The 43819-nt window shown below is 56.9% G+C and carries 30 protein-coding genes; 15 read left to right on the top strand and 15 right to left on the bottom strand.

What is annotated here, in order from left to right:
* Nucleotides 1-448: 448 nt before the first annotated feature.
* The 9 genes from B7G66_RS04205 (at nucleotide 449) to B7G66_RS04165 (ending at nucleotide 10082) form a co-directional block, all read left to right on the top strand.
* Entirely contained in the window at nucleotides 449-1486 is a 1038-nt protein-coding gene (locus B7G66_RS04205; protein WP_003619926.1) for an NAD-dependent epimerase/dehydratase family protein, read from the top strand.
* Between the two features lie 49 nt (nucleotides 1487-1535).
* Nucleotides 1536-2429: a hypothetical protein gene (locus B7G66_RS04200; RefSeq protein WP_003619928.1), complete on the top strand. Its 894-nt coding sequence runs from the start codon at nucleotides 1536-1538 to the stop codon at nucleotides 2427-2429.
* Between the two features lie 76 nt (nucleotides 2430-2505).
* Nucleotides 2506-3270 (top strand): glucose-1-phosphate cytidylyltransferase, encoded by a 765-nt coding sequence (rfbF, locus tag B7G66_RS04195; protein ID WP_003619931.1) that lies wholly within the window; start codon nucleotides 2506-2508, stop codon nucleotides 3268-3270.
* A 135-nt stretch (nucleotides 3271-3405) separates the two neighbouring features.
* On the top strand, nucleotides 3406-3846 hold the full coding sequence (locus B7G66_RS04190) for a hypothetical protein (protein ID WP_141313106.1): 441 nt from the start codon (nucleotides 3406-3408) through the stop codon (nucleotides 3844-3846).
* 81 nt (nucleotides 3847-3927) lie between these two features.
* Nucleotides 3928-5670: a copper resistance system multicopper oxidase gene (locus B7G66_RS04185; RefSeq protein ID WP_003619933.1), complete on the top strand. Its 1743-nt coding sequence runs from the start codon at nucleotides 3928-3930 to the stop codon at nucleotides 5668-5670.
* 5 nt (nucleotides 5671-5675) lie between these two features.
* Entirely contained in the window at nucleotides 5676-6476 is an 801-nt protein-coding gene (locus B7G66_RS04180; protein WP_003619934.1) for a copper resistance protein B, read from the top strand.
* The gene (locus B7G66_RS04175) at nucleotides 6467-6832 is read left to right on the top strand and encodes a hypothetical protein (RefSeq protein ID WP_048858859.1); all 366 of its coding nucleotides are present in this window, start codon (nucleotides 6467-6469) and stop codon (nucleotides 6830-6832) included. The genes B7G66_RS04180 and B7G66_RS04175 overlap by 10 nt, the downstream gene beginning before the upstream one ends.
* A 524-nt stretch (nucleotides 6833-7356) precedes the next feature.
* Entirely contained in the window at nucleotides 7357-8733 is a 1377-nt protein-coding gene (locus tag B7G66_RS04170; protein WP_003619941.1) for an 8-oxoguanine deaminase, read from the top strand.
* A 56-nt stretch (nucleotides 8734-8789) separates the two neighbouring features.
* Nucleotides 8790-10082: an Hsp70 family protein gene (locus tag B7G66_RS04165; RefSeq protein WP_003619943.1), complete on the top strand. Its 1293-nt coding sequence runs from the start codon at nucleotides 8790-8792 to the stop codon at nucleotides 10080-10082.
* A 460-nt stretch (nucleotides 10083-10542) separates the two neighbouring features.
* Here B7G66_RS04165 and B7G66_RS04160 read toward each other — a convergent pair whose 3' ends face one another.
* Nucleotides 10543-11604 carry a PQQ-dependent sugar dehydrogenase gene (locus tag B7G66_RS04160; protein ID WP_141312987.1) on the bottom strand — a complete coding sequence of 354 codons (1062 nt, stop codon included), beginning with the start codon at nucleotides 11602-11604 and terminating at the stop codon, nucleotides 10543-10545.
* A 186-nt stretch (nucleotides 11605-11790) separates the two neighbouring features.
* Here B7G66_RS04160 and B7G66_RS04155 point away from each other — a divergent pair, with 186 nt between their 5' ends.
* Nucleotides 11791-13086, top strand: a complete 1296-nt coding sequence (locus B7G66_RS04155) for a replication-associated recombination protein A (RefSeq protein ID WP_003619948.1) — start codon at nucleotides 11791-11793, stop codon at nucleotides 13084-13086.
* 267 nt (nucleotides 13087-13353) lie between these two features.
* Here B7G66_RS04155 and B7G66_RS04145 read toward each other — a convergent pair whose 3' ends face one another.
* Nucleotides 13354-13965: a nitroreductase family protein gene (locus B7G66_RS04145; RefSeq protein ID WP_003619952.1), complete on the bottom strand. Its 612-nt coding sequence runs from the start codon at nucleotides 13963-13965 to the stop codon at nucleotides 13354-13356.
* A gap of 267 nt (nucleotides 13966-14232) precedes the next feature.
* Between B7G66_RS04145 and B7G66_RS04140 the strand changes: the two genes are divergently transcribed.
* Nucleotides 14233-15051 (top strand): creatininase family protein, encoded by an 819-nt coding sequence (locus tag B7G66_RS04140; protein ID WP_003619953.1) that lies wholly within the window; start codon nucleotides 14233-14235, stop codon nucleotides 15049-15051.
* A 91-nt stretch (nucleotides 15052-15142) separates the two neighbouring features.
* Here B7G66_RS04140 and B7G66_RS17780 read toward each other — a convergent pair whose 3' ends face one another.
* From B7G66_RS17780 to glgA, 12 genes are all read right to left on the bottom strand, one after another.
* Nucleotides 15143-15295 carry a hypothetical protein gene (locus B7G66_RS17780; RefSeq protein ID WP_003619955.1) on the bottom strand — a complete coding sequence of 51 codons (153 nt, stop codon included), beginning with the start codon at nucleotides 15293-15295 and terminating at the stop codon, nucleotides 15143-15145.
* A gap of 208 nt (nucleotides 15296-15503) precedes the next feature.
* The gene (locus B7G66_RS04135) at nucleotides 15504-17327 is read right to left on the bottom strand and encodes a glycoside hydrolase family 15 protein (protein WP_003619957.1); all 1824 of its coding nucleotides are present in this window, start codon (nucleotides 17325-17327) and stop codon (nucleotides 15504-15506) included.
* A 10-nt stretch (nucleotides 17328-17337) separates the two neighbouring features.
* Nucleotides 17338-19032, bottom strand: a complete 1695-nt coding sequence (gene ybaL, locus B7G66_RS04130) for a YbaL family putative K(+) efflux transporter (protein ID WP_003619959.1) — start codon at nucleotides 19030-19032, stop codon at nucleotides 17338-17340.
* Between the two features lie 42 nt (nucleotides 19033-19074).
* Nucleotides 19075-19431 carry a hypothetical protein gene (locus B7G66_RS04125; protein ID WP_048858861.1) on the bottom strand — a complete coding sequence of 119 codons (357 nt, stop codon included), beginning with the start codon at nucleotides 19429-19431 and terminating at the stop codon, nucleotides 19075-19077.
* 32 nt (nucleotides 19432-19463) lie between these two features.
* Nucleotides 19464-19991: a DUF4142 domain-containing protein gene (locus B7G66_RS04120; protein WP_003619961.1), complete on the bottom strand. Its 528-nt coding sequence runs from the start codon at nucleotides 19989-19991 to the stop codon at nucleotides 19464-19466.
* A gap of 196 nt (nucleotides 19992-20187) precedes the next feature.
* Nucleotides 20188-21363: an acyltransferase family protein gene (locus B7G66_RS04115; RefSeq protein WP_003619962.1), complete on the bottom strand. Its 1176-nt coding sequence runs from the start codon at nucleotides 21361-21363 to the stop codon at nucleotides 20188-20190.
* Nucleotides 21364-21712: 349 nt separating this feature from the next.
* Entirely contained in the window at nucleotides 21713-24490 is a 2778-nt protein-coding gene (gene treY, locus B7G66_RS04110) for a malto-oligosyltrehalose synthase (protein ID WP_003619963.1), read from the bottom strand.
* A complete protein-coding gene (gene malQ / locus B7G66_RS04105; protein ID WP_003619964.1) occupies nucleotides 24487-26550 on the bottom strand; it encodes a 4-alpha-glucanotransferase in 2064 nt (687 codons plus the stop codon). Before malQ ends, treY begins: the two co-directional genes overlap by 4 nt.
* Nucleotides 26543-28327, bottom strand: coding sequence for a malto-oligosyltrehalose trehalohydrolase (gene treZ / locus B7G66_RS04100; RefSeq protein ID WP_003619965.1), 1785 nt, complete (start codon nucleotides 28325-28327; stop codon nucleotides 26543-26545). The genes malQ and treZ overlap by 8 nt, the downstream gene beginning before the upstream one ends.
* Nucleotides 28324-30450 (bottom strand): glycogen debranching protein GlgX, encoded by a 2127-nt coding sequence (glgX, locus tag B7G66_RS04095; protein ID WP_003619966.1) that lies wholly within the window; start codon nucleotides 30448-30450, stop codon nucleotides 28324-28326. Before glgX ends, treZ begins: the two co-directional genes overlap by 4 nt.
* Nucleotides 30447-32618, bottom strand: a complete 2172-nt coding sequence (glgB, locus tag B7G66_RS04090) for a 1,4-alpha-glucan branching enzyme (RefSeq protein WP_003619967.1) — start codon at nucleotides 32616-32618, stop codon at nucleotides 30447-30449. The genes glgX and glgB overlap by 4 nt, the downstream gene beginning before the upstream one ends.
* A 62-nt stretch (nucleotides 32619-32680) precedes the next feature.
* On the bottom strand, nucleotides 32681-34279 hold the full coding sequence (gene glgA / locus B7G66_RS04085) for a glycogen synthase GlgA (RefSeq protein ID WP_040510790.1): 1599 nt from the start codon (nucleotides 34277-34279) through the stop codon (nucleotides 32681-32683).
* 781 nt (nucleotides 34280-35060) lie between these two features.
* Between glgA and pgm the strand changes: the two genes are divergently transcribed.
* Nucleotides 35061-36722, top strand: coding sequence for a phosphoglucomutase (alpha-D-glucose-1,6-bisphosphate-dependent) (pgm, locus tag B7G66_RS04080; RefSeq protein ID WP_003619969.1), 1662 nt, complete (start codon nucleotides 35061-35063; stop codon nucleotides 36720-36722).
* 120 nt (nucleotides 36723-36842) lie between these two features.
* Here the strand turns inward: pgm and B7G66_RS04075 are convergent, their stop codons facing one another.
* Entirely contained in the window at nucleotides 36843-37481 is a 639-nt protein-coding gene (locus B7G66_RS04075) for a TetR/AcrR family transcriptional regulator (RefSeq protein WP_048858860.1), read from the bottom strand.
* A gap of 202 nt (nucleotides 37482-37683) precedes the next feature.
* On the opposite strand from B7G66_RS04075, the gene B7G66_RS04070 reads away from it, so the two are divergent.
* The 3 genes from B7G66_RS04070 to B7G66_RS04060 are packed head-to-tail and all read left to right on the top strand — an operon-like array spanning nucleotide 37684 to nucleotide 43524.
* Entirely contained in the window at nucleotides 37684-38871 is a 1188-nt protein-coding gene (locus tag B7G66_RS04070) for an efflux RND transporter periplasmic adaptor subunit (protein WP_003619971.1), read from the top strand.
* A 4-nt stretch (nucleotides 38872-38875) separates the two neighbouring features.
* Complete coding sequence (locus B7G66_RS04065) at nucleotides 38876-42031, top strand: efflux RND transporter permease subunit (RefSeq protein ID WP_048858858.1); 3156 nt, start codon at nucleotides 38876-38878, stop codon at nucleotides 42029-42031.
* Nucleotides 42031-43524 carry an efflux transporter outer membrane subunit gene (locus B7G66_RS04060; protein WP_003619973.1) on the top strand — a complete coding sequence of 498 codons (1494 nt, stop codon included), beginning with the start codon at nucleotides 42031-42033 and terminating at the stop codon, nucleotides 43522-43524. Before B7G66_RS04065 ends, B7G66_RS04060 begins: the two co-directional genes overlap by 1 nt.
* Nucleotides 43525-43819 lie beyond the last annotated feature (295 nt).

Here is a 43819-nt window from a genome sequence, read left to right as displayed (position 1 = left end):
GCAAGGCATTGTCAAGCTTGAAAAACTTTCGGATCGGGCTCTAATATATTCCTGATAATTTTGAAATTTATAGATTTATTTTCTTCGTATTTATAACGTTCTTACGCTCCCAAGCCTCCTATAGAACGTTGTCGAACTGACACGGTTTCTTTAATTCTGCATATATGCGCAAAAAACCAGATATCTGACAGGTTTGAAACATTGTATAGGTTCATTTGAAATTTGTTTTATAGAACATAAAACCCGGTCGAAGAAATGACGTTCGTCGTCGTAGATCAAGACAGAATAGACGATAAAGGAAATATGCGCACAAAAACCGTCATCCGAGGATGATGTGGCACATATGTGCCGATGTATGGAATGTCCTAAAATTTCGGGAACATTTTTCGCATGACTGCAATATCCGTAACCTGAGACAGTTTACCTCCCTCTGGAGCATAAGAAAAATATGCGCATACTCATTGTGGGAAATATGGGCTATGTTGGTCCAGTCGTCATACGACATCTGCGGGATCGATTCCCGACGGCGACACTTGTGGGATATGACAGTTGCCTGTTTGGCCAATGCCTGACCACATCCGGTCCGTTCCCGGAAATTATGCTTGATGCGCAATATTTTGGGGATGTACGCGATATTCCTGCTCCTTTCCTGAATGGAACGGATGCAGTCGTGCATCTGGCCGCCATTTCAAACGATCCGATGGGATCGCGATTTGAGGAAGTAACTGACCAGATCAACCGTGGCGGCAGCCTGCATCTGGCCCAAATGGCCGCCCGTGCTGGCGTGCAGCACTTCGCGTTTGCCTCCAGTTGCAGTGTATATGGCGTAGCGGGTGGCCTGCCACGCAAGGAAAGTGATCCGGTCGAACCCCTGACCGCCTATGCCCGCTCGAAAATAGAGACTGAACGTGCCTTGATGCACATGGATGCAGGTGAAATGGCCATTACCTGCCTGCGTTTTGCAACGGCCTGTGGTTTCTCAGATCGCCTGCGACTGGATCTCGTAGTAAATGATTTTGTCGCCAGCGCCCTGACCTGTGGGGATATCACTGTCCTGAGCGATGGAACGCCCTGGCGTCCGCTGATCCATGTGCGGGATATGGCGCGCGCGCTCGAATGGGCGATAACACGCAAAGGGGAACGGCATCTTGTGGTCAATGCAGGCAGTAATGCCTGGAACCATACTGTCCGTAACCTTGCCGAGGCCGTGGCACAGCATCTGCCAGGCACCTCGGTGCGTATTAACACCGAGGCCCCGCCAGACCGACGTTCTTACAAGGTTGATTTTTCCTTTTTCCAGAAGATTGCACCTGATTTCGTTCCGAGGGTCAGCCTGTCGGAGACCATCGCCGAACTCATTTCAGGTCTGCGGGGCATTGGCTTTTCCGACCGTAATTTTCGCAATTCCTCCCTGATACGCCTGCATGCGCTGAAGAACATGATGGATGCAGGATATCTGGGACAGGACCTGAGATGGGTCAGATGACCCCAAGGCAGGTCATCATCAGCCAGCATGCGGCAGCAGGATAGAATCCATGACCATTTTTCAACCGACATTCGCCACGTTCTGGGGCAGTGAAACCATTTCGGCATATGAGGCTGCCTGCATCAATTCCTATGTGGCACATGGGTATACCTTCACCGTCTATAGTTACGAAGCGGTCAAGAACCTCCCCGCGGGTGTGATAAATGGTGATGCGCGCGACATTACCGATCCGGCCAACATGATGCGTTTCCTGATTAGGGGAAAGCCGAACCTCAGCCATTTTTCCGACCTGTTCCGCTATGAACTGTCGCGCCGGACCGATCACATATGGGTCGACGCGGACATGCTCATGCTGCGCCGCATCGACCTGCCGCGATGGGACATGCTCCTTGCCAAAGAAGACCCGACTTCGGTGTGTGGCGCGATCATGCGCCTGGAACGCAATCATCCCAAACTTGATCATCTGGTCCATGAAACGCTGGCGTTGCGGGATCGCGATCTGGTCTGGGGGGCGACAGGCCCGCGTCTGCTGACATCGTTGTTCGGAAAACAGGTGATCATGCAGGAATCCTATGCCCCGCAATATTTCTTTCCCATCCATTTCCGGGAAGCATGGAAGATCCTCCTGCCGCAATACCGGCAGGAATGCGAAAAACTGTGCGCATCCGCCTATACGCTTCATCTGTGGAATGACCAGATGGTGCGCATTGGCATATGGAAACGCTTTGCCCCGCCACGCGGCTCATTTCTGGCGGAGTGTTTCGCAGCCACGAACGGGCTTGATTTCTTTGAGGATTTTTACCCTCTCCAGGTCATGGAACACATGGTCTCCAACTGGAGGTTCCGTTGTGAGGGAGGGGAGATCGGCATGGGACAATGGCTTCGCCGGGGCCTGCCGAGTGTTGGCGTGACCGTGCGCCGCCGATTGAACCTGCCGACATGAACACACATGCAACAAAAGGTGTGCAACGTCACGGGCTGTCAAATTTTACCTGAGACCTGAATGGAGAGCAGTGGTCATGAAAGCCGTTATCCTGTCCGGTGGTTATGGAACACGCCTGATGGAGGAAACCGACAGCAGGCCAAAACCTATGGTTGAAATCGGGGGACGTCCCATCCTGTGGCACATCATGAAAATCTATTCCCATGCGGGGATCAATGATTTTGTGATTCCCCTTGGCTACAAGGCAGAGATGATCAAGCAGTATTTTGCCAATTACCATCTCCTGTCATCGGATATCACGGTTGATATGCAAAACGATACTATTGTCACCCTGAAACGCAGTGCCGAACCATGGCGTGTAACGTTGGTGGATACCGGGCTTGATACCATGACGGGTGGTCGTCTGCGACGCCTGCAACCCTATCTGCAGGATGAAGCGTTTTGCATGACATATGGCGATGGGGTCGCCGAAATAGATGTGCGCACGACGGTTGCATTCCATCACAGCCACGGCCGTGTTGCAACCGTCACGGCGGTCAAGCCCCCGGCGCGTTTTGGCACACTGGAAATCGTCAACGGATGCGTCGAAGCCTTCCGTGAAAAGCCCATTGAACCCGGTTATGTAAATGGTGGCTTTTTCGTGCTGTCACCTTCGGTCTTTGGGTATCTGGAAGATGATGAAACCGTTTTCGAACGCACTCCGCTGGAGCGCCTGGCCAGCGATGGGCAGTTGATGGCGCTCAAACATGATGCATTCTGGCATTCCATGGATACCCTGCGTGACAAGCGTCATCTGGAACATCTATGGGAAACACGCAACGCACCCTGGCGCATGTGGTAAACATAATGCGGATGCACATATCTGACGTGCATATACGAAAGGAGGGGTGGACATGGGCACCCGGCGACATGCTATGATGCCGATTGTCCCACCGGGGCATGTCAAAGAAGTCCTGTGGATGGCAGGGAAACGGGTGTGAACGCGATCGGCGCAAAAAAGTGGCGGTATATGATGGCCTGCCTGTTCTTTCAGGTCGGGATGCTGCTGTCTGTCGTGCCGGTATATGCTGCACCCAGCCCCACTGGTATCGAGGGGATGCCTGATACACACGCCCGGGATACACACGCCCCGGTCACATATGCGACCCCGGCGATGGCGGCAATGCCAGGCGTCCATCCATCCTCCCCCCAATGCCATCATCACCAGCCGTGCGACACACACCAATCCTGCAAACATGGCGATGCAGGATGCTGCCTGTCGGGTCCAGCCTGCATGACCGGTTGGGCGGTGACACCGGGTTTTGTACCACTGATGCAGGCACGTGCAGACACAGTGACCTTTGGCAGCCGTTATGCCATTGGTGCAGGCGGGGTGGCATCCGCCCCCGCACTTCCACCCCCCAGAAAAACGGTCTGATCCCTTCCTGACCGTTTTGGAACCGGACTTCCCGCATGGGAAGACACGGTACCGTCCATATTTTCTGGCGGATATCTATCCATGACACTTGTATCGCATGCGAAAGGCGGGGCGTTGACGCGTCGTCGTTTCGTAACCGGCGCAGGCATATGGGGCGCGCTTGTGACCGCAGGCACAAGCCCCCATGCCCGTGCGCAATCCCCCATGACGGGGCAACCTGCCGCCACGCCGTCCACCCGCTTTGACCTGGGCATTGAACGCCTGCACGCCAACATGACAGGACACCGCGTCCGTGCCGTGGGGGTCAATGGTTCCATCCCGGCCCCGATCCTGCGCTGGCGACAGGGGGACACTGTTGAACTCAATGTCACGAACCACCTGCATGAAGACAGTTCCATCCACTGGCACGGCATCCGCCTGCCTGCCGCCATGGATGGCGTGCCGGGGCTGAGCTTTGCCGGCATTCCCCCGGGCGAGACATTCACCTACCGCTTTCGCCTGCACCAGAGTGGCACCTACTGGTATCATAGCCATTCCGGCTTTCAGGAGCAGCAGGGCATGTATGGGGCGATCATCATCGACCCCAGACATGGGGAAACCCATCATTATGACCGTGAATATGTGATGGTCCTGTCCGACTGGACAGACGTGGCCCCAGCAGACATCGTCTCCAACCTCAAATTCGACAGCGACTATTACAATTTCCGCCAGCGCACGGTGGGAACCCTGTTCCATGACATGCGCCACAAGGGCATATCGGCAACGTTGCGTGACCGTCTGCAATGGGGCGGGATGAACATGGCGCCGACCGACATCCTTGACGTGTCAGGTATCATCTATACCTACCTTCTGAACGGGCACTCGCCACAGGCCAACTGGACGGGCCTGTTCGGGCCGGGAGAACGCATACGACTGCGTTTCATCAACGCTTCGTCCATGACGTTGTTTGATATCCGCATCCCAGGGCTGGAGATGACGGTCATACAGGCCGATGGCAACGAAGTCGAACCTGTAACAATAGATGAATTCCGCATCGGTACGGCGGAAACCTATGACGTTCTGGTCACCCCACGCGGGTCCGGTCCATACACCATCTTCGCACAGGCCGAAGACCGGACCGGATATGCACGTGGTACGCTTGCGACCCGTGCAGGAGTTTCTGGGCCGATCCCCCCGATGGACCCACGCCCACTGCGCACCATGACGGACATGGGGATGGGGAATATGGACATGCATACCCCATCTTCGCCTAAGTCCAAGGAAATGGAAGGCATGGACATGTCACACATGACGCATGATATGCCCGCCCATGCCACCCCACGCCTGCGCCCTGGTGTGGAAGTACAGAGCATCGCCATGATGCCCATCAACCGCCTGGCAGAAGCAGGGGATGGGCTGGATCATAATGGCCGCCGCGTCCTGACCTATGCCGATCTGCGCGCGACCATCGCAGGCGCGGACCCCAGACCACCATCGCGTGAGATCACATTGCATCTGACAGGCAATATGCAGCGCTTCATATGGGGGTTCGACGGTAAAAAATTCTCCGAAGCGGACGCAATCCGCCTCACGCTGGGCGAACGGGTCAGGTTCATCGTGATCAATGATACGATGATGGAACATCCGATCCACCTGCATGGATTCTGGAGTGAACTGGAAAACGGGCAGGGGGAGTACCGCCCCTATAAACATACGATCATCGTCAAGCCAGGCGAGAGACTGAGCTACCTTGTCACCGTCGATGAACCAGGGATGTGGGCCTATCACTGTCATCTGCTCTATCATATGGAACTGGGCATGTTCCGCACGGTCATCGTGTCATGAAACACATGTTCATCATTGCCACGATATTACCATGTATCCCCGTCTTCTCCCTTCATGCACAGGCCGTCACCCCGATGGCACAGGCCCACACCATGAAAAATAGTGGCGTGCAGAAAAAAGGGCTGTCTTCTGCCCCTGTTGCCTATGTCAACGCAATGCCACCGGTCATGGATCATAATCTCTATGCCCATGCCCTGCTTGATGAGTTCGAGGCACGCTATAACGCCAATGGGGGACAGTTCCGATATGACGGACAGGCGTGGGTCGGCACGGATTACAACAAGCTGTGGCTGAAATCCGAAGGGACGGTGGGTACGAACGGAAAGTTTGGCGACGGCGATCATGAAATTCTGTATGATCGTGCCATCTCGCGCTATTTCGATGTCCAGACCGGGGTTCGGATGGATATCGACAATGGTCCCACCCGCGCATGGGGTGCGGTCGGGATAGAAGGGCTGGCGCTTTATTTCTTTGACGTGGAAGCGACCGCTTATTTCAGCGATCGTGGCGCAGCCGGCCGCCTGCAGGGATCATATGACCTGTTGCTGACCAACCGCCTGATCCTTCAACCTCAGGTCGAACTTAATTTCTACTCACAATCCGATCCGGGTCGGGCGAACGGACGGGGCCTGTCTGATATCGATACAGGATTGAGGCTGCGTTATGAATGGCATCGCAAACTCGCCCCCTATATTGGCGTCACCTATAGCGGCACATTCAACCAGGCCACAACGTTGGCACGGGCGCGTGGCGAACATGACCTGCATGACCTGAATTTCACATTCGGGCTACGGACATGGTTCTGAAGGCAGGGCAGGGTTGGTTCCCCCAAGATATGAAAAAATATTCCTGTATAAATAAGGATTACAAAGCAATGATGAAACATGGTTCCCGGTTTTTTGCCCTTTCCACCATTATGGGCACGATCTTCCTGATGGCCCCTTACGCCCATGCAGCCACCACTCCGGCGATGCAGATGCACGATATGCAGGGAATGGAACATATGGAGGGGATGGAAGGAATGGAGGGGATGACCCATCATCCTGCACCGGCACCACATCCCACCCATCGCATCCAGGACCACATGGCGCAACAGAACGGACATCCATCCGCAACCAGAACAGGTCCATTAGGTATGCCGGAAGCCGTGCGTGAACGATAAGAAATGGTTTTAACAATACCCTGATAAAAGAAGAGGATTCATAAAGCCCATGTGAGAATTCTTCAAAAAACGTCACAAGGGCCACGCCTTTCGGTAGGCTGCTGAAGACAGGGAAACCCATATTTCTTAGCTATATTCACGAATTTTTTGGTAAGAGATTATTTCAAACCAAATCATTGACAAAAAATAAGAAAAGTTTTTGGGTGCCGCCTTTTTTTAAAAAAGGCGGCGTCTTTTGAAGATTTTTAGGAAAATCTTCACCAAAAACCTTATGTAATTCCAGATGTTATCGAGCCTGACTTTTCAAACGGTCTATAAAGTTTTTTTTAATAGGGGTTCACACGTCTTCCCCTTTTGGGGAAACTGACTGTTAAAGAATTTTATCGTTTTTTGTCAGTAACTTGTTCCAAAATCATGTCCGTCCCCCTGACTAATTCCCATGCTGTTCCCATGACATGGGTGCACATTTCATGCCGATCCCGCTATAGGACAACGTACAACGCCCAACATTGGTTAAGAAGTCCATGCCCCATTCCATACTGCTTAAAAACGCGCTGATGCTTGTGACGATGGATACGCAGCGACGTGAAATCGCCGGGGGCTGGGTCCTGATACAGGACCAGCAGATCGTACGTGTTGGCATGGCCGACGAAGTACCGCCCACCGCGGACGAGGTCATGGACATGTCAGGTCATGTGGTCATGCCAGGCATGGTCAACACCCATCACCACATGTACCAGACCCTGACCCGTGCCGTGCCCGAAGCACAGGATGTCTCCCTGTTCGGCTGGCTGCGTACGCTCTATCCCATCTGGGCACGCCTGACGCCGGACATGATCCGGGTTTCTACATGCACGGCAATGGCGGAACTGATTCTTTCGGGCTGCACCACCAGTAGTGACCATCTGTACCTGTTCCCGAATGGCAGCCGCCTTGATGACCAGATTGAGGCGGCAACCACGATGGGCATGCGCTTTCATGCCGCCCGTGGCGCAATGAGTGTCGGTGAAAGCAAGGGGGGACTGCCCCCTGACAGTCTGGTGGAGGATGAAAAAACCATCCTGCATGACATGCAACGTGTGGTCGAAACATATCATGATCCCTCCCGCCTTGCGATGCGACGCATTGTCCTTGCCCCCTGTTCGCCATTTTCCGTCAGTCGGGATCTGATGCGCGAATCAGCAGCACTGGCGCGTGCAACGGGCACAAGGCTCCACACCCATCTTGCTGAAAACGCCAGCGATATCGAATATAGCCGCGCAACTTTTGGCATGACTCCGGCAGAATATGCCGAGGATACGGGCTGGCTTGGGCCGGATGTATGGCATGCACATTGCGTCCGTCTGGATCATGCCGGCATTGAACGTTTTGGGCGCAGCGGGACAGGCGTTGCCCACTGCCCATGTTCCAATATGCGTCTGGGGTCAGGCATTGCGCCCGTGCGCCACATGATGGCCCATGGTGTGCCCATAGGGCTGGGGGTGGACGGTTCGGCCTCCAATGACAGCAGCCACATGCTGACAGAGGCACGCCAGGCGATGCTTGTTTCGCGATTGCGTGATAATGGGGACGATACCCCCATGATGGGGGCACGCACCGTTCTCGAACTTGCGACACGAGGGGGGGCCACCGTTCTGGGACGTGATGATATCGGGCATCTGTCGCCGGGCATGGCGGCGGACCTTGTCGCCTTTGACATGCGTGGCATCGAATATGCCGGGGCGCTGGTGGACCCTGTCGCAGCCCTTGTGTTCTGCACCCCGCGCAATGTGGCACTGTCGATCATCAACGGACAGGTCGTCGTACGTGACGGACATCTGCTGACATATGATACGGGAATGCTTGCCGAACGACACAACCGTCTGGCCCATGCCTTGCTGAACAATGAGACCCTGGCCTGAGGCAACTGATGTTACGATGGATGGACATACGGCAGATGGATGATTATTGAGGCGCCATGTCTTCCATCGGATCCCCCCAGAGCGTCAGGCTCGGCATTGATTTCGGCACGACCAACACTGTTGTTGTCCTGCTGGATGAAAATGGGCACCCCCATCCGGCACGCTTTTCCTTTCCCCATCACGAGGCCACGGAAACCTGCCGTTCGCTGCTGTGCCTGTGGCATGAGGAAACGCAGGCAGGGCGCATCAGCCTGTGCGAAGCCATAGGTGCCGCAGCTATCGATGCCTATCTGGAGGATCCGGCCGAAAGCCGCCTGATCATGTCCATGAAATCCTATCTGGCGCAGGCCTCCTTTCGCCAGACGCGCCTGCTTGGGCATGTCATGACGCTGGAGATGATGATCGCGCGCTTTCTGGGTTGCCTGATGCGCACGATCGGAATTGATCCCGCCACAGTCACCGCCACGGTGGGACGCCCAGTGCATTTCGCGGGGGACGGCGTCGATGATGCCTTTGGGGAGCAGCGATTGCGCGACAGTTTCCGTGCCGCAGGGTTTCACCATGTCGATGTAGCCCTCGAACCCGAAGCCGCAGGGTGGCGCTTCGCCCGCCGCCTTGGCACACCAGCCACCGTGCTGGTGGGGGATTTCGGTGGGGGCACCAGTGATTTTTCCATCCTGCGTTTCGACCCCGATACCCCGCATCGGGCAACACCATTAGGATATTCCGGTGTTGGCATCGCAGGCGATCAGTTCGATTACCGTATCATTGATAATGTCATTGCCCCTGAACTGGGACGGCATACCACTTATCGCGTGATGGGTGGCGCACCACTGCCGGTCCCGGCGGAATGGTATGCAAGCCTTGGCCGCTGGCATCGCCTTGCCCTGATGCGCACGCCACAAACCCTGCGCGATATCTCGGAAGTGGCGCGCACGGCCTCAGAACCGGATCGACTACTTGCATTGCGTAACCTGATTGATGATCAGCAGGGGCAGGCACTTTATCGTGCCGTGGGCGCGGCAAAGCGGGAATTGTCACAGGCCGACCGCGCGATCTTGACATATGATCACCGGGATATTCACATCAATCGTACAATCACACGCACCGAATTCGAAAACTGGATCGCCCCGGACCTGCATCGCTTTGATGCGGCCGTTGAAAACGCCCTTGAACGTGCGGCGCTGCCTGCAAGCGCGATAGACCGCGTTTTCCTGACCGGTGGCACATCGTTCGTACCTGCGGTGCGGGACCTGTTCACCCGTCGCTTTGGCGCGGAACGTGTTGATACGGGCGGAGAGTTCGTCTCGGTCGCAGAGGGGTTGGCCCTGATGAATGCGCAGCCCTGAGAGAAACGGGACTAAATTTCACAGGTGTTTTGTGAGGATTGCTTTTTGCAAACATTACAGAACACCCACCGGACTCTTATGGCGACAAGATAATTTCCAGACAGATGCTTCAAATCGGATTGGGTGCAGAATCGATCAAGCACACAGATTAAGAGATTGTTTGAAAAAAAACAGGAAAAGTTTTTGGGTGCCGCCTTTTTGAAAAAAGGCGGCGTCTTCTGAATCTTTTTGAAAAAATTCACCAAAAACCTTTATGATTTCAGTATGTTATTACGCCTGCCTTTTCAAACAGTCTCTAAATATGACCATCACGGTTTTTGAATTTACACTTTTTTCGTGGAAAATATTATAAAATACATTCGCGAATTACTCATTCCCCGTCAGTGGTTTATTTATTTTTTACATACCGTTACTGAAATATCCGAATTTTATGGTGTTCGGATATTCTGCCATCCGCATTTCAACCCGCATGTCCATCATAGCTCAGACGATAGATCGCACCGGCCAGGTCATCACTGACAAGGACGCTGCCATCGGGCAGTGGCTGTACATCCGCAGGCCGTCCCCACGGGGTCTCGTCATGTTGAAAACCATCTACAAGGACAGAGGCTGGCCCTACGCTGCCACCCGCACTGACAGGAACTGCCACCACCCTGTATCCCGACAGACGGGAACGGTTCCATGACCCATGCTCCGCAATCAGCAGGCCACCACGATACATTGCGGGAAACATCGTTCCTTCGTAAAACCGTAACCCGAGGGCCGCGACATGTGCGCCCAGCCTGAGGACAGGCGGTGTAAACCCAGCACATGGATGACCCTTGCCATAGACAGGATCAGGAATGTTACCCTGATGGCAATAGGGAAATCCAAAGGATTGCCCAACCCTGTCAATACGGTTCAGCTCATCAGATGGGATGTCATCGCCCATCATATCGCGGCCATTATCGGTAAACCACAGGGCGCCCGTTCCGGGCTGCCACGTAAATCCCACGGTGTTACGGATGCCATACGCCACATCCTCACGCCCGGTGCCGTCGGGATTCATGCGGATCAGACGACCGAACTCATGCCCGATATCACAAACATTGCACGGTGCGCCAATCGGAACATACAGCTTGCCATCTGGTCCAAACGCAATGAATTTCCATGAATGGTCCCCCGCACGATAGGGCAGGTTATCCGCGACCGTTTGCGGTGTGGGCGGGTGGTCCAACCGGTCCTCTATCCCCCGGAGGACGACAATCCGGCGGGTATCGGAAATATACAGATCCCCCTGATGAAAGGCCACACCAACCGGGAGGTTCAGGCCATGGGCCACCACCCGCACTTGTGGCGCATGGCCGTCTGCGCCGTCTGTCAGGGCATAGACCTTGCCCGCCCCCATGGAGCCGACAAAAATCGTCCCCCGATCACCAAGCACCATTTCACGCGCACCGGGGACATGACTGGTATAAGTAGCAATATGGAACCCCGCTGGCAGTTGCAGCGCCTCTGGCCGTGGGGCGGCCTGTGCGGCCATATGCCAAAATGATGCCCCCAGAAACAGTGAGAGCACGATACCATGACGACCCAGGCGACAAGATGACATGATCCGATCCTTTATCAGGGACGACAGAACAGGGAACATAAATGTAGGGCTTCCGTCTTCTGAAACGCATCTGGAAAATGCATAATCCGGCATAGACATGAACACCATGGAGAAAACGTGACATCCCTGTTCGAGACCGTAGCGCCCCGTCCCCTTGCCGAAGCCCTGCGTCCGGAACGGATCGAGGATGTCATCGGCCAGGCCCACCTGATGGCCCCAGATCGGCCCATTGGCCGCATGGTGGCATCGGGGCGCCTGTCATCCATGATTTTCTGGGGTCCTCCGGGAACGGGAAAAACCACGCTGGCACGCATACTCGCCGCGCGTTCGGGCATGGCGTTTGAACAGATCTCCGCCGTCATGTCAGGTATGGCAGACCTGAAAAAAGCACTCGCCCGGGCGCAGGGCCTTCGCCAGCAGGGGCAGACAAAGGGCATGGTCCTGTTCGTCGATGAAATCCATCGCTGGAACAAGGCACAGCAGGATGCACTGTTACCGTATGTGGAAGACGGGACCATCGTCCTGATCGGTGCAACCACCGAAAATCCCTCTTTTGAACTGAATCGCGCGCTTGCCAGCAGGGCGCAGGTCATGGTGCTTGAACGGCTTGCCACACACGACCTGTCGATCCTGCTGGAACGGGCGGAGGCGCATTTGGGCCATACGCTTCCCCTTGAGGCGGAGGCGCGCACCGAACTGCTGAACATGGCGGATGGCGACGGGCGTTACCTGCTGGTGATGGCCGAAGCACTGTCGGATCTCGGCCCTGACGCCGCCGTTACGCCCGAACAGCTTCATACCCTTGTACAACGCAAAGCACATGCCGGCGACAAGGGATCGGACATTCATCACGCGCTACTGTCCGCGTTTCAGAAATCAATCCGGGGTTCGGATGTGCAGGCAGCACTTTACTGGCTGGCCCGGCTGCTCAGAAGTGGGGAACCACCACGCGCGATCCTGCGCCGCCTGATGGTCATGGCGACGGAGGAAGTCGGTCTTGCCGATCCGCGCGCCATCGAACAGGCCGCCGCCTGCGCGGCTGTGTTTGAACGGATCGGGGAACCAGAAGGACTGCCCGCACTTGCACAATGCGTGGGATACCTGGCCACCGCGATCAAATCCAATGCAATCTACAAGGCATTCTACACCGCCATGGACCTTGCCGAGGCACATGGTTCAATCATGCCGCCAAAGCATCTGGTCAATGCGCCAACGGCACTGATGAAGGCGCAGGGCTTCAAGGATGGATACAGATACGACCATGATTTCCCGCATGCCTTCAGCGGTCAGCCGTTTTTTCCAGACATATTAAGCGGGCCAGACAGACCGGAAATCTATCGTCCCAATGCACGGGGATATGAACGCGATATCCTGAAGCGATTGGCATGGTGGGACCAGCGCCGCGAAAACTAGGCAATGTTTACTACGATTATTAAAATTACCATCCTGTATTTTAGAAATATTATTACGAAAAACTTTCCAATCCGATGGATTGTTAAACACTTCTCAAGAGGAAGAACCAATATACGATTGAAATTACAAATTTTATGAATATTTTCCAAGATACTGCGAAAAAACAGTATCTTGGAAATTTTTACATTTATATAAATAGTTTGTTTTCCAAATACCCCCTCCATTTACAGATCATATACGCATACAGACGTGTGTGCGCGTTCCCCTTCAGTCCACATCCTGCTGTTGGCCTGGGAACCGCCCGGAAAACGCGACATCAGCAAGAGGACGTCGGGAGGAGGGGACATTACGCGCACGCAGCCCTTCTGGCAGGCTCCCGGCATCGCCTGGGCGTCCGATGATGATGGCGGCATCAAGAGCATAATCTTCGGGCAATTCCAGCCCTGCACGCGCCAGATCATGATCAAAGCCGCTGATGGGATGGGCTGCCCACCCAGCCTTGTTCAGTTGCAGTTGCACCAGAACTGACGCTGCACCGGTATCAAATGAATGGGTAGGGGCGGGCACAGGTTCCACCTGTCCGATATTCATGACCGTATGCGAAGCGACATAAACAACGGCGGAGGCATTCTGTGCCCATGAATGGTTGAACGGGATCAACCACGACAGGAAACGTTCCCAATCCGCAGTGTCACGCCGGGCATAGATAAAACGCCATGGCTGTGAATTATAGGCCGAAGGCGCCCACCGCCCGGCATCAAGGAAGGACAGAAGTTCCGTTTCCTCAATCAGGGCCGGGGTAAAGGCATAGGGAGACCAGCGGTCAAGGATCAGGCGATCCACCGAGGTCTCGGAAGTGCGGGCGGGAGGTTGGGTCATGTGGGTTTACCTGCCATCGGTTATTATGAAAAATCGGGATATGTTACGCCACATGTTCCCGGCAAAGACAGACATGTGGACGGAAAAAGCGGGTATCAGGGACTGTCGCCCCGGCTTTTGCATATCCCCCAACATATGAAAAAGAATTCTTCCATTCAGGAATTCTCACGACATGCAGCATGATTGCACATCAGGGCGGATTGAAAAATATTTTCAAATTACTAAAATTTTTCGCGATATACATGCTCCCGAATTGGAATTTTCCGTATGAAACAGACCACAGAAAAACTATGTCTCTCCGAACTCACCGCGCAGGAAGCACGCACCGCACTTGCGGATAACCCCGTTATCATCCTGCCCCTTGGCAGCCATGAAGATCAGGGCCCGCACGCCCCCATGGGGGATTACCTGTGCGCGGATGCAATCGCACGCCGTGTGGCACTTGCCACGCGGGCACGTGGCATCGGAACCTACGTCGCGCCCGTCCTGCCTTATGGCGGGGCGGATTATTTCGGCAGCGTCATCGGCGGAATTGCACTGGGCCAGGCAACGTTACGTGCCGTCCTGACCGATATCATGTCATGCCTGCGGCGTAACGGGCTGACACGCATCATCATCTTCAACGGACATGGCGGCAATGCACAGGCCGTGCATGATGTCACGCTGTCGATGCGACACACGCATGGCGTGGTGATCCCAAGTGTCTATCTATGGAGCATCGCGGCAGGTATGCTCCCCGAAGTAATGGGCAACCGCGATGTGGCGGAACGTTCCGCCGGGCACGGTGGCAACCCGTTATCCAGCGTGGCCATGGCGCTGTTTCCTGACCTGGTGCGTCCCGACCTTCTGCCGGCCCCTGCCACCCATCCACAGCAGTTCATGGGCTTGCCCGTAAATGGTTTCGCCACGGCACGGTTCGAGGGTTCCAGTATCCACTTTCCCCTTGAAATTGACGAAATCGCAACGCAGGGGGTCATGCAGGCCGACCCGCGCCTGTGTTCCCCAACCGCGGGGCGGGAACTGGTGGAGCGCCTGACCACCCTTGGCGTCAACCTTGTGTCACATCTCATGAAGGAGGAATGGTGATCCCCAAACCATTTCCAAGGCTGGGGGAAATCCCCTCAGCCACACGACACTCCGCCCCATAAGAACTGGGCACCCTGGATACGTGCTGCCTTCAGGAACGTATGGAGTCCGCACCCTCCAGCAGGGCAAGTATCTCGTCCGGGGGCGGTTCATGCATGATAAAGTCAAAACATTCATGCAGTTCACGTCGCACCCAGTGAAACAGGGGCTGGTTTTCCGTCTGTGTATAGAGGGAAAATTTCATGACACTCATCATTCCCTCCCTTGAACCATTGCCCATACAGCGTATGGCCTGCCGAAAGGTTTCATACAGAACGCGCACAACCTGATCGATTAAGAGGCAGCACAACCACCTGCAAATTCGCTTCCAATGTTTTTTTCACAAAACTGCGACCATATATGCAGATTGAAAAACCCGCTCCCTAATCATCCGGCAGATAGGCGCCCATGGCCTACTTTCTCCTGCGTCGCTGTCCACTGGCATCGATCACCCCACCTGCCAGCATATGGGCGGTATGGACAAGGGCAAAATGGCTGAAGGCCTGCGGAAAATTCCCAAGCTGCCGCCGCGCAACAGGGTCATATTCCTCAGCAAAAAGGCCAAGGTCATTGCCATAGGAGAGCAACCGTTCAAACAGGATGCGCGCCTCCTCCATGCGACGGGACATGATATAGGCATCACACAGCCAGAAACTACATGCAAGGAACGCGCCCTCCCGTCCCTCCAGCCCATCGGCCGTCACCCCTTCGGGCAGATAGCGATAGACCACATTGTTATGCAGCAGTTCCTTTTCGATCCGGGCAACCGTACCCTGCACGCGCGGGTCATCTGCCGGCAGGAAACCCAGCAGCGGGATCTGCAACAAGGAGGCATCTACACGGTCCGCGCCATAATACTGCATGAAACTGTTACTGGCCACGTCGAACCCTTTTTCACAGATTTCGGCATGGATTTCCTCACGCGCCGCACGCCAGGCGTCAACCGGGCCTTCAAGCCCGAAATCCACAGCGCTGGCAATCGTGCGGTCAAACGCAAACCAGCACATCATCTTGGAATAAACAAAGTGCTGCTTCGGGCCACGTACCTCCCACAGGCTGGAATCCGGCTGACGCCACAGGACAAGCAGGCGGTCGGCGATCGAACGTTGCAACGGCCATACCGCGTCCATGTCCGCCAGCCCGTCACGTCGCGCCGCATCGAATGCACCCAGCAAAGAGCCATAGACATCAAGCTGGAGCTGTTCATGCGCCGCATTTCCGATGCGCACAGGACGGCTGTTTTCGTATCCCGCCAGATGGTCCAGCGTGGTTTCCGTCAACCTGCGCTCTCCATGCAGGCCATACATGACCTGCAACCCGTCTGGCGCGCCAGCGGTCGCGCGCATCAGCCACCATCGCCATGCGCTTGCTTCCTCCATATACCCCGATACCGTCAGCGCATGCAGCGTCCAGACCGCATCACGCAGCCAGCAATAACGATAATCCCAGTTACGCCCCCCACCGGGATCTTCGGGCAGGGAGGTCGTAGGGGCCGCAACAATCCCACCGGTCGGCTGATAGGTCAGCGCCTTGAGCGTCATGAGAGAGCGTCGCACAACCTCGGCATAAGGACCGTCATAGGTACACTGCGCCGCCCACAGCCGTCCCTGGGCCTCTGTATGGCGTAACAGGGCGTAAGGATCACGTGGCAGGGGCGGTATTTTGTGTGAGGGGAACCATTCCAGTGTCGTGGCCACACTTTGCCCCGCAACAATGGTGAATTCCGATGTGGTGGAAAAGTTGGTGTTGCTGAGGTCAACGCTACTGCTCAGGCGGATGGCATCCGGTCCGGCAAAGGCAAAGATCGCCCCCTCGCGCCGTTCCACCCAGGGAATCCATGCGCCATAATTGAAACGAAGGCGCAGTTCGGCGGAAAAATCGACCTGTCCTTCGACACCACGGATGATGCGGACAAGTTCATGAAGATCGCCATCAACGGGTGTCGGCATGAAATCAAGCACGACGGCACGCCCTGACACCGTCTGTATCGTGGTTTCAAGGATCATCGTATCAGGAACATAACGACGCGTGATATGTGCCGCCGGATCGGTGGCACGTACCGCCCACTCCCCATTTTCAGACGTACCGAGGAGAGAGGCGAAAATCGCCTCGGAATCAAAACGTGGCATGCACAGCCACTCGATAGTGCCGTTACGGTGGATCAGCGCGGCACTGTGGGTGGAACCGATCATGGCATAATCTTCGATCGGATGCGTGATGGTGGGAGTAGGGGACATGAAAAGGTCCTTATATGCTCGAAGGATCAACACGGCTGCCGGACGTGGCGCCATGGGTGACATAATCCAGCATCGCGCGTGCGATCTCGCGCTCCCCCATGATGACCAGACTGGCGCCATATTCCAAAAGATAGTTCGCAGCACTGTCAAAGTGCGCACGTGCAACGATATCGATTTCGGGGTTGAGGCCACGCGCCTGCTGGATGATCTCCCCCGCCTCGAACGCATCGGGAATGGCCACGATCAGGATACGGGCACGATCCAGCCCCACAAGCGGCAACAGCCCGGGGTCCGCCGCATTGCCCAGCATCACGTCGATCCCCCGCCCACGTAATGCCTTTACCTGCGTGTCCGCTTCCTCCACCACCAGCAACGGGACATCATGCGCACGCAGCCCTTCCGCAACAAGGGCACCGACCCGGCCACCCCCGATCAGGATGGCATGCCCCCGTAATCCTGCAACAGGGCTTTCACGTTCCGCGCCATCGGTGCGCAGGCGCGCCCGTCGGTCCAGCAGGTCGTTCATCCGGTTGATGACCGCAACAAGGACAGGGTTAAGCAGTATGGATACGATGGACGCACCAAGCACAAGGTCGCGCGCACGTTCGGCAAGCACCCCCGATTGCACCCCAAGGGCGGCAAGGATGAAAGAGAACTCTCCGATCTGTGCAAGTCCTGCACCGACCGACAGGGCTGTCCGCCATGGCTGGCGCAGGATACGCAGGATCACAACCGTCAGGGATGGCGTTGCCACCATGATGACCGCCAACGTACCCAGCAAGGGCAGGGGATGGCGAAACAGGATGACGGGATTGAACAGCATTCCCACCGAAATGAAGAACAGCACGGCAAAGGCATCGCGCAACGGCAGGGTTTCCGCCCCCGCATGCTGCGACAGTGGCGACTCACTCAACACCATGCCTGCAACGAACGCCCCCAGAGCAAAGGAAACGCCAAAGATTTCCGTCGCCGTCAGGGCAACACCCAGTGCAATTGCCAGCACGCACAGGCGAAACAGTTCCCGTGAACCGGTATGCGCGACATAATGCAGCATTGTCGGGATCAGCCGTCGCCCGACCACCAGAATCAGGGCAATAAAAGCCACGACCTTGCCAATCGTCAGCCCGACCGCGATGACCAGTTGCCACGGACCGACCATGGCTGCATGCGGATCATGTTTCAGCAACGGCGCCATAACCGGCAAAAGCACCAGAACCATCACCGTCAGCAGGTCCTGGATCACCAGCCAGCCGATGGCGATATGCCCACGTTGCGTGTCCATCAGGCGATGTTCCTGCAACGTCCGCAGCAGCACGACCGTACTGGCGATGGCAAGGGTCATGCCGAAAACCACGCCACTTCCCCATGACCAGCCCAGCAGTCGTGCCAGAAACATGCCACATATTGTGGACATGACGACCTGCAACACGGCGCCAGGAACTGCGATGGCCCTGACGGAGACAAGGTCATTGACGGAAAAATGCAGCCCCACACCAAACATCAGCAGGATAACGCCAATTTCCGCCAATTGGGGCACAAGATCCTGATCCGCCACAAAACCAGGGGTGAACGGGCCAATGGCGATACCCGCCAGCAGATAACCGACAAGCACGGAACATCTGAGCCTGTTTGCGATCGTGCCGAGTACGAAGGCAAGACTGAGACCAATGACAAGGATCGTGACAAGGGGGCTTCCATGCGGCATGGCCTGCTGATCCCGTACAGCCGATGATATGACAAACAGTGTTTACGGTGGCGGGGCACCGCGTGCTTCAGGCAGGCCCATCCAGCCCGGATGACGTCGCTCGATCCATGCAAGGAGGCGCGCCATGACCCGACGTAGAAACGGAATATCCTCTGCCAGCAGGACAAGCCCAAGCGGCGTCATCCACAGACCAAAAACAGGCAATACCGCCAGAAACCCTGCCGGAACCAGCACGATACCAACCGGCACCCGCACCCACCGCGCGGACGGACGGCGCAACCTGTGTATCAGGCCCTGTATCCGCGCAGGAAGCCTGCGGACAAGCAACGCCATGCGACGTTCATAATCACGGGAAGAAAAGCCCGCAGGATGGTCTTGATCGGGCGCAGACTGGTCCATATGCTCGTTTTTCAGATATTCCACTCCCCCCTTTATTGCGGCAGGGCGCGTGCCATTTCCAGATGGGATTTCAGGATTGGCAATGTTTTTACAGCCCAGCTTTTCAGTTTCATGTTATCCCCACTATCTGCATAACGCTGGAAAAAGGAAATCGCACTTTCATGTGCGCTGATCTGATCAGAGCGATAGCGTCCCACGAAATTATTACCGTGCAGTTTCCTGAGCCTGTCGAGCATCTCCTGATGCGAACTGTCGAGTGCAGTGGGAAGGTCAATCTGCAGATCGCCATTTTGCACCATTTCCTGCAATTGTCCCGATGTTGCCTGATGATCGGTGATCATACGCGATGCAAAGCCCTGCAACGACGCCGTATGCTCCTCCTGCGCAAGCTGGCTGGACTGGATTTCGAACTGGTCACTGATGGCCGCTTCCCTGAGAAAATCCGCAGTTGCGGGCGCCACGCCAAACACGGAATTCAGTCCCGTCTTTTCCGTCAATGACTGCGCCACGGCAGAAGACGAACATAATAATACAGCGAGAAGGAAGCAGACTTTTTTCATGGCACGATGCTCCTGTCATGCATGTAAAAAGTCTTTTTCGTGATAAAAGTTTTTATGCTTCTTCATATATCATGAATTTTACATTCGCCTTGCACGGGAATCCGCATGGAAATACCGCCTTTTGCTTTTGGCAAAAGGCGGTTGCGGGACCTGTCGTCCCGTATCATCCGGCGGTTTTCCAACCCACCTGGCTGTTTTATCCCACAAGTCCGGGTTTGAGGTACCTGCGTCGTGTCAACCAGTAGCCAGCCTTCATGCAGGGCGATTCCACCAGCCAGAAGCAGACCATTGCAACCACACAGCAGGTCGGCAGTGCAAGCATTCCCCATTCCCACAGGGACATATGATGCAGCAAGGTATAAGCCATGACCAGCAAGACCACCATATGGCTGAGATACAGGCTGTATGAAATATGACCCAGGCCCTGCATATGTGATTTCTGAAGATAAAGAGAGATTTTTTCATTATGCAGTGCGATGCAGATTACAGCGCATGATCCAACGATCGTACAGACGATCCATATAAGGTTTTTCATGATCCCGACGGCATTTTCCGGCCCGATGGTGGGCGTCCCCAGCAACAGGACCGCCAGTGGCAGGGCAATATTGCGAATAACTGGCCATGTGGAACCATAAAACCCCCGTATCTGCTCCCTGAACTGATAAAAAAGAATGCCCACCACGAAAAGTGGCAGGTATTCGAATGTAAACAAAATGCTGTGCATGAAAGTGGTAGGCGGGTTTTCCCCCAGGCGGTTCAGGAAAATGTTAGAGAAAAAATATGCAGCCACAACACCGGTCAGTGTCTCACTCCTGTATTTTTCCATAAGGATAAACAGGATTGGAAATATCAGGGATACCCGCATTTCGATAATAAGGGACCAGATCGGGCTATCGAGGCTGACCAACGGCACCGTGCCGATCATCATGAGATGGCCCATGATCACCTGTTCTGTGGGATAAACAGACCATGGCTCGTTTGCAAACCACTGGCTAACCCCATGCAGTGGCGCCGTTTTGACAAGAGGCAGGAGAGAGGCGCTGAAAAGGATGACGACGACAAAAGGCAGGTAGATCCGAAATATCCGCCTTATGACAAAACGCCCATAGGACGCCATTCTCTGTCGTGCCACAGACAGGGACAGCACATATCCACTCAGTACAAAAAACAGCCCCACAGCACCTGATCCTGATACCAGAAGGCGCAGGGGGGTGAAATGGAAAAGGATTTCGGGGGTAATGGATATCCCCGCCATATGCGTAATATACGCATGTGATTTCCATTCATCTGGAATAATCAACCAGAAATGGAAAAACATGACAATCAGCGCGGCAATGCCACGCACGGCATCAAGTTCTGTTTCGCGACGCACGACTGCCCCCCATCAATGTCGGGTTGAACCAAAACGGTCCTGATCTTGTCGAGAGATGCGCCACAAGCCGCCCCGCATCCATCAGGAAACAGGTGTCATGTGGACGTTACCGGAAGATATTTTGACATAAATCCAATCTGGCGCGCCGGCATTGGGGCGTCTGCCATAAAATTAACATAATTTGAACGTCGGCTGAAATCCAGCTTATTTCAGGACCGGACAGGAACCGGCCCGAACACTTTTATTTTTGAAGAAAATAAATACAGGACGGAAACTTTGCTGTATCTGGATTTTTGTTCTGATATCAAATCATTTTAATGCGTATTATCAATATCTTCCGGGTCTTACCTTACGAAAAACCGTCCTGCGCCTGAACAAGGCATTCAACAGGAATGCCCTCTTGCAGGAATGACAGTGAAAGACGCGCATCCTGCGGATATGTCCTGTTTTCATGCAGAATACTGCACCATTCCCCATTCCCGGAGACAGGGAGAGAAAGATAGGTCTGTCCCAGCGTCGGGGCATCAAGGCTCAGGTCGTGCGGGGAGGGGACAAGCCCCCAGACGCAACGCACCACAACCACAAGCAGCACATTTCCTCCCTCGCGGCGCAGGAATGCGATGACATGCTGTTCAGCAGGCCCTGACACCTTCACCGGTTCATAAGTGCCTTTCGAAAACATAAGGGGATATCGTGCACGAAACGCCAGCAAACGCTGTATCAGATGCATCTTCACCCCTCCCGTCCGCCATTGCGCGGCCTGCCTGCGCAGGGACGTATCATGCTGCATCAGCGTTTGGCGCAATGTGAAGTCCACAGGCCGCCGATTGTCGGGATCTACCAGTGAAAAATCCCATAACTCCGTTCCCTGATACAGGTCCGGCACACCGGGCAGCGTCAGGCGCAGCATGACCTGTGTTATGGAATTCACCGCTGCGGCTGGCGCAATGCGCGCCACGATTGCATCCATCTCTGCGATGAATGCACCAGAAACATGCGGGTCAAGCAGCCGTCCCACGAATTCCCGACAGCCCCTTTCATATTCTGCATCAGGATCGATCCAGTTGGTATGACGCTTTGCTTCACGCAATGCCTTGATTTGCCATGCGACGATACGGTCGTGAAACACCTGCCGCGCTTCTGCATCCGGCCATGGCTCCAGTGGCCAGGCGCCGAGCATCGACTGATACAGGATCATTTCATCCGCACGGTCGGGTATCATGCGCCGCTGACGCAGATGCGCATTACCGATGATCCAGCGATTGACCAGATCACGCCAGTGCGGTGCAACCTCGCTCAGGACTGCAAGACGCATGCGTGCATCCTCACCGCGTTTATGGTCGTGCGTCGCAGTGGCCAGCAAGGTGGCGGGATATGCCTTGTACCGATGCAGGTTATCCTTATGAAACTGCGCGCAGGACAGGGAAATGCGCCCAGGATCGGACCCGACCTCGTTACGCGACAGCAGACGTCCATATCGGTAGAAGGACGTGTCTTCCACGGCCTTTGCAGCAAGAGGCGCCGTCAGGTGTTCAAACTGCTGCTGCGCCACGCGAATGGAACCATCGCGTAGGCCTGCCTGACCCAGCGTGTCGACAATCCAATCGAGCATTTCATGACATGAAGGCAACAGGTGCCTGCGCGCCTCACGCGCTGCGCCCCTCAGGACGATATGGTCGGCCTGATGCCCACCAGACCCATCATCGGAAAAATACGTGCGATAGGAATGAAATTCCACCAGCAAGGCCTGAAGGACCATTCCAATCCGGCCCATACTGTAATCACGGGTATCGATATTGCATTGCGCAATGTGGCCTAGGTGCGTCCGCAGACGTGACAGCTCAGCGGCAAACACGTCATTAAGCACCTGAACACGCGCGTTTCGTTGCGTGGTGGCGAATGTCGGGTCTTCAATGGCATGGTCACGCCACAATCCGTCAAGGGGCGCGGTTCCTGCGGGATCATGCAGCACGGCGGACACCTGATCCATGAAATCATATCCGGTCGTTCCATCCACCTGCCACGATGCGGGCAGGTGTTCACGGTCATGAAGGATCTTCTCCACATGAATGGAAAGAGATTGCGGCGCCATGGCAGGCCGCAGGTGTTGCACGGCCATCAGCCGCTGCCGAAGGCGCCGGCAATAGGATCGGGGCTGCGTCAGGCCATCCACATGGTCCACCCGCACCCCATCAATCAGGCCGTCCGCATACAGGGCGACGATATGGCCATGCACGGCATCGAACACATCATCATGTTCGACAGACAACGCAGCGAGTCCGGTAATATCAAAAAATCGCCGCCAGTTGATAAGGTCAGGCGTCGTACGCCACCAAGCAAGCCGGTATGCCTGCCGCACCAGCAGGTCATGCAGGCCCGATCGCCCGCAGGCTGTACCCGTATCATGCTGTTCCATAACCCGCGCGATCGCGGCCCGCCCATCCGGTGTCTTTCCCCATTGTGCCAGTCGGGACAGCGCAGGGGCATCCGTCATGCACGCCCCACGCAGGGGCGCCCCACGCAGGGGCGCCAGTTCCCGAAGGGCATCGCACAACGCATGCGGGGCGCCCGCACTGTCCAGCAGGGCAGCATAATGGCGCGGACAGACAGGAAAACGATGGTCATGATGATGGATGAAAAACATCCCCGTTTCCGCCTCATACACAAGGCGCAGCACGCCATCACGCAGCGCCGTGCCATAAGGACGGTCCAGAAAGGGGGCGAGGATACGCCCATGCAGCCATGGGGCGAAGGCGTCCCAGTCCACGTCGAAATAATGCGCGTACTGACTGGGCCGGCCCCATGCCAGCAAATCTTCCCACCATCGGTTGCCTGTACCGCCAACCGCCATGTGATTAGGCACGATATCGACAATCAGCCCCATCGCATATTCACGCAGGCGCATAACAAGGCGGCACAGCGCATCACGCCCCCCCAATTCGGGATTTACCCGACCGTAATCAAGTGTGTCATACCCATGGGATGATCCTGGTCGCGCCATGAGGATGGGCGAGGCATAGACATGGCTGATCCCCAGCCTTGAAAAATAGGGAACCTGTGCTGCTGCATCATCGAGTGTAAATCCCGCATGCAACTGCACCCTGACGGTTGCGCGCAGTTCGTTCATATGACATCGCGTCCCTTGCGCAACAGGGCCAGCCGGTGGGAAACGTCCGGACGTGACAGAAGAGGATGTGTGGAAGGGGGATACCGGCGGCGCCAGTTGGGGTGGCCATCGACCGTGCCGGGCAGGTTGGGCTGCTCCACCAGGCCCAACGCATCCTCCAGCGGCAGGATCGCCAGTTCCGCTGCCGATGTCCCGATAAAATGAGCGGCTGCATCCACCACCAGCGATGCCCCTTCAGGCGTCACGGGTGGTAACGGGAAATGTCCCATCCCCCGTGCCGCGATCAGGGCGGACCACAGGGCCTTTCGGTCCGTCTGGCGCTGTGTCCGTATCGTGGTACGTTGACGCTGGCGTGGAGCGGCCTGCTGCAGGCGCTCACGCCAGTCAAGGTCGGTTCCCAGCCACCACCCAGCCACAGTGGGCAGGTCATGGGTGGAGGTCATGGCAACTGAACCCGCCGTCCATTCACATGGGGGAATGAATGCGCCATCCACATCGCGCTGGAACCACAACACGCTCATCCCCATGAGGGCATGCCGCCGCGCGTCACGGCGAAAGGAAGGGGCGACCGTGCCGAGGTCCTCGCCCACCACCACGGCATCATGCCGCATGGATTCCAGCGCGATCAGGCGCATAAGATCCCCCCCCGGAAAGGCGAGATAGGCCCCGTCCATCGGGCTTCCTCCTTCGGGAATGATCCACAGCCGCTGCAAGCCCATGACATGGTCGATCCGCAGCCCCCCGCCATGGGAAAATCCCGCACGCAATGTCTGGATAAACGCATCATAACCATGATGCCGCAGGCCTATGGGTGAAAAGCTGGTCAGGCCCCAGTTCTGCCCGGAGGGGCTGAGCATATCGGGGGGGGCACCGATCGACAGGCCCGTCAGGAACTGCTCATGCTGCGCCCAGCACTGGCTGCCACCCGGATCGACGCCGACGGCCATGTCCATGATGAGGCCGATCTTCATACCTGCGCCACGCGCACCTTCGCACGCGCGGCGCAGGCTGGTGGCCGCCATCCACTGTAAAAATCCATGGAATGCTACATCCGCGGCATGAAGCCGTGCGAAGTTACGTACCTCTTCGCTGTCGGGACAACGCAGGGCGGGTGGCCACATGCGCCAGTTGCCCCCATGCGGCCCCTTGCGGGTTTCCTGCGCATGTAATGCTTCGAATATGGCATGGTGTCGCAGGGTCTCTCCCCCTGCTGTTATAAATTCGGTCATGGCGGCAGGGGGGGCCGGTGCAATCATACGATCATACAGCCAACGGAACAGGCGAAGCCGGGCCTGTGCTGCCAGTGGCCAGTCAATCAGTACCGCGTCCTGCAGATGCGACAGCTGATCGACCGTATCCTTTTGCGCATGCATTGCCATGGTGATGTCATGGGCACAAAAGATACATTGCGGGTCCGCCAGAAGGACATTAAGGAACAGGCGGCTGGAGGGGGAATAGGGGCTGTATTGTCCCGATGTGGCGGCAAACATCGCATGGACCGGACTTAGCGCCAGTGCATCCGCCCCCTGTGCCGCCGCCTGCTGTGCAAGTGATTCCACCGCGCCGAAATTACCAATCCCACCGTCACGCGGCATACGCAGGCCATAGATCTGCGCCGCCACCCCCCACAGGCGCGGATCGGGGCGTCCCGCCCGCATCGCCACACTGCAACAGCGCGCGGGCGCCACGGCCAGTGTCGTCATGGCATCACGCAGATACAGCCGATGGTAGCCGGGCAATGTCACGGCAGGCAATGTGCAGCTCTTTTCATCACGCGGATGGAGAAAACCTTCGACACTGCCACCATTTTCCAGCTCCAGCCGGAAGCTGCCCGTGCCACGGAGCACCCCCAGGGGCAAGGGGGTGGGACGATCGACCTCCGTTACCACCAGGGACGGAAGAAGCGGGGCGTCACACAGGGCGGCTTCCTCCTTTTGCAGGACACGCAGGAGGTGACGCAGGCTGTCATCACCCACGTGATGCATCCGCCCCGACGCATCACGCCAACGACGGCTCAGCCCAAGGGCACGGGCACGCCCGCAGAGCGTACGCTCATCCATGGCCGTCCCCCGTCATGAAGACCATGACACCATAGCCCGACAGCACCACGGGTGTGCCTTTCCCCCTATCGGGAGGGGGATGGGCATAGACCAGCCTGTCGGCGCAGGGCGGCATGTCGGCCTGCGCGTGGGGACCAAGATTGAGCATGATTGTCAGGACCGCGCCGTCGTTCATGCGCCATCGCGCAATGACCGCGGCCTGCCCGATCGCCCGGGCATCAAGCGCATGCGCATCCCGCAGGCGTGGAACGATCCACTTCGCCCGTAGTGCAAGCAGATGTGTGATCAGGTTGATCCGGTCCTGCGCGCGCGCCGATTGACGGTCGGATTTTGGCAGGCAACTGGCCTCGAACGTTGCAGGATCGTTGGGATCGGGAATGGTTTCGCGCACGGCGGGATCGGAAAAATGCGAAAATGCCGCCAGTTCCGCGCGCCGCCCGTCACGCACAATCCGGCCAAGTGCTGCGTTATGGCTGGTAAAAAACAGAAAGGGACGGGTGCTGCCCCATTCTTCCCCCATGAACAGCATCGGGATCTGTGGCGACAGAAGCAGCAGCGCATACGCTGCCAGCAGGGCACGGGGGTCTGCCAGGCGGTCCAGCCGCTCCCCAAAGGCACGATTCCCGATCTGGTCATGATTTTGCAGGAATAAAATGAAACTTGTGGCTGGCAGGTCGCCACTCGGGCTGCCTCGTGGCTGGCCAGTTACGGGTTCGACCTGTCCATGGAATACAAACCCGTCGCGCAACACCATGGCCAGTTCACATGCCGTTCCGGCCTGAAAATTCCCGTAATACCCTTCATGTTCCCCAGTCAGCAGGACATGAAGAACATTGTGGCCGTCATCATTCCACTGCGCATCAAAGCCACGCCGCAACAGATCGGCATCATTATTTCGGTTTTCGAGCATCAGATGCACCCGCCGCCCCGGCTCGACACATGCGCGCACATGCACCAGCAATTCGACAAGCCAGTCCCGTTCCGGGATCGCATCCACCGCATCCAGACGCAGCCCGTCGAAACGATATTCCATCAGCCAGTATAATGCATTATCCAAGAAATATGTCCGCACCTGCGGTATGCGAAAATCAATCGCGGCCCCCCATGCGGTATGCGATCCGGCACGGAACATCGGCGCGGCATATTGGGCAAGGTAATTCCCGTCGGGGCCAAAATGGTTATAAACAACATCCAGAAAAACCATCAGCCCGATGCGATGCGCGGTATCAACCAGCATCTTCAGGTCATCCACAGTCCCATAGGAGGACTCCGGCGCATAGGGCAATACCCCGTCATATCCCCAATTCCGGCCGCCCGGAAACTCCGACAATGGCATAAGTTCGATGGCCGTAATGCCCAGCGCCGCAATCCGTGGCAGATCATCGCACAAGGCACGAAACCCACCTGCAATACCGACATGAACTTCGTATATGACAGCCTGTTCCCAGTTGCGCCCATTCCATTGTGTACTGCGCCATTCAAAGGCGCGCGGATCGACCACCATACTGGGTCCATGCACATCGTCGGGTTGCGCCCGCGATGCGGGATCGGGCACAATCAGATCAGGACCAACACGATAACGGTACCGCGCCCCGGCCTCCACCGGGGCGATACATTCGAAATACCCCCCCGCCGCCACATGCATCGGCAGATCGGGATACCCCTCCAGCAGGAGGGAAACCTCGGTACAGGTGGGCGCCCACAGGCGGAACAGTGTCCGTGACGGGTCCAGCAACGTAGCCCCCATCGTGCAACGATAGGCATGGCGTTCGCTCATGATAGCCTCTCTTTCGCAACGCTACGCGGCGTAAAGGACATGAACTGGACCGAAGATGCCGCGACCCTGAAGGTTCGGGAAACGGCCATTCCCATGCCCGGCCCAAACGGATCGGCGCTGTCAAGCAGCAACAGCCAGTCACCTTCGGGTTCGGGCAATGTACAGATGGCTTCCTGCAACCCGGGATTGAGCACAAGGAACGTAATATCCGTCGCATCCCCCGGACAGCGACATGCGCGACGCAGGCCCAGAATACGGTCGTTGGGGTCGTTCCACTTTTCCGGTGTCATCGCCGTCCCATCAGCGGCATGCCACGAAATATCCGTGATATCGGGGGAAGGGCAGTGCCGGGCATGCCAGAACGTATCCCCCCGCACCGATGGATGCGCGCGACGCAGGGCCGTCAGCCTTGCGACATAGGCGCGCATCTCATGCCCCTGCGGATGGTCCAGAAGGGACCAGTCCAGCCAGCTTGTCGCGTTATCCTGACAATAGGCATTGTTATTACCCTGCTGCGTCTGCCCGATTTCATCACCCGCCAGCAGCATCGGCGTCCCCTGCGCCAGCAGCAGCGTCGCCAGCATGCCACGGCGCACCAGGGTACGGACATGCGTGATGGCGGGATCGGTGGTCGGCCCCTCCATCCCCCAATTCGCACTCAGGTTATCAGCATGGCCGTCTTGCCCATTTTCGCCGTTCGCCTCATTATGCCGTGCGCAATAGCTGACCTGGTCCATCAGGGTGAAACCGTCATGCGCAGTGATGAAATTGATGGAAGCGTAGGGGCGTCGGCCACGACGGTCGAACAGGTCCCCAGATCCCGACAGACGCACGGCCATGTCCCCACGTTGCAATGCATCACCGCGCCAAAAGCGCCGTGTCGTGTCGCGAAAACGGTTATTCCATTCCGAAAAACCGGGCGGGAAATTGCCAAGCTGGTACCCACCCGGCCCCGGGTCCCACGGTTCCATAATCAGCTTGAGCCGTGAAAGCACCGGGTCCTGTCGCAGGGCATCGAAAAAGCCCGCCCAGGGATCAAAGCCATAGGATTCACGCGCCAGCGTCGTACCAAGGTCAAAGCGAAACCCGTCGACATGGAACTCCGTCGCCCAGTAGCGCAGGGAATCCATGACCATCTGCAAGACGCGCGGATGCGACAGGTTCAGTGTATTCCCACATCCGGTGTCATTGATGAAATGCCGTTCATCAGAGGGAACGAGCCTATAATAAGTCGCGTTGTCCAGCCCACGCCATGACAGCGTCGGACCAAGTTCGTTTCCCTCGCAGGTATGATTGTACACCACATCAAGGATAACCTCGATCCCGGCGGCATGCAGGCGACGGATGGCGCCCCGCATTTCATGCAGCGACCCGTCGGACAGGTACGCCGCATGCGGGGCGAAAAATCCCAGCGTACTGTACCCCCAGTAATTCGTAAGACCCCGTTCCAACAGGAACCGGTCGCGCGCGAATGCCTGCACCGGCATGAGCTCAAGCGAGGTCACACCAAGTTTTGTCAGATATTCAAGGGTGCGCGGATGTGACAGGGCACGAAACGTGCCACGTTCGGCCACCGGCACGTCCTCACGCAGGATGGACATACCGCGTACATGGGCCTCCATAATGACCGCCTGTCCCCACGGCACGTCCGGCAGGTGGTCATCACCCCATGCGCAGGCCTCTCCACCCACGACACATTTGGGCATTGCCTGTCCACTATCGCGCCGATCGAACGACAGATCACCACGCGATGCGCCGATACGATATCCGAACAACGCATCCGACCACACCAACGCACCATGCAAACCACGCGCATAGGGATCAAGCAACAGCTTGTGCGGGTTGAATCGGTGTCCGCGCATCGGGTCATAAGGACCAAAGGCACGAAACCCATAGAGCAGGCCGGGGCGGGCGTCAGGCAGGTAGCCATGCCAGACTTCATCGGTGAATTCAGGCAGGCACATCCGCGCCACTTCCCTGCGTCCCACCTTATCGAAGATACACAGGTCGATACGCTGCGCATGTGCGGAAAATACGGCGAAATTAACCCCCAGCCCATCCCATGTCGCCCCCAGCGGATAGGGCCTGCCCGCATGCAGGGTGGTTGGCCAGGGCGTCGTCATGACGCCACCCGCGCCATGCAGAGATACAGCACCCCAAGCGGCGGCAGCGTCAGCACACAGGCCTCGGCATATCCATGGATTACATATGGATGGCTGTGGACGCCGCCGCCATTCCCGACACCCGATCCACCATATTCGCGTGCGTCGCTATTGAAGAGTTCATGCCAGTATCCACCATGGGGCACACCGACATGATAGTCGTGGCGCACCGATGGCGTCATGTTGCATACAATCAGAACAGGCGCGCTTTCCCCATCATCGCGTATCCATGCAAAGACATTGTTGGCCGTGTCATCGGCGATGACCCAGGCAAAGCTGGCAGGGACGCACTCTCTACGATGCAGGGCGGGACAGGCACGATAGAGGTGATTGATATCCGCCACCATCCGCTGCGTTCCCACCGCAAAAGGCAGGCAGGCCGCATCCCACGCCAGTTGCCCATCCGGGTTCCAAGGGATTTCCTGCGCGAATTCCTGTCCCATGAACACAAGCTTCCTGCCCGGCCATGCCCACAGGAAAGACAGATATATGCGCCACGCCGCATGCCGGCGCCACGCATCCCCCGGCAACTGCGAAAACAGCGAAGGCACATCCCCCGCATTACCCGCATCTGCAGAACACAGGATGTATTTCCCGGAAAACGCCTGCGCCGACGCCGCAATGATGTCCAAATGCCGCGCCCCCCGCCACAGCGCTTCCTGCGCCAGATAGGCACCCACCCTGCATGGGACGGCAGTGCACGATTGCAGCGAAAAACCCCATCCACCACGTGACACCGGCACCGTGGCATCAGGACCTGTCGACCCGCCGGATGCAATGACCAGCGCACCGGGCACCCGCTGCGCAATGACTTCGTTCAGTTCACGCAGGAAACTGATGATTTCGTCATGACGTTCCCCCGCACAGCCACGCATATCCACGCGCAGACCATCGACATGACAATGTTCCAGCCACATCAGGGCGCTTGAAATCAGGAAACCGCGCACCTCCGCACGATGAAGGTTGTAAAACAGGGGAGGGCCCTCCAGCACGGACCGCTCATGCGGGTGGGAATGCGGATGTTCATACAGCGCCATGCCATCAAAACAGGCAATGCCGTGCAGGTCCGGCGGCAACCGGTCGGGTATCCAGTCCATGATCACACCAAGCCCCGCACGATGACAGGCATCGACAAGCCGGCAGAACCCCTCTGGCGGGCCATGCCGGGCCGAAGGGCGGAACAGGCCAAGCGGCGCGCATTCCCACACCCCACCTGAAAGCAGTTCCATGACCGGCAGGAAACCGACATGCGTAAACCCGGCCGCCTGGACATAGGGGACAAGTTCGGATGCAAGTGCATCCCACGACATGGTCAGCGCCGGGTCCCCCTTTGGCCGACGCCATGACGCGGCATGCACTTCGTATATCGTTATTGGGGCATCATCGGCCTGCAGGCGTGCGCGGTCGCACATCCATGTCGCATCCGTCCAGATGGGAGGGGCTGACGATGCAATGACCGATGCGGTCGCAGGCGGTATTTCCGCATCCCGTGCAAACGGGTCTGCCTTATGCGGGACAATCCGCCCCTCCTGGTCAAGGATTTCGTATTTATAACGTTCACCGGCCCCGATACCGGGGATGAAAATTTCCCATATCCCCGCCTCATGACGCAGCCGCATCGGGTGGCGTCCGCCGTCCCATATATTGAAATCCCCAATGACCGAAACACGCCGCGCATGGGGGGCCCATACCGCAAAACGCACACCGGCCACCGTATCGACCTGAAGGGGATGCGCCCCCATGATCCGTTCCAACCCGGCGGCATGGCCATTGCGGAACAGTTCAAGTTCGCGTTCATTAAGCAGCGGAGGAAAAGAATAGGGATCCTCCGTTTCCTCCACCCCATCGGCCCATGTGATCTTAAGGCGATAGGAAATACCGGCGGGGATGTGCCCGATATACAGGCCCGTATCCCCAATCCGGCGCATCGCACGTTCGCCCCATCCCCCCTGCGGACGACCAATCAGCAGGCGTACACGTCGTGCATCGCGGCAAAAGACACGCACGATATCAACGCCACCGGCATTATGGCGGCCCAGGATGGAAAATGGGGCCCCGCATGTACCCTCCAGCAGCGCGTCCGTTCCATCCGGCAGGGCATAAAGGATCTTGTCATCTAATCTGGGCATTGCTCGACCATCCCCGCATGTCCCAAACCCCGCTGCGTGCTCCACCCGGTCTGTCGCATCCATTATTGCCCGGAACGCGGCAGGGGGGCACGCAGGCGGGGCTGGCGCGCAATCCTGCGCCGGGCGGCGGCCACGTGATCCATGTGATGAAGAGGGACCACATTCCCCCCGATGTCCCCCTTCAAGCGGGCACGGGCGACGACCGTGCGAAAAAGATCTGCATATTGCGCGGCCTTTTGTGTCCATGACACGTCATAGGCCACGGCATTACGCTGCAATGCGGACCAGGCCTGCCTGTCACGGAAGGTCACATGCGCGCGCCGGACAGCACCAAGCAGCGTTCCTGCGTCCACTGGTGAAAACAGGAACCCTGTCGCAGCATTCCCCGCGATGGCCGCCGCGTTGGCATCGACAATGGTATCCGCAAGCCCCCCCACACGCGCAGCAATCGGCACGCCGCCGTAATGGCATGCACTCATCTGCGTCAGGCCACACGGTTCGAAGCGTGAAGGCATGAGTAATGCATCCACCGACGCAGGCATCCGATGGCCGAGCGCCTCGCTATACCCGATATGACAGGCAAAACGACGCGGAAACCGGCGTTGCAGCATGGAAAGTTCACGCTGGATCGATAGGTTGCCGCTTCCCACCACCACGAGCTGGATATTATCACGAAAGATATCCGCCACCACATCAGGCAGCAGATCGACACCTTTTTGCATCGTCAGGCGACTGACACTCCCCAACAGGAATGCATCCGGGTCCTGTGGCAGGCCGAATTCCGCCTGAAATGCGCGCTTGTTCGCTTCCCGCCCTGCAATATCGCGCAGGCGATAGGGGAAATGCACATCAGGATCATGTTCAGGATTCCAGATATCGGTATCAATCCCGTTCAGTATGCCCGTCAGGGTCTGCGTCCGCGCCCGCAGCAGACCGTCCAACCCCATCCCGCCTTCTGGCGTCTGGATTTCGCGTGCATAGGTGGGGGAGACGGTCGTAATCCAGTCGGCAAAGTAAATCCCGGCCTTCAGGAACCCGACCTGCCCATAATACTCCACCCCCTCCATCCGCAGCGCATCCGCAGGCAGGCCCAGCCGCATGAGGGTGGAAGCAGGAAAGCATCCCTGGAACGACAGGTTATGAATCGTCTGCACGACAGGCGGTGCCGCGTGCTGGTCATAATGCAGATAGGCCGCCGTCAATCCCGCCTGCCAATCATGGGCCTGCACCAGATCGGGGCGATACCCCTCCACCATTCCCTGTGCGATATACGCAGCCGCGCGCGACAGCGCGGCAAAACGGATGTCATTGTCAGGCCAGTCATTTCCGTCGGGGCCAACATATGGATCCCCCCCACGATCATACAAGGCAGGGATATCGAGTATGAAAATATCATTCCCATACAGGCTATTTTCCAATATCTCAGCCCTATGCCCCAACAGGTCCGCAAACCGTGCGACGCAACGCGCATGTTCCCGCCCCGCGAGTACTGCACGATATCCCGGCAGCAACGTGCGCGTACGGATGCCATGCCCCGATAAGGCGCGGGGAAGGGTGCCGACTATATCGCCCAGCCCTCCTGTCTTCACAAAAGGAAACATTTCCGATGCAACCGAGAGCAGTTCCACTGGGCTGGCAGGATGCAGATTGGCAAGACTCATCCGCTGGATGTCCCCATTTGAAAAAACCATGGAATAGTCTGTTTTTGTGCAACGCAGCCTGGGCATAACAGTGCGACAATCACGGTTAAGTGATATCCAGCCCGAGAACGGCAAAAATAATACCGAGCCTGTAAGTTACTTCATCGACTCACGGTATTAATAATATGAAATAATATGCCAATGAAATATTTCAAAACATCCATCCGCAAGCATATTGAAATGCCATAATCTTCGATGGATTTAACAAAAACAATTACAAATAAACATTTTTTTTGAAATGTAATGTCCGATAAATTTATCAAATGATTATTCCAGACTGTTTTTTCCTACCATCAGGCACAACGTAATCCACACCATGCCCATGAGCCGGAACAGCACGACCCGGACAGCGTGGCGTGACATGTCAACATCCAATAGGCCGTCGGTGCCGGATGATCTGCGTCAATTACTGCCACGCATGAATAACGTATGAGAAAGATGCCTGAAGACCTTTATGGAAATGTGGATGTGAACATGCATATTTAAGCTAAACCGCCTGTCTGTGTGCCAATCGTTGCAAAACAGACACAGCGTTGCATTTCGACATCGCTTTTTTACATAATAATTCCCACATCCTGCGCAGCCCGCCGTAATCGCACGAAAAAACCGGATCATCGCCATTTCCCGTCTCGACGGGGGGACATTTCATCCTTTACAGATTGTTCCTGAATCAAAGAGATGTTCCCGTGATTGTCCCAGCGGGTGCCCCTGATATCCCCCAAATCCTTTCACGGAGCCACCAATGTCCAATCAGATCAGTCCCCTGGCAGGAAAGCCCGCCCCGGATTCCATCCTGGTCAACATTCCCCGCCTGATGACCGCCTACTTCGCAGGCAAGCCAGACCCGAAAATTCCGACACAGCGGGTGTCCTTTGGCACATCAGGACACCGGGGCTCCTCCCTCAGCAACAGTTTCAACGAACATCACATCCTGGCCATCAGCCAGGCGATCTGCCTGTACCGGGCGCAGGCGGGGATCACCGGGCCGCTGTTCATTGGCATTGACACACATGCCCTGTCCGAAGCGGCACTGGCCAGCGCGTTGGAGGTTTTCGCCGCCAACAAGGTGGAGGTGATGATTGACCAGGACGGCGGCTATACCCCCACGCCGGTCATTTCCCACGCCATCCTGACCTATAACCATGGCCGCAAATCGGGACTGGCGGATGGTGTCGTCATTACGCCCTCCCACAATCCCCCCGAAGATGGAGGGTTCAAATACAACCCCCCCAATGGTGGCCCTGCGGATACCGACGTCACGACATGGATACAGGACAAGGCCAACGCCTTCCTTGAAACGAAGATGGAAGGCGTACACCGGATTGCATATGCGCAGGCACTAAAGTCCCCACACGTCCATAAATACGATTATATCACGCCATATGTGGCGGACCTTGAAAACGTCGTTGACATGGCCGCGATCCGGGACGCGGGCGTGAAGATCGGCATCGACCCGCTGGGTGGCGCGGCGGTTCATTACTGGAAACCGATCATCGAACGGTATGGCATCAATGCAACGATCGTCAGCGAACAGGTCGATCCGACCTTCAGCTTCATGACGGCGGACTGGGATGGCAAGATCCGCATGGATTGCTCATCCCCCTACGCGATGGCGCGCCTGATCGACCTGCGTGATAAATTCGATGTTGCCTTCGCCAACGATACCGATGCCGACCGCCACGGGATTGTCACCCGTACAGCCGGGTTGATGAATCCCAATCACTATCTTTCCGCCGCCATTGCCTACCTGTTCGAACACCGTGCGGGATGGAGCAGGGACGCTGGCGTTGGCATCACCTTGGTCAGCAGCGCGATGATCGAACGTGTCGCCGGCATGCTGGGACGTAAGTTCGTGGAAATGCCCGTCGGGTTCAAATGGTTCGTTGATGGGCTGAATACCGGATCTCTGGGCTTTTGTGGGGAGGAAAGTGCTGGCGCATCATTCCTGCGCACGGATGCGGGCGCATGGTCAACGGACAAGGACGGCATCATCCTGGGCCTGCTGGCGGCGGAAATCACGGCCAAGACCAAGCTGGACCCCAGCCAGATCTATACGCAGTTGACTGAAAAGCTGGGCACGCCTTTCTACGCCCGTATTGATGTGGCGGCTGATCCCGAACAAAAGGCACTGCTCAAGAAGGTGACGGCCGAACAACTGGCCTATCTGACGGAACTTGGGGGACAGCCGGTCCGTGCAAAGCTGACGAAGGCGCCGGGCAACGATGTCGCGTTTGGCGGCATCAAGATCACGGCAAAGGACGGCTGGTTCGCCGTGCGCCCGTCGGGAACGGAAAATGTCTACAAGATTTATGCTGAAAGCTTCATCAGCGCGGACCATCTGCGGCAAATCCAGCAAGAAGCACAACAGGTCGTCTCGACCTTGTTCGAAAGGGCCAAGGCCTGATCCCATGGCCTGATCCCCAAGGCATGCCTCATGGCGGTCCGGGTCATCAAATGACCCGGACCCACATCACAGGGATCAAACCTTATTATGTGAAAAAGGGCTGAAGGTCTTGGCGGGCCTTCAGCCCTTCGGCTTTACGCCCTGCACACCCGCAAGAAAGATCTGCACCGCCACGCCGGTATGATGACGGATCGTTTCGCATGTTGGCGCTTGTGTCGCACACCCCAGTGCCTGCAGCAAAAAATCCCCAACGGTCATACCAAACAGCATCTTGCCCCAGAGCCGGACATTGGTGTTGGAATATCCCTGCTGCCTGCAATAAGCCTGCAACCATGCCTCAAGCGCGTTATCCTCGCCCCCGGCCTCAAGGGCTGCCATAATTTCGCGGACATACCCTGATTCGGAACTTTCTGCGATGATTGCGCGGATAAGGGAGATGCGGTCAGGGCGCAGGATCGTACACGCCAGATCGATCAGAAGGGTGGAAAGTTCCTCTTCCGCTGTCATGGCATCCGGTGCGACCTGCGGCTTTACATCAAACAGGCGCTCCCTGATCAGGATCTGAAACAGCTCCAGCTTGGACGGAAACATCTTGTACAGGGTCCGCTTGGACATGCCTGAACATTCAGCAACCTTGTCCATAGACGCGCCGTGATAGCCATGCTTTTGCAGAACCTTGCACGCGGCCTCCAGGATACGCTCCCGCCGCACGCATTCCTCCATCTCTGGCGGGCGTCCGCAGCGGGGCTTTTCCTCCATAAAGGCCTGGCTCGCCTCATTCAATTTATGGCTGTTGCTGTTTTCCATCACCTCGCCCAGTTACGTGCGCCACATCATCATGACGGCTTGACCGCCCTATGGAGACGATATAGTTTTCGTTTATCAGAAAACCAAGTGGTTTCTTTACCCCATCTCCGCCGAGCACGTCATGCATGTTACGTCTTGAGACAGAATTTTCAGGATGCTGCGGGAGACAGACTGTAAAGGCAAGGTCAAGATTGTGAAAAGCCAGCATTATTTTCAGGCCCTCGCCCCTGTTGCTGTCCTGCTTGTTCTGGCGGGCTGCAATCGCAAGGCGGCCGCCCCTGCGATACAGCCACAGCAGGTCAGCGTGGTGACGCTCAGGGCGCAGCCTGTTGAAATCCATACCAGCCTGCCAGGACGCACGGAAGCCTTTGAAATCGCGCAGGTCCGCCCGCAGGTCAGCGGTGTGATCGAACAACGCCTGTTTGTCGAAGGCAGCGATGTCAAGGCCGGGCAGCAACTTTACCAGATCTATGCCGCACCGTATCAGGCCGCCTATGATTCGGCACGGGGGCAGCTTATCCGCGCACAGGCAGCCGAACTGACGGCCCATGCGAAACTGACCCGCTATGGTCCGCTCTTGCGCGCCCATGCCGTCAGCCAGCAGGATTATGACGATGCCCTTGCCGCAGACAAGGAAGCGCAGGGAGAAATCCTGACCGCGCAGGGGCAGGTGGAACGCGCCGCGGTGGACCTTGGCTATACCAAGATGAATGCCCCCATCAGCGGGCGGATCGGTCGGTCCATCCTGACGGTTGGCGCGCTGGCCATCGCGAACCAGAGCAATAACGTCGCGATCGTAACGCGGCTTGACCCGATTTATGTCGATGTCAACCTGCCGGCCACCGAACTGCTGCGTTTCCGTCGCGAACTGGCACAGGGACGCCTGCAGCGCGAAGGCGATAATGCCGCCAGCATCTCCTTGCAACTGGAGGACGGCACGCCATACGAACATGCAGGCCGGATGGAATTTTCCGAAGTCAATGTCGATGAGTCAACCGCCACCGTAGTGGTGCGCGCAATCATGCCCAACCCGGACAAGCTGCTGCTGCCGGGGATGTACGTGCATGCGCAACTGACCGAAGGAACGGACCCACAGGCCCTGCTGGTACCGCAAGAAGCCGTCAGCCGCAATTCCCATGGCGACCCGCAGGTGTGGGTCGTGGATCAGGACAACAAGGTGTCGCTACGCCAGATCCAGACATCCCAGGCAATCGGTACAAGCTGGCTGGTAACGAACGGGATCAAAAGCGGGGAGCGGGTCGTCACCGTGGGCCTGCAAAAGATCCACCCCGGTGCGACAGTAACCCCCATCGAGGCCCAGCCTGCGGGCAAGGCAGGGTAAAGTCATGTCCCTTTCACGTTTCTTCATTGATCGCCCGGTCTTTGCCTGGGTGATTGGCATCATCATCATGCTGGTGGGCGGACTGTCGATCTTTGCGCTGCCGATCGCACAATACCCCAGCATTGCCCCCCCACAGATCGCGATCAGCGTGACCTATCCCGGCGCATCCGCCGATACGGTCAACAACACCGTCGTACGCCCCATCCTGCAACAGATGTTCGGGCTCGATCACCTCGAATACATCTCGGCGCAATCCTATGCGTCGGGGCAGATGGAAATCGACCTGACCTTCGCACAGGGAACCAATCCCGATATCGCGCAGGTCCAGGTGCAGAACAAGCTGCAGCTTGCGCAGCCCAAGCTGCCGACCGAAGTCACCGCGCAGGGACTGAGCATCACCAAAGCCGTCAAGAACTTCATGATGGTGATTGCATTCATCTCCACCGACGGCAGCATGAATGGCGCGGATATCGCCGATTACGTGGCATCGAACATTTCCGATCCCCTCAGCCGTGTCACCGGCGTGGGCGACCATACGCTGTTCGGGGCGGAATATGCGATGCGCATATGGCTTGACCCGTCCAAGCTGTATAAATACGCCGTAACGGTGGGTGATGTGCAGGCCGCGATCCAGGCACAGAACATACAGGTCTCGTCCGGTGAACTCGGCGGGCTGCCTGCACGGGCAGGGACACGGCTTGACGCCACCATCATTGGTCCGACGCGCCTGACCTCGACCGAGGAGTTCAATAATATCCTTATCCGGGTCCAGCAGGATGGCTCCCAGGTGCGCATACGCGATATCGCACGTGTGGAACTCGGGCCGCAGACCTATAATACCAACTCTTTTTATAACAACATGCCTGCATCGGGCATGGCACTGAAACTGGCGCCGGGCGCCAATCAGCTCAAGACCGAAACGGCGGTACGCGAACAGATCGCGGAGCTGGAGAAATTCTTCCCCCCCGGACTGAAGACAGTTTATCCGCTTGATACGGAACCGTTCATTGTCCTGTCGATCAAGGAAGTCATCATCACGCTGATGGAGGCGATTGCCCTCGTGTTCGTGGTGATGCTGATTTTCCTGCAGAACTTCCGTGCGACGCTGATCCCGACCATTGCGGTTCCGATCGTGTTGCTGGGCACGTTTGGCATCCTTGCGGCCCTGGGCTTCTCCATCAATACCCTGACCATGCTGGCCATGGTGCTGGCGGTCGGGCTGCTGGTGGATGATGCGATTGTCGTTGTCGAAAACGTCGAACGTGTCATGACGGAAAAGAACCTGTCCCCCGTGGAGGCGGCGCGACAGTCCATGGACGAGATCTCTGGCGCGCTGGTGGGGATCGTGCTGGTGCTGACGGCTGTGTTCCTGCCGATGGCGGCCTTCAGTGGATCGACCGGCGTGATCTATCGCCAGTTTTCGATCACCATCGTCGCCGCAATGTGGCTGTCGGTGCTGGTGGCTATGGTCATTACCCCTGCATTGTGCGCAACGATGCTCAAACCCGGCACGCATGAAAAGACCAAGGGCCCGGCCGGCTGGTTCAACCGTCATTTCACACGGATGACCGCAGGATACATGAAGGGTGTGACCCGCATTATCCGGCATGCCGGCACTGGAATGCTTGCCTTTGCGCTGGTGACTGCCGGCGTGGGGTACCTGTTCATGAAGCTGCCAAGCGGCTTCCTGCCGGACGAAGATCAGGGCCTGATTTTCGGTCAGATCACGATGCCGCCTGGCACCCCGATGGAGCAGACCGCAATCATCAACCACAAGGTCGCGGACTATATCCTCAAGACCGAAGGGAAGAATGTCGAATCCGTCTATTCCATGAACGGCTTCAACTTTGCGGGGCAGGGACAGACGGCGGGGGCGTTCTTCATCCGCCTCAAGGATTGGGACGAACGTCCGTCCGCGTCCCAATCCTCTGCCGCGATCGCAATGCGCATCATGATGCATTTCTGGAGCGACCCCGTGGCCCAGATATTTGCCATCAATCCGCCTGCCGTGCTGGAACTGGGTAATGCCAGTGGCTTTGACCTGGAACTGGAGGACAGGGGACACCTTGGCCATGACAAGCTTCTGGCCGCGCGCAACATGGTGCTGGGCATGGCCAGCAAGGATCATCGCCTTGTGGCCGTGCGTCCCAACGGGATGGAAGACGCACCGCAATATCACCTTGATATTGATCGGGAAAAAGCAAACGCGCTTGGTGTGACCATCGCCGATATCAACACCACGGTCGAAGGCGCACTGGGGTCGATCTACGTAAACCAGTTCCTGCGTGATGACCGTGTCAAGCAGGTCTATATCCAGGGCGAACCCGACGCCCGCATGATTCCCGATGACCTGAACAAATGGTATATCCGCAATGCAAGCGGTTCCCTTGTGCCATTCAACTCGTTCGTATCCGGCACATGGATCATGGGGCCGCAGAAGGTCGAGGATTATAATGGCCTCAACGCCTTTGAAATCCTTGGTCAGCCCGCTGCGGGCTTCAGTTCGGGTGATTCCATCGCGGCGATCAAGGAGATCCTGGCCAAGCTTCCAACCGGGATCGGGTATGAATGGACCGGCCTGTCCTATGAACAGATTGCGTCCGGTTCCTCCACCGGGCCACTTTATGCACTGGCGGTCATCGTTATCCTGCTGTGCCTTGCCGCATTGTATGAAAGCTGGGCCATCCCCTTCGCCGTGCTGCTGGTGATCCCGCTTGGCGTATTGGGGGCGATTGTCGCAACGCTTTCACGTGGGCTTGCCAACGACGTTTATTTCCAGGTGGGGCTTCTGACCACCGTCGGGCTGGCGGTCAAGAACGCCATCCTGATCGTGGAATTCGCCAAGGCCTTTTTCGAGCAGGGCAAGACGCTTGAGGACTCTGTCATGGAAGCAGGACGCGAACGCCTGCGTCCGATCCTGATGACATCAATCGCATTTGTGGTCGGCGTCTTCCCGCTGGCGATTGCATCGGGTGCAGGATCGGCCGCACGTGTCGCCATTGGCACGGCCGTCGTAGGCGGCATGCTGACGGCGACATTACTGGCGGTCTATTTCGTGCCGCTATTCTTTGTCGTGGTCCTGCGCCTGTTCAAGGTGCGCCGCATGAATGAACGCGTGCAACCCGCCACAGCCCCAGAAATCGCGGGGAGAGAACAATAATGAAAAGGTTTTCCTTGCATGGTATAACGCTTGGTGCCGCTGCGGCGCTGCTGGCGGGCTGTACCATGATCCCCCATTATCACCGGCCCGTCGCGCCGGTTTCCCAAAACTGGCCGACCTATGGCGGTGACAGCCAGCCGATGGCGCAAAACACGCTATCGGCCAACCTTGGCTGGTCGGAATTCTTCACGGACCCACGTCTAAAGGCGCTGATTGCCATCGCCATCCGTGAAAACCGCGACCTGCGCGAAGCCGCAGCCAATATCCGCCGTGCGCAGGGACAGTTTGATATCCAGCATGCCACCCTTTTCCCCCAGATTGGCGGCAATGGCGAAGCCATGTTCCAGGCTCCATCCAGTGCTGCGGGTCTGAGCTTCGCACCAGGCCTTGATGCGCAGGCCAACCCGCCGATGTTCAAGTATTTCAACATGGGTATCGGTTTTTCATCGTATGAAATCGACCTGTTCGGACGTATCCGCAGCCTGTCGCGTGAGGCCGCGGAACATGCACTGATGCAGCGCGAAAATGCCCGCGCCATGCTGATCAGCATCATTTCGCAGGTTGCAAACGCCTATATTTCCTGGCTAGGCGATCAAGAAGCACTCAAGCTGTCGCAGGCCACGCAGGCATCACAGCAGGCGACGCTCGACATGATCCGCGCCAAGTTCGAACATGGCGAAGCCGATCAGCTTACCTTGCGCCAATCCGAAACGCAGGTGGAACAAAGTGCCGCCTTCCTTGCTGACTCCCAACGACGTGTGGCGCAGGACAAGAACCTGATTACCCTGCTGATTGGTGCACCGATCCCCGATAATCTGCCCCCGGCCAGCCCTTTTGGGCAGCAGACGATGATGCAGGACCTGCCACCGGGCCTACCGTCCGATGTGCTGGAACACCGCCCGGATATCATCTCGGCGGAACATGATCTGAAGGCTGCCAATGCCGATATCGGCGCAGCAAAGGCGGCCTTCTATCCCCGCATCACCCTGACCGCATCCGACGGAATCAGCAGCCTGCAACCGCATCGCCTGTTTACGGCAGCAGCGACAACGTGGGGGGTCTCACCACAGTTGCAGGTGCCCCTTCTGACATGGGGACAAAATAGCGGAAATCTGAAGGCATCCCGTGCGGAACGGAACGTCAAGGCGGCCGCCTATGAAAAAACGATCCAGACCGCATTCCGCGAAGTCGCGGATGCATTGGCGGGCCGTGCCGCCTATCATGATGAAGGAATACAGGTGGACAGGTTGGTCGCGTCCTCGGCTGATTCCTACCGCTTGGCCAAGATGCGTTATGACGCAGGGACAGATTCATATCTGACCTCGCTGGAATCCCAACGTTCGCTCTATCAGGCACAGCAATGGCAGATTTTCGTTCTGGTTTCTAAATACCAGAACCTGGTCACGCTGTACCGTGCACTGGGCGGGGGATGGACGGAAAAGACGGTCCAAAATACGACCATTACGGCCAAATCACAGGATAAACATGGATAAGGCCCGGGCCAACTGCATTCATAAATGCAGTTGGCCCGTTTTTAAATGGTTTGTTGAAAACTGCTTTAAAATACGGGACAGCACGACTTTCCGGAAAAATTATTCCTTATCCTTCATGCAAAACACTGGATTTTTTGAAAATTTCTCCGATCAATTCGTTTAGAGATTGTTTGAAAACCACTCATTGATAAAAAATAAGAAAATTTTTTGGGGTGCCGCCTTTTTTTCAGGGCCTGTTTGGGATTAAGTTTTCTAAAGGATCCAGATGTGTTTCAAAGATCCTATGGATCGCTTC

The sequence above is a fragment of the Novacetimonas hansenii JCM 7643 genome, from assembly GCF_000964405.1.
In the GTDB taxonomy this organism is placed as follows: Bacteria; Pseudomonadota; Alphaproteobacteria; order Acetobacterales; family Acetobacteraceae; genus Novacetimonas; species Novacetimonas hansenii.
This window is presented reverse-complemented; position numbering and strand designations above follow the sequence as displayed.

Excerpts from the sequence above, each read along its gene's own strand:
- B7G66_RS04065 (WP_048858858.1), top strand. The coding sequence starts at position 38,876 with ATGTCCCTTTCACGTTTCTTCATTGATCGCCCGGTCTTTGCCTGGGTG.
- B7G66_RS04160 (WP_141312987.1), bottom strand. The coding sequence starts at position 11,604 with ATGGCCGCACAGGCCGCCCCACGGCCAGAGGCGCTGCAACTGCCAGCG.
- ybaL (WP_003619959.1), bottom strand. The coding sequence starts at position 19,032 with ATGCCGCATGGAAGCCCCCTTGTCACGATCCTTGTCATTGGTCTCAGT.
- B7G66_RS04200 (WP_003619928.1), top strand. The coding sequence starts at position 1,536 with ATGACCATTTTTCAACCGACATTCGCCACGTTCTGGGGCAGTGAAACC.
- B7G66_RS17780 (WP_003619955.1), bottom strand. The coding sequence starts at position 15,295 with ATGAAATTTTCCCTCTATACACAGACGGAAAACCAGCCCCTGTTTCAC.
- treZ (WP_003619965.1), bottom strand. The coding sequence starts at position 28,327 with ATGAGCGAACGCCATGCCTATCGTTGCACGATGGGGGCTACGTTGCTG.
- B7G66_RS04125 (WP_048858861.1), bottom strand. The coding sequence starts at position 19,431 with ATGGACCAGTCTGCGCCCGATCAAGACCATCCTGCGGGCTTTTCTTCC.
- B7G66_RS04120 (WP_003619961.1), bottom strand. The coding sequence starts at position 19,991 with ATGAAAAAAGTCTGCTTCCTTCTCGCTGTATTATTATGTTCGTCTTCT.
- B7G66_RS04205 (WP_003619926.1), top strand. The coding sequence starts at position 449 with ATGCGCATACTCATTGTGGGAAATATGGGCTATGTTGGTCCAGTCGTC.
- treY (WP_003619963.1), bottom strand. The coding sequence starts at position 24,490 with ATGAACGAACTGCGCGCAACCGTCAGGGTGCAGTTGCATGCGGGATTT.
- B7G66_RS04070 (WP_003619971.1), top strand. The coding sequence starts at position 37,684 with ATGCTGCGGGAGACAGACTGTAAAGGCAAGGTCAAGATTGTGAAAAGC.
- glgB (WP_003619967.1), bottom strand. The coding sequence starts at position 32,618 with ATGCCCAGATTAGATGACAAGATCCTTTATGCCCTGCCGGATGGAACG.
- rfbF (WP_003619931.1), top strand. The coding sequence starts at position 2,506 with ATGAAAGCCGTTATCCTGTCCGGTGGTTATGGAACACGCCTGATGGAG.
- B7G66_RS04060 (WP_003619973.1), top strand. The coding sequence starts at position 42,031 with ATGAAAAGGTTTTCCTTGCATGGTATAACGCTTGGTGCCGCTGCGGCG.
- B7G66_RS04180 (WP_003619934.1), top strand. The coding sequence starts at position 5,676 with ATGTTCATCATTGCCACGATATTACCATGTATCCCCGTCTTCTCCCTT.
- glgX (WP_003619966.1), bottom strand. The coding sequence starts at position 30,450 with ATGACGACGCCCTGGCCAACCACCCTGCATGCGGGCAGGCCCTATCCG.
- B7G66_RS04075 (WP_048858860.1), bottom strand. The coding sequence starts at position 37,481 with ATGGAGGAAAAGCCCCGCTGCGGACGCCCGCCAGAGATGGAGGAATGC.
- B7G66_RS04185 (WP_003619933.1), top strand. The coding sequence starts at position 3,928 with ATGACACTTGTATCGCATGCGAAAGGCGGGGCGTTGACGCGTCGTCGT.
- B7G66_RS04170 (WP_003619941.1), top strand. The coding sequence starts at position 7,357 with ATGCCCCATTCCATACTGCTTAAAAACGCGCTGATGCTTGTGACGATG.
- B7G66_RS04145 (WP_003619952.1), bottom strand. The coding sequence starts at position 13,965 with ATGACCCAACCTCCCGCCCGCACTTCCGAGACCTCGGTGGATCGCCTG.
- B7G66_RS04175 (WP_048858859.1), top strand. The coding sequence starts at position 6,467 with ATGGTTCTGAAGGCAGGGCAGGGTTGGTTCCCCCAAGATATGAAAAAA.
- pgm (WP_003619969.1), top strand. The coding sequence starts at position 35,061 with ATGTCCAATCAGATCAGTCCCCTGGCAGGAAAGCCCGCCCCGGATTCC.
- glgA (WP_040510790.1), bottom strand. The coding sequence starts at position 34,279 with ATGAGTCTTGCCAATCTGCATCCTGCCAGCCCAGTGGAACTGCTCTCG.
- B7G66_RS04140 (WP_003619953.1), top strand. The coding sequence starts at position 14,233 with ATGAAACAGACCACAGAAAAACTATGTCTCTCCGAACTCACCGCGCAG.
- malQ (WP_003619964.1), bottom strand. The coding sequence starts at position 26,550 with ATGGATGAGCGTACGCTCTGCGGGCGTGCCCGTGCCCTTGGGCTGAGC.
- B7G66_RS04135 (WP_003619957.1), bottom strand. The coding sequence starts at position 17,327 with ATGTCCCCTACTCCCACCATCACGCATCCGATCGAAGATTATGCCATG.
- B7G66_RS04165 (WP_003619943.1), top strand. The coding sequence starts at position 8,790 with ATGTCTTCCATCGGATCCCCCCAGAGCGTCAGGCTCGGCATTGATTTC.